This window comes from Pseudomonas sp. N-1-13, assembly GCF_057787095.1.
The window spans coordinates 4,076,315-4,132,187 of record NZ_JBYNRI010000001.1 but is presented as its reverse complement, the minus strand read 5'-3'; the positions used below and the strand labels follow the sequence as shown (position 1 = coordinate 4,132,187).

General features: G+C 60.3%; 59 protein-coding genes (2 of these 59 cut by a window edge). 50 read left to right on the top strand and 9 right to left on the bottom strand.

Annotated features, from left to right (window positions below):
• The 3 genes in view from AC3I65_RS18495 to AC3I65_RS18485 are tightly spaced (at most 20 nt apart) and all read left to right on the top strand, a layout consistent with a single transcriptional unit that may run on beyond the window.
• Window positions 1-508, top strand: the end of a protein-coding gene (locus tag AC3I65_RS18495) for a xanthine dehydrogenase family protein molybdopterin-binding subunit (protein ID WP_047228188.1). Its footprint begins 1,808 nt before the window's first position; 508 of the gene's 2,316 nt are visible here — the last part of the coding sequence; its start codon lies beyond the left edge, outside the window; it ends in the stop codon at window positions 506-508.
• A complete protein-coding gene (locus AC3I65_RS18490; RefSeq protein WP_488524061.1) occupies window positions 508-1,479 on the top strand; it encodes an XdhC family protein in 972 nt (323 codons plus the stop codon). Before AC3I65_RS18495 ends, AC3I65_RS18490 begins: the two co-directional genes overlap by 1 nt.
• 20 nt (window positions 1,480-1,499) lie before the next feature.
• Entirely contained in the window at window positions 1,500-2,090 is a 591-nt protein-coding gene (locus AC3I65_RS18485; RefSeq protein WP_322834235.1) for a nucleotidyltransferase family protein, read from the top strand.
• 308 nt (window positions 2,091-2,398) lie between these two features.
• Here the strand turns inward: AC3I65_RS18485 and rne are convergent, their stop codons facing one another.
• Complete coding sequence (gene rne / locus AC3I65_RS18480) at window positions 2,399-5,593, bottom strand: ribonuclease E (protein ID WP_047228191.1); 3,195 nt, start codon at window positions 5,591-5,593, stop codon at window positions 2,399-2,401.
• Window positions 5,594-6,292: 699 nt separating this feature from the next.
• Here rne and rluC point away from each other — a divergent pair.
• From rluC to AC3I65_RS18465, 3 genes are read left to right on the top strand one after another with little or no spacing between them, the layout of a single operon-like run.
• Complete coding sequence (gene rluC / locus AC3I65_RS18475) at window positions 6,293-7,249, top strand: 23S rRNA pseudouridine(955/2504/2580) synthase RluC (protein WP_047228192.1); 957 nt, start codon at window positions 6,293-6,295, stop codon at window positions 7,247-7,249.
• Window positions 7,239-7,901, top strand: a complete 663-nt coding sequence (locus AC3I65_RS18470) for an HAD-IA family hydrolase (RefSeq protein WP_281459946.1) — start codon at window positions 7,239-7,241, stop codon at window positions 7,899-7,901. Before rluC ends, AC3I65_RS18470 begins: the two co-directional genes overlap by 11 nt.
• A 21-nt stretch (window positions 7,902-7,922) precedes the next feature.
• Complete coding sequence (locus AC3I65_RS18465; protein WP_047228194.1) at window positions 7,923-8,912, top strand: S49 family peptidase; 990 nt, start codon at window positions 7,923-7,925, stop codon at window positions 8,910-8,912.
• Between the two features lie 157 nt (window positions 8,913-9,069).
• Here the strand turns inward: AC3I65_RS18465 and AC3I65_RS18460 are convergent, their stop codons facing one another.
• Window positions 9,070-9,648, bottom strand: coding sequence for a Maf family protein (locus AC3I65_RS18460; protein WP_173406695.1), 579 nt, complete (start codon window positions 9,646-9,648; stop codon window positions 9,070-9,072).
• A gap of 105 nt (window positions 9,649-9,753) precedes the next feature.
• Between AC3I65_RS18460 and AC3I65_RS18455 the strand changes: the two genes are divergently transcribed.
• The 23 genes from AC3I65_RS18455 (at window position 9,754) to araH (ending at window position 29,950) form a co-directional block, all read left to right on the top strand.
• On the top strand, window positions 9,754-10,281 hold the full coding sequence (locus AC3I65_RS18455; RefSeq protein ID WP_003204262.1) for a YceD family protein: 528 nt from the start codon (window positions 9,754-9,756) through the stop codon (window positions 10,279-10,281).
• A 13-nt stretch (window positions 10,282-10,294) separates the two neighbouring features.
• Entirely contained in the window at window positions 10,295-10,477 is a 183-nt protein-coding gene (gene rpmF, locus AC3I65_RS18450) for a 50S ribosomal protein L32 (protein ID WP_003179396.1), read from the top strand.
• A gap of 3 nt (window positions 10,478-10,480) precedes the next feature.
• On the top strand, window positions 10,481-11,491 hold the full coding sequence (plsX, locus tag AC3I65_RS18445; RefSeq protein ID WP_080962901.1) for a phosphate acyltransferase PlsX: 1,011 nt from the start codon (window positions 10,481-10,483) through the stop codon (window positions 11,489-11,491).
• Between the two features lie 123 nt (window positions 11,492-11,614).
• Window positions 11,615-12,553, top strand: a complete 939-nt coding sequence (gene fabD, locus AC3I65_RS18440) for an ACP S-malonyltransferase (protein ID WP_107322018.1) — start codon at window positions 11,615-11,617, stop codon at window positions 12,551-12,553.
• A 15-nt stretch (window positions 12,554-12,568) separates the two neighbouring features.
• Window positions 12,569-13,312 (top strand): 3-oxoacyl-ACP reductase FabG, encoded by a 744-nt coding sequence (fabG, locus tag AC3I65_RS18435; RefSeq protein WP_047228198.1) that lies wholly within the window; start codon window positions 12,569-12,571, stop codon window positions 13,310-13,312.
• 191 nt (window positions 13,313-13,503) lie between these two features.
• Window positions 13,504-13,740, top strand: a complete 237-nt coding sequence (gene acpP, locus AC3I65_RS18430; protein WP_047228199.1) for an acyl carrier protein — start codon at window positions 13,504-13,506, stop codon at window positions 13,738-13,740.
• 109 nt (window positions 13,741-13,849) lie between these two features.
• Window positions 13,850-15,094 (top strand): beta-ketoacyl-ACP synthase II, encoded by a 1,245-nt coding sequence (gene fabF, locus AC3I65_RS18425; protein WP_047228200.1) that lies wholly within the window; start codon window positions 13,850-13,852, stop codon window positions 15,092-15,094.
• Window positions 15,094-15,909, top strand: a complete 816-nt coding sequence (gene pabC, locus AC3I65_RS18420) for an aminodeoxychorismate lyase (protein WP_160893067.1) — start codon at window positions 15,094-15,096, stop codon at window positions 15,907-15,909. Before fabF ends, pabC begins: the two co-directional genes overlap by 1 nt.
• 3 nt (window positions 15,910-15,912) lie before the next feature.
• Window positions 15,913-17,007: an endolytic transglycosylase MltG gene (mltG, locus tag AC3I65_RS18415; RefSeq protein WP_076383833.1), complete on the top strand. Its 1,095-nt coding sequence runs from the start codon at window positions 15,913-15,915 to the stop codon at window positions 17,005-17,007.
• Window positions 17,008-17,026: 19 nt separating this feature from the next.
• On the top strand, window positions 17,027-17,659 hold the full coding sequence (gene tmk / locus AC3I65_RS18410) for a dTMP kinase (RefSeq protein WP_047228202.1): 633 nt from the start codon (window positions 17,027-17,029) through the stop codon (window positions 17,657-17,659).
• Window positions 17,652-18,638: a DNA polymerase III subunit delta' gene (locus AC3I65_RS18405; RefSeq protein WP_092458737.1), complete on the top strand. Its 987-nt coding sequence runs from the start codon at window positions 17,652-17,654 to the stop codon at window positions 18,636-18,638. Before tmk ends, AC3I65_RS18405 begins: the two co-directional genes overlap by 8 nt.
• 42 nt (window positions 18,639-18,680) lie before the next feature.
• Window positions 18,681-19,037: a PilZ domain-containing protein gene (locus AC3I65_RS18400; protein WP_047228204.1), complete on the top strand. Its 357-nt coding sequence runs from the start codon at window positions 18,681-18,683 to the stop codon at window positions 19,035-19,037.
• Window positions 19,038-19,048: 11 nt separating this feature from the next.
• A complete protein-coding gene (locus tag AC3I65_RS18395) occupies window positions 19,049-19,843 on the top strand; it encodes a TatD family hydrolase (protein WP_488524060.1) in 795 nt (264 codons plus the stop codon).
• A 384-nt stretch (window positions 19,844-20,227) separates the two neighbouring features.
• A complete protein-coding gene (locus tag AC3I65_RS18390) occupies window positions 20,228-20,866 on the top strand; it encodes a TetR/AcrR family transcriptional regulator (RefSeq protein WP_003204240.1) in 639 nt (212 codons plus the stop codon).
• A 138-nt stretch (window positions 20,867-21,004) separates the two neighbouring features.
• Window positions 21,005-21,973 carry a GTP 3',8-cyclase MoaA gene (locus AC3I65_RS18385; RefSeq protein WP_047228206.1) on the top strand — a complete coding sequence of 323 codons (969 nt, stop codon included), beginning with the start codon at window positions 21,005-21,007 and terminating at the stop codon, window positions 21,971-21,973.
• A 184-nt stretch (window positions 21,974-22,157) separates the two neighbouring features.
• Window positions 22,158-22,763 (top strand): DUF4823 domain-containing protein, encoded by a 606-nt coding sequence (locus tag AC3I65_RS18380; RefSeq protein WP_047228207.1) that lies wholly within the window; start codon window positions 22,158-22,160, stop codon window positions 22,761-22,763.
• A 16-nt stretch (window positions 22,764-22,779) separates the two neighbouring features.
• Complete coding sequence (locus AC3I65_RS18375) at window positions 22,780-23,340, top strand: DUF1285 domain-containing protein (RefSeq protein ID WP_076383835.1); 561 nt, start codon at window positions 22,780-22,782, stop codon at window positions 23,338-23,340.
• 168 nt (window positions 23,341-23,508) lie between these two features.
• Window positions 23,509-24,255, top strand: a complete 747-nt coding sequence (locus AC3I65_RS18370; RefSeq protein ID WP_047228209.1) for a FadR/GntR family transcriptional regulator — start codon at window positions 23,509-23,511, stop codon at window positions 24,253-24,255.
• Window positions 24,252-25,127: an SMP-30/gluconolactonase/LRE family protein gene (locus tag AC3I65_RS18365; protein ID WP_173406700.1), complete on the top strand. Its 876-nt coding sequence runs from the start codon at window positions 24,252-24,254 to the stop codon at window positions 25,125-25,127. The genes AC3I65_RS18370 and AC3I65_RS18365 overlap by 4 nt, the downstream gene beginning before the upstream one ends.
• A 226-nt stretch (window positions 25,128-25,353) precedes the next feature.
• Entirely contained in the window at window positions 25,354-26,172 is an 819-nt protein-coding gene (locus tag AC3I65_RS18360; protein ID WP_047228211.1) for an SDR family oxidoreductase, read from the top strand.
• A 175-nt stretch (window positions 26,173-26,347) separates the two neighbouring features.
• Window positions 26,348-27,352, top strand: coding sequence for a substrate-binding domain-containing protein (locus AC3I65_RS18355; protein WP_047228212.1), 1,005 nt, complete (start codon window positions 26,348-26,350; stop codon window positions 27,350-27,352).
• A 75-nt stretch (window positions 27,353-27,427) separates the two neighbouring features.
• A complete protein-coding gene (gene araG / locus AC3I65_RS18350) occupies window positions 27,428-28,972 on the top strand; it encodes an L-arabinose ABC transporter ATP-binding protein AraG (RefSeq protein ID WP_488524059.1) in 1,545 nt (514 codons plus the stop codon).
• Between the two features lie 9 nt (window positions 28,973-28,981).
• Entirely contained in the window at window positions 28,982-29,950 is a 969-nt protein-coding gene (gene araH / locus AC3I65_RS18345; protein ID WP_076383836.1) for an L-arabinose ABC transporter permease AraH, read from the top strand.
• A gap of 178 nt (window positions 29,951-30,128) precedes the next feature.
• On the opposite strand, the gene AC3I65_RS18340 is transcribed toward araH, so the two are convergent.
• A complete protein-coding gene (locus AC3I65_RS18340) occupies window positions 30,129-30,509 on the bottom strand; it encodes a Rho termination factor N-terminal domain-containing protein (protein WP_488524058.1) in 381 nt (126 codons plus the stop codon).
• A gap of 67 nt (window positions 30,510-30,576) precedes the next feature.
• Window positions 30,577-30,918 carry a hypothetical protein gene (locus AC3I65_RS18335; RefSeq protein WP_274090958.1) on the bottom strand — a complete coding sequence of 114 codons (342 nt, stop codon included), beginning with the start codon at window positions 30,916-30,918 and terminating at the stop codon, window positions 30,577-30,579.
• Between the two features lie 179 nt (window positions 30,919-31,097).
• On the opposite strand from AC3I65_RS18335, the gene AC3I65_RS18330 reads away from it, so the two are divergent.
• Window positions 31,098-31,580, top strand: coding sequence for a GNAT family N-acetyltransferase (locus AC3I65_RS18330; RefSeq protein ID WP_047228217.1), 483 nt, complete (start codon window positions 31,098-31,100; stop codon window positions 31,578-31,580).
• A 5-nt stretch (window positions 31,581-31,585) separates the two neighbouring features.
• Here the strand turns inward: AC3I65_RS18330 and AC3I65_RS18325 are convergent, their stop codons facing one another.
• On the bottom strand, window positions 31,586-32,218 hold the full coding sequence (locus AC3I65_RS18325) for a glutathione S-transferase family protein (protein ID WP_274090957.1): 633 nt from the start codon (window positions 32,216-32,218) through the stop codon (window positions 31,586-31,588).
• Window positions 32,219-32,405: 187 nt separating this feature from the next.
• On the opposite strand from AC3I65_RS18325, the gene AC3I65_RS18320 reads away from it, so the two are divergent.
• The 5 genes from AC3I65_RS18320 to AC3I65_RS18300 all read left to right on the top strand — a co-directional run bounded on the left by AC3I65_RS18320 (window position 32,406) and on the right by AC3I65_RS18300 (window position 37,587).
• Window positions 32,406-33,389 (top strand): 2-dehydro-3-deoxygalactonokinase, encoded by a 984-nt coding sequence (locus AC3I65_RS18320; RefSeq protein WP_488524057.1) that lies wholly within the window; start codon window positions 32,406-32,408, stop codon window positions 33,387-33,389.
• A gap of 17 nt (window positions 33,390-33,406) precedes the next feature.
• Complete coding sequence (locus AC3I65_RS18315) at window positions 33,407-34,027, top strand: 2-dehydro-3-deoxy-6-phosphogalactonate aldolase (protein WP_047228220.1); 621 nt, start codon at window positions 33,407-33,409, stop codon at window positions 34,025-34,027.
• 49 nt (window positions 34,028-34,076) lie between these two features.
• On the top strand, window positions 34,077-35,225 hold the full coding sequence (dgoD, locus tag AC3I65_RS18310) for a galactonate dehydratase (protein ID WP_047228221.1): 1,149 nt from the start codon (window positions 34,077-34,079) through the stop codon (window positions 35,223-35,225).
• A gap of 188 nt (window positions 35,226-35,413) precedes the next feature.
• Window positions 35,414-36,724: an MFS transporter gene (locus AC3I65_RS18305; protein WP_488524056.1), complete on the top strand. Its 1,311-nt coding sequence runs from the start codon at window positions 35,414-35,416 to the stop codon at window positions 36,722-36,724.
• Window positions 36,725-36,783: 59 nt separating this feature from the next.
• Window positions 36,784-37,587 carry an IclR family transcriptional regulator gene (locus AC3I65_RS18300; protein ID WP_013693986.1) on the top strand — a complete coding sequence of 268 codons (804 nt, stop codon included), beginning with the start codon at window positions 36,784-36,786 and terminating at the stop codon, window positions 37,585-37,587.
• A 6-nt stretch (window positions 37,588-37,593) separates the two neighbouring features.
• Here the strand turns inward: AC3I65_RS18300 and AC3I65_RS18295 are convergent, their stop codons facing one another.
• Complete coding sequence (locus tag AC3I65_RS18295; RefSeq protein ID WP_139049471.1) at window positions 37,594-38,646, bottom strand: NAD(P)-dependent alcohol dehydrogenase; 1,053 nt, start codon at window positions 38,644-38,646, stop codon at window positions 37,594-37,596.
• 179 nt (window positions 38,647-38,825) lie between these two features.
• Between AC3I65_RS18295 and AC3I65_RS18290 the strand changes: the two genes are divergently transcribed.
• Window positions 38,826-39,716, top strand: coding sequence for an AraC family transcriptional regulator (locus AC3I65_RS18290; protein WP_488524055.1), 891 nt, complete (start codon window positions 38,826-38,828; stop codon window positions 39,714-39,716).
• A 95-nt stretch (window positions 39,717-39,811) separates the two neighbouring features.
• Here the strand turns inward: AC3I65_RS18290 and AC3I65_RS18285 are convergent, their stop codons facing one another.
• Window positions 39,812-41,476 (bottom strand): electron transfer flavoprotein-ubiquinone oxidoreductase, encoded by a 1,665-nt coding sequence (locus AC3I65_RS18285; protein ID WP_139049472.1) that lies wholly within the window; start codon window positions 41,474-41,476, stop codon window positions 39,812-39,814.
• 546 nt (window positions 41,477-42,022) lie between these two features.
• On the opposite strand from AC3I65_RS18285, the gene AC3I65_RS18280 reads away from it, so the two are divergent.
• The 11 genes from AC3I65_RS18280 (at window position 42,023) to AC3I65_RS18230 (ending at window position 49,956) form a co-directional block, all read left to right on the top strand.
• Window positions 42,023-42,772, top strand: coding sequence for an electron transfer flavoprotein subunit beta/FixA family protein (locus AC3I65_RS18280; RefSeq protein ID WP_007908338.1), 750 nt, complete (start codon window positions 42,023-42,025; stop codon window positions 42,770-42,772).
• Window position 42,773: 1 nt separating this feature from the next.
• Window positions 42,774-43,703, top strand: a complete 930-nt coding sequence (locus AC3I65_RS18275) for an electron transfer flavoprotein subunit alpha/FixB family protein (protein ID WP_107322026.1) — start codon at window positions 42,774-42,776, stop codon at window positions 43,701-43,703.
• A 90-nt stretch (window positions 43,704-43,793) separates the two neighbouring features.
• The gene (locus AC3I65_RS18270; protein ID WP_076386580.1) at window positions 43,794-44,618 is read left to right on the top strand and encodes a substrate-binding periplasmic protein; all 825 of its coding nucleotides are present in this window, start codon (window positions 43,794-43,796) and stop codon (window positions 44,616-44,618) included.
• A 9-nt stretch (window positions 44,619-44,627) separates the two neighbouring features.
• Window positions 44,628-44,987 carry a DUF4398 domain-containing protein gene (locus AC3I65_RS18265; protein WP_139049474.1) on the top strand — a complete coding sequence of 120 codons (360 nt, stop codon included), beginning with the start codon at window positions 44,628-44,630 and terminating at the stop codon, window positions 44,985-44,987.
• Window positions 44,984-45,793, top strand: coding sequence for an OmpA family protein (locus AC3I65_RS18260; RefSeq protein ID WP_047228228.1), 810 nt, complete (start codon window positions 44,984-44,986; stop codon window positions 45,791-45,793). The genes AC3I65_RS18265 and AC3I65_RS18260 overlap by 4 nt, the downstream gene beginning before the upstream one ends.
• 201 nt (window positions 45,794-45,994) lie before the next feature.
• The gene (locus AC3I65_RS18255) at window positions 45,995-47,434 is read left to right on the top strand and encodes an aminotransferase-like domain-containing protein (RefSeq protein ID WP_160893052.1); all 1,440 of its coding nucleotides are present in this window, start codon (window positions 45,995-45,997) and stop codon (window positions 47,432-47,434) included.
• Window positions 47,435-47,523: 89 nt separating this feature from the next.
• On the top strand, window positions 47,524-48,000 hold the full coding sequence (locus tag AC3I65_RS18250; RefSeq protein ID WP_076383845.1) for a translation initiation factor 2: 477 nt from the start codon (window positions 47,524-47,526) through the stop codon (window positions 47,998-48,000).
• 137 nt (window positions 48,001-48,137) lie between these two features.
• On the top strand, window positions 48,138-48,392 hold the full coding sequence (locus AC3I65_RS18245; protein WP_107322029.1) for a YkgJ family cysteine cluster protein: 255 nt from the start codon (window positions 48,138-48,140) through the stop codon (window positions 48,390-48,392).
• A 37-nt stretch (window positions 48,393-48,429) separates the two neighbouring features.
• Window positions 48,430-49,038, top strand: coding sequence for an START domain-containing protein (locus tag AC3I65_RS18240; RefSeq protein WP_047228232.1), 609 nt, complete (start codon window positions 48,430-48,432; stop codon window positions 49,036-49,038).
• A 138-nt stretch (window positions 49,039-49,176) separates the two neighbouring features.
• Window positions 49,177-49,413 carry a hypothetical protein gene (locus AC3I65_RS18235; protein WP_047228233.1) on the top strand — a complete coding sequence of 79 codons (237 nt, stop codon included), beginning with the start codon at window positions 49,177-49,179 and terminating at the stop codon, window positions 49,411-49,413.
• A gap of 201 nt (window positions 49,414-49,614) precedes the next feature.
• The gene (locus AC3I65_RS18230; protein WP_047228234.1) at window positions 49,615-49,956 is read left to right on the top strand and encodes a ribonuclease E inhibitor RraB; all 342 of its coding nucleotides are present in this window, start codon (window positions 49,615-49,617) and stop codon (window positions 49,954-49,956) included.
• A gap of 95 nt (window positions 49,957-50,051) precedes the next feature.
• Here AC3I65_RS18230 and AC3I65_RS18225 read toward each other — a convergent pair whose 3' ends face one another.
• Complete coding sequence (locus AC3I65_RS18225; RefSeq protein WP_488524054.1) at window positions 50,052-50,864, bottom strand: c-type cytochrome; 813 nt, start codon at window positions 50,862-50,864, stop codon at window positions 50,052-50,054.
• Window positions 50,865-51,481: 617 nt separating this feature from the next.
• Between AC3I65_RS18225 and AC3I65_RS18220 the strand changes: the two genes are divergently transcribed.
• From AC3I65_RS18220 to AC3I65_RS18210, 3 genes are all read left to right on the top strand, one after another.
• Complete coding sequence (locus tag AC3I65_RS18220; RefSeq protein ID WP_488524053.1) at window positions 51,482-52,687, top strand: acetyl-CoA C-acetyltransferase; 1,206 nt, start codon at window positions 51,482-51,484, stop codon at window positions 52,685-52,687.
• Between the two features lie 25 nt (window positions 52,688-52,712).
• The gene (locus tag AC3I65_RS18215) at window positions 52,713-54,857 is read left to right on the top strand and encodes a 3-hydroxyacyl-CoA dehydrogenase NAD-binding domain-containing protein (RefSeq protein WP_107322032.1); all 2,145 of its coding nucleotides are present in this window, start codon (window positions 52,713-52,715) and stop codon (window positions 54,855-54,857) included.
• A gap of 90 nt (window positions 54,858-54,947) precedes the next feature.
• Window positions 54,948-55,682, top strand: coding sequence for an amidotransferase (locus tag AC3I65_RS18210; RefSeq protein WP_047228238.1), 735 nt, complete (start codon window positions 54,948-54,950; stop codon window positions 55,680-55,682).
• A 99-nt stretch (window positions 55,683-55,781) separates the two neighbouring features.
• Here AC3I65_RS18210 and AC3I65_RS18205 read toward each other — a convergent pair whose 3' ends face one another.
• Window positions 55,782-55,873, bottom strand: the 3' portion of a protein-coding gene (locus AC3I65_RS18205; RefSeq protein WP_047228239.1) for a magnesium and cobalt transport protein CorA. Its footprint extends 880 nt past the window's final position; only the last 92 of its 972 coding nucleotides appear in the window; the start codon falls outside the window, past its right edge; the stop codon is at window positions 55,782-55,784.

Below are 55,873 nucleotides of genomic sequence, written 5' to 3'. Positions count from 1 at the left end.
AACCGCCGCCAAGGCCGCCGGGTGGGGCCGCAAACTGCCCAAGGGCCGTGGCCTGGGGCTGGCGGTGCACTACAGCTTCGTCACCTATGTGGCGGCAGCGCTGGAGGTGGAGGTCAAGGACGATGGTACGTTGATCGTGCACAAGGCCGATATTGCCGTGGACTGCGGCCCGCAGATCAACCCCGAGCGTATCCGTTCCCAGTTCGAAGGCGCCTGCGTCATGGGCCTGGGCAATGCGGTGGTGGGGGAGATCAGCTTCAAGGACGGCAAGGTCCAGCAAGACAACTTCCACATGTACGAAGTGGCACGCATGTCCCTGGCTCCCAAGGAGGTCGCGGTGCACTTGGTCACGCCGCCGGGCGAGGTGCCGTTGGGCGGTGTGGGTGAACCGGGTGTGCCGCCGATTGCGCCGGCGCTGTGCAACGCGATTTTCGCCGCCACCGGCAAGCGCATCCGCGAGCTGCCCGTGCGGTATCAGTTGCAGGGCTGGCAGCAGGCCAAAACCTGATGGACAGCGTTGATCTGAACGTCCTGCGCAGCGTGCTTGAGTGGCGCCGCGCCGGGCAGCGGGTGGTGTTGTTCACTGTGGTCCAGACTTGGGGCACGGCGCCGAGGCCGCCGGGGGCGATGCTGGCCCTGCGTGAAGACGGCGTGGTGATTGGCTCGGTATCGGGCGGTTGTGTCGAGGATGACCTGATCGCCCGGCTGCACGACGGGCGTATTCCGGCGGACGGTCCGCCAGTGCAGCTCATCACCTATGGCGTGACTCGTGAGGAGGCGGCGCGCTTCGGCCTGCCGTGCGGCGGTACCTTGCGCCTGACCGAAGAACGGGTCGGCGATCCGCAATGGGTCGCGCAACTGCTGGAGCGCTGCGATGGCCATGAGATTGTCGCCCGTGAGCTGACCGTCGCCACAGGCGAAGTGCTGCTGACGCCGGCCAGCAAAACCGAAGCGCTGGTATTCGACGGTCAAGTCCTGCGGGCCATCTACGGCCCGCGCTGGCGGCTGCTGTTGATCGGCGCGGGGCAACTGTCGCGTTATGTGGCAGAAATGGCCCGGTTGCTGGATTTCGAGGTGTTGATCTGCGATCCGCGCAAGGAATTTGTCTACGGTTGGGAAGAGCAGCATGGCCGCTTCGTTTCCGGCATGCCCGACGAAGCGGTGTTGAGCATCCAGACCGACGAGCGCACCGCCATTGTTGCCCTGACCCATGATCCACGATTGGACGATATGGCGCTCCTCACGGCCCTGGACTCCAAGGCGTTTTATGTCGGGGCCCTGGGCTCTCGGGTGAACAGCCAGAAGCGCCGGGATAACCTGGCTCAGCTAGGCTTGTCTGCACAGGCTATCGAACGGCTGCATGGGCCGATCGGTTTGCACATTGGCAGCCATACGCCGGCGGAAATTGCCTTGTCTTTGCTGGCTGAAATCGTGGCGATCAAGAATGGCGTCGAGTTGCGTCAGAAAAAGCCGCTGTAATCGGCGGGCGAGGAGACGGGATGACTGAATCGATTGGCGTGATCATTCTCGCGGCAGGATCGGGCAGCCGTTTCCGTCAGGTTGCAGGCCAGGACAAAGATAAGCTGCTGGCCGATTGCACGGGGCGTGACGGCGCTGTCCGATCGGTCATCGAGCAGGTGCTGGTGAACTTGCCGCCTTCTCTGGAAAAACGCGTGCTGGTGACCCGTGAGGACCGTCCACAGGCTATTCGCATGGCCCAGGCTTACGGGTGCAATTTTGTACAACTGGACTCGCCTGGCCTGGGTGACAGTATCGCTGCGGGTGTCCAGGCTTGCCCGGACCTGGATGGCTGGTTGATCGTGCTCGGTGATATGCCGTTCATCCTGCCGTCAAGCATCGAGCAGGTAGTGGCGCAGATCAGCGAAGATGGCATCAGTGTGCCGGTCCTGGCGGGTGAGTATGGGCATCCCGTGGGGTTTGGTCGTGTGTTTGGCCCGCAATTGATGGCATTGACCGCTGATCGCGGCGCCAAGGGGTTGTTTACCGGGGCGCGGGTGGTCGAGGTGGCAGTGGACGATCCTGGGGTGGTTTGGGATGTGGACGTGCCTGAAGCGCTGATCTTCAAGTAACAGCCGACGCGGATTCCTGTGGGGCAGGCAACATTGATACAAGCCGGGCCCGCGCTATCGCGAGTAGGCTCGCTCCCACACTGAATTTCGATGGTCGCCAGATTTATGCCCGCCGCCAATCTCCTGTGGGAGCGAGCCTGCTCGCGATAGCGCTGCGTCAGCTTGCATCAAGGGTGGACGCCGGGCCATGTTCGTCAGCAAGCCCGCTCCACACCATCCAGCTTCCAACACTCATGTAACTAAGTCTGAAGACATAAAAAAGCCCCGCCTGGCGTCAACCAGGCGGGGCTTTTTACTGGGCGGTGGAATCAGGCGTGAGGTTTAGGCTCGTGCTCTTTTTCCAGGGCTTCAGTGTGGCGAGGTGCGACTTCTTCAGCGGAGTGCTGAGGTTCGTCGATCACCGGCGCCGATTCAGCGGGAGCGGGTTCGCTGGTGGTTTCAGCGACCGGGGCAGGGGCTGCCTCGATTGCTTGCTCCACGGGTGCTGGCTCAGCGGCAGGCGCTTGAGCAGCGGCAGCGGCAGCTTGTTCGGCTTCCTTCTGCAGACGCTCGGCTTCACGCTTGCGACGACGCACTTCACGCGGATCGTTCGGAGCACGACCGTTGGGGGTCAGGGCGCTGGCAGGGGCAGGCGCCTCCACCTCTACCGGGGCTGGAGCTTCGGCAACCACAGGCGCTTGAACCGCTGGAGCTGGCTCGACCACGACCGGCTCGGCTGCTTTCACGGCTTCTGCTGCCGGCTCGGCTTCGACGACGGCTGGCTCGGCGTGCCAGTTGAACGCGGTCTGTTCTTCGCGAACCGGCTCCGGTGCTTTTTCCTCGATCACAGCTTCGATCACAGGTTCAGCGGCAACCACAGGTTGCTCGATGACAGGTGCAGGCTCGGAAACTGCTTCTGCCTGAGGCTCGGCTTCACGAACCGGGGCGAGTTCCACTTCTGGCGAAGCGGTGGTTTCTACCGGGGTAGTGGCTTCGACCACAGGCGCTTCAACCGGGGCGTTTTCCACCACAGCGGTAGCGCGTTCGGCCTGTTCGTGAGCCTCGGCTTCAGCGGGGGCGCTGATCGAGCTGCTGGCAACCGCGGCGGTGACGGCCAGGCCGGCGGCCAGGTCGGCAGCGCTTGGCGCTTCGGCGTTCTCGGCGGATTCGGAGGCTTCCGAACCTTCGATCACATTGCCGTTGGCGTCGCGTTGACGCTCACGACGGTTGCTGCGGCGACGCTGCCCACGGGAGCGGCGGCGTGGACGATCGCCTTCGGCGTTGTCCTGACCGTCTTCCTGCAGTTGCTCTTCGCTGTTCAGTACTTCCTCTTCGCTGGCAGCGGCAGCCTGCTCGGCGCGTGGTTGACGCTCTTCACGTGGCGGACGCGGTGCGCGCTCTTCGCGAGGCTGACGGGCCGGACGCTCTTCAGCGGTGGCGGCAGCAGCGGCGGGAGCGGCATCCAGCGGTTCGCGCAGCTCGCGAACACGTTCTTCACGCTCGCCACGTGGCTTGCGATCTTCACGAGGCGCGCGGGGTTGGCGCTCTTCACGCGGCGGACGCGGCGCGCGTTCTTCGCGGGCTACGGCTGGCACTTCCTCACGGGCTTCGCGAGGCTGGCGTTCTTCACGTGGCTCACGTGGTGCGCGCTCTTCACGCGGTGCACGTTCTTCACGGGGTTTGCGCTCCTCGTCACGACGACCGTTGCGGTTGCGGGTCTGCTGACGACCATTGCGACGTTCTTCGTTGCGGGCTGGACGCTCGGTAGCCGCTGGCTTGGCGACAACGGTCGGCGCAGCCGGCTCTTCCTTGGTGGCGAACAGGCTGACCAGGGATTTCACCAGGCCTTTGAACAGGCTTGGTTCAGGTGCGGCGGCAGGTGCCGGTGCCGGCGCGGCTGCTTCGGTCGGAACCGGTGCATTGGCGCGGGCTGGAGCCGTCTTGACCGCAGCTTCCTGGCGAACCAGGGTGCGAGTGGCAGCAGCCGGCTGCACTTCTTCCACTTCGGCAGCGGCAGCAGCGATTTCGTAGCTGGACTGATTGGTGTGGGCTTCCGGGCTGTCATCACGCAGGCGCTGCACTTCGAAGTGCGGCGTCTCGAGGTGATCGTTCGGCAGGATGACGATACGGGCGCGGGTGCGCAGTTCGATCTTGGTGATCGAGTTGCGTTTTTCGTTGAGCAGGAACGCAGCCACCGGGATCGGCACCTGGGCGCGAACTTCGGCGGTGCGGTCTTTCAGGGCTTCTTCTTCGATCAGGCGCAGGATCGCCAGGGACAGCGACTCGACGTCACGGATGATGCCGGTGCCGTTGCAACGCGGGCAGACGATGCCGCTGCTCTCGCCCAGGGAAGGACGCAGGCGCTGACGGGACATTTCCAGCAGGCCGAAGCGCGAGATGCGACCGACCTGTACGCGGGCGCGGTCGGCTTCCAGGCACTCACGGACCTTCTCTTCCACGGCGCGCTGGTTCTTGGCCGGGGTCATGTCGATGAAGTCGATGACGATCAGGCCGCCGATGTCGCGCAGGCGCAACTGACGGGCGATTTCTTCGGCGGCTTCAAGGTTGGTCTGCAGGGCGGTTTCTTCGATGTCGCTGCCTTTGGTGGCGCGCGCCGAGTTGATGTCGATGGACACCAGGGCTTCGGTCGGATCGATGACGATGGAGCCGCCGGACGGCAGTTCGACGACGCGCTGGAACGCGGTCTCGATCTGGCTTTCGATCTGGAAACGGTTGAACAGTGGAACGCTGTCTTCGTAGAGTTTGATCTTGCTGGCGTACTGCGGCATGACCTGGCGGATGAAGGTCAGGGCTTCGTCCTGGGCTTCAACGCTGTCGATCAACACTTCGCCGATGTCCTGGCGCAGGTAATCGCGGATCGCGCGGATGATGACATTGCTTTCCTGATAGATCAGGAACGGCGCGGAGCGATCCAGCGAGGCTTCCTTGATGGCGGTCCACAGTTGCAGCAGGTAGTCGAGGTCCCACTGCATTTCTTCGCTGCTGCGGCCAAGACCGGCGGTGCGAACGATCAGGCCCATGTCGGCTGGGGCAACCAGGCCGTTGAGGGCTTCGCGCAGTTCATTGCGCTCTTCGCCTTCGATGCGGCGGGAGATACCACCGGCGCGAGGGTTGTTCGGCATCAGGACCAGGTAACGGCCCGCCAGGCTGATGAAGGTGGTCAGGGCTGCGCCCTTGTTGCCACGCTCTTCTTTTTCGACCTGGACGATGACTTCCTGGCCTTCGCTCAGGACGTCCTTGATGTTGACGCGGCCTTCAGGGGCCTTCTTGAAGTATTCGCGGGAGATTTCTTTGAGGGGCAGGAAGCCGTGGCGCTCGGAGCCGAAATCGACAAAGGCAGCCTCAAGGCTTGGTTCGATGCGAGTAATCCGGCCTTTATAGATGTTGGCCTTCTTCTGCTCGCGTGCACCGGATTCGATATCCAGGTCGTAGAGGCGCTGGCCGTCTACCAGTGCAACACGCAACTCTTCGGGTTGAGTTGCGTTAATCAGCATTCTTTTCATGTAGTACCGTCGGTTTCCGGGCTGCCGGAAACGGCGTTCGGCACACACGACTTCTCACGGTCGGTGTCAGGTGCGTCATGGAAGTGGCCGGGCCATTCCAGTGTCCAGCGAGTTCGACCCAATGATGGCGAAGTCGCGACGGACGCGTCCTGCTTGCTGGCTGTTCAAGCACTCAGTCAGGAGGAGGAATCAACCGGCGCCTGTGGACGAGATGAAGCGTCTAAATATAAGCCTAGTGCTACACAGTCCGACGGTTGTACATCTCCACCCTACACGTATCCCTGATAATCGGGTGCTGCCGCGCGCAGAATCCGCAGCGGGTTGGCATTTACCGTGAGCTCCGAAAGGGGAGGTCACGCATCATGGCTAATTTAGGCGTTGTTTCCGAAGCTCTCGCTCGGGGTCGTCTACCGGTGACTGCACTTTGTGAACTGGCCGTGAATGTGGCGCGCAAGGCGAGTCAAAACTCTGCTTTGCCGCGTATTTCAGGCCTCATGTCACCTGCGCTCGTTACACCTGCAAACTCTGCCGTTATCTAGCAAAAGCCCCGTAGGACGGCCTCTCGTCCTCGTGAATTGCGTTGGTCAGGGCCGGTTTTTGACCGTTAGTCCGCTGTCCGGCCGCTTTTGGCGGCGTTCGCGACTATAGCAGCAATGATTAAGTGCTTCAATTCCATAAAAAATTGTTATCATCGCCGCCATGACGACTACTGCCCCTTCGACCCCTGGCGTTCAACTGCTCGAGGTCTCGCCGGAATATGCCGGCCAACGAATCGATAACTTCCTTCTAGCCCGACTCAAAGGCGTGCCCAAGACCTTGATCTATCGCATTTTGCGCAAGGGTGAAGTGCGGGTGAACAAAGGACGGATCAAGCCCGAATACAAGCTTCAGGCGGGCGATATCGTGCGCGTGCCGCCGGTTCGCGTGCCCGAGCGCGATGAGCCCGTGCCCCTGGCCCAAGGCCTGTTGCAGCGCCTGGAAGCCTCGATCGTCTTCGAAGACAAGGCGCTGATCGTGCTCAACAAGCCTGCGGGCATTGCGGTTCACGGCGGCAGTGGCCTGAATTTCGGCGTGATTGAGGCCTTTCGTCAGTTGCGCCCCGACGCCAAGGAGCTGGAGTTGGTCCATCGCCTGGATCGCGACACCTCCGGCCTGCTGATGATCGCCAAGAAACGCAGCATGTTGCGGCATTTGCATGAGCAATTGCGCGGCGATGGCGTCGACAAGCGCTACATGGCGCTGGTGCGGGGACGTTGGGATACCTCCATCAAGCAAGTTCGGGCGCCGTTGCTCAAGAGCAACCTGCGTTCCGGCGAGCGCATGGTGGAAGTCAACGAAGAAGGCAAGGAGGCCCTGACAGTGTTCAAGGTCCTGCGCCGCTTCGGTGATTTCGCCACCATGGTCGAGGCCAAGCCGGTGACTGGCCGCACCCACCAGATTCGCGTCCATACGCTACATGCCGGGCATTGCATCGCTGGGGACAGCAAGTACGGCGATGACGACTTCACCCGGGAAATCCGTGATCTGGGTGGCAAACGCCTGTTTCTCCATGCCTACATGTTGACCGTGCCGTTGCCCGATGGTGGTGAGCTGAAATTGCAGGCTCCGGTGGATGAAATGTGGGCCAAGACCGTGGAGCGGTTGAGTGCATCCTGAATACAAGCTGCTGATCTTCGATTGGGATGGCACTCTGGCGAACTCCATCGGTCGGATCGTGGAGGCAATGCATGCCGCCTCTGATCGTGCGGGTTTTGCCAGGTGTGATGATTTTGCCGTGAAGGGCATCATCGGCCTCGGCTTGCCGGAAGCGATCCGCAGTCTGTACCCGGAGATCAGTGACCCTGAGCTGCTGGTTTTTCGCCAGTATTACGCTGATCACTACATTGCGCTGGAGGCTGAGCCTTCGCCGTTGTTTGACGGTGTGGTAGACACTCTTGAAACCTTGAGGGGCGAGGGGTATCGCTTGGCTGTCGCCACCGGCAAGGCGCGTCGCGGGCTGGATCGAGTGCTGAAGTCCCATGGCTGGGACGATTATTTCGATATCACCCGGGCTGCGGACGAAACGGCCAGTAAGCCGCATCCGCTGATGCTCGAGCAAATCCTGGCTCACTGCGGCATGCAGCCGGAACAGGCGTTGATGGTGGGGGATTCCTCGTTCGACCTGCAGATGGCGCGCAACGCCGGTATGGGGTCGGTTGCGGTGAGCTACGGCGCGCAGACGATCGCGGCGCTGCAAGCCTTCGAGCCACGGCTGGCGATCGACCATTTTCCTGAATTGCACGCCTGGCTGAGCCGGCGGGCCAATTAAGTTTTTGCTGGGGATACTTGCATGACCGACGAATGGAAGGCACCGGCCAAGGCGAGCGCCGAGAACGGTGACGACAAAAGCTGGAAGCTGTTGGAGAAGACCTTGCTGGCCGGTGTGCAGGAGCAGCGTCGTTCCCGCCGCTGGGGCATTTTCTTCAAGCTGCTGACGTTCGTTTATCTCTTTGTCGCGCTATTGCTGTTCACGCCCCTGTTCGACATGGAAAAAAGCGCCGTGCGGGGTTCTGCGTACACCGCATTGATCGACATCGAAGGCATGATTGCCCATAAAGAGCCTGCCAGCGCGGACAATATCGTCGGTAGCCTGCGGGCTGCTTTCGAAGATCCCAAGGTCAAGGGTGTGATCTTGCGCATCAACAGTCCGGGTGGCAGCCCGGTGCAGTCGGGTTATGTCTATGACGAGATCGTCCGGTTGCGCGCGTTGCACCCGAACACCAAGGTCTACGCGGTCATTTCCGATCTGGGGGCTTCCGGTGCGTACTATATTGCCAGCGCGGCCGATCAGATCTACGCCGACAAAGCGAGCCTGGTGGGCTCCATTGGCGTGACGGCGGCCGGCTACGGTTTTGTCGGGACGATGGAAAAGCTGGGCGTGGAGCGTCGGGTGTACACCTCCGGCGAGCATAAGTCGTTCCTTGATCCGTTCCAGCCGCAAAAGCCGGAAGAAACCGCGTTTTGGCAGGGCGTGCTCGACACGACCCACAAGCAATTCATTGCCAGTGTCAAAAAAGGCCGGGGTGAGCGCCTCAAAGACAAGGAGCATCCCGAGCTGTTCTCTGGGCTGGTCTGGTCTGGGGAGCAGGCCTTGCCGCTGGGCTTGATCGATGGCCTGGGCAGCGCCAGTTCGGTGGCGCGGGACGTGATTGGCGAAAAAGAGCTGGTGGATTTCACCATCGAAGAGTCGCCGTTTGATCGCTTCTCGAAGAAGCTGGGGGCGAGCATTGCCGAGCATCTGGCGATGTGGATGGGGTTCCAGGGGCCGTCATTGCGCTAGTTCGTTGGTTTGCGCGATCCCCTGTGGCTTGTCTGTGGGGGGGCAAGCTTGCTCGCGATGAGCGACAACCTGGCTGGTCTGCATCATCGCAGCGCCTGCATCGCGGGCAAGCCTTGCTCCCACAAATAAATGCTCTCGCTACAAGTCGTATGTTGGCTTAGGGAACCTGCACGCCCTCGACCAGCAACATATCCACAAGGCGAATCAGTGGCAGGCCAACCAGGCTGGTGGCGTCTGGCCCTTCCGTGCTCTGGAACAGGCTCACGCCAAGCCCTTCGGCCTTGAAGCTGCCCGCGCAGTCATAAGGTTGCTCGGCCAGCAGGTAGCGTTCGATGCGTGCAGGGTCCAGCGTGCGCATGTGGACGGTAAACGGAACGCAATCGACCTGGCAGGCGCCGGTCTGGCTGTTAAGTACCGCCAGGCCGGTCAGAAAGCTGACCCGGGCCCCGCTCGCGGCCAGCAGTTGTTCGCGGGCGTTCTCGAATGTATGGGGCTTGCCCAGGATGCGCTCGCCGAGCACGGCCACCTGGTCCGAACCGATGATCAGATGCGCCGGATGGCTGCTCGCCAGGGCCTGGGCTTTTTCCCGGGCCAGGCGTTTTACCAGGTCGAGTGCCGCCTCGTCAGGCCGGCGGCTTTCGTCGATGTCCGGTGAACTGCAGACGAACGGTAGCCCCAGACGGGCAAGCAATTGCCGGCGATACACTGAGCTTGAGGCGAGTAATAAAGGCAGCATGGGCATCTCCAAAAGGCAGGGGCGAATTCTAGCGAGGCGCGCAAGTGACGGACAGGGCTGAATTTCCTTTGACATGGCCGGGTGCATCCCTATAATGCTGCGCCTATGTTGAATGACCCGATTCCACCTCACGTTGACCCGCGCAAATTGGCTGACCGTGGCACCACCCTTCAAGGTGAACTGCTGCTGGCCGATTTGAAGAGACTCTGCGACCCGCTTTCCGACGATGTCGGTACGGTCCAGGCCAAATTCGTTTTTGAACGAGATGAACGTAAATCTGTGGTAATCCACAGCTTTATCGACACTGAAGTCAAAATGGTTTGCCAGCGTTGTCTTGAGCTGGTCACCCTGCCGATCCACAGCGAATGCAGTTATGCCGTGGTGAAGGAGGGTGCGAATACCCAGTCGTTACCGAAAGGTTATGACGTGCTGGAACTGGGCGAAGATCCATTGGATCTGCAGTCACTGATCGAGGAGGAGCTTCTGCTCGCCTTGCCCATTGTGCCTGCTCATCATCCGGAAGAATGCCAGCAGCCGGCGGGAGCAGATGAGCCCGAACCGAGCGAGGACGAGGTAACGCGGTCCAACCCGTTCAGTGTATTGGCGCAGTTAAAGCGTGACCCAAACGTTTAGGAGTTAATCAATTATGGCTGTTCAGCAGAACAAAAAATCCCGCTCTGCCCGTGACATGCGCCGTTCGCACGACGCTCTCGAGGCTAGCACCCTGTCTGTAGAAAAAACCACCGGTGAAGTTCACCTGCGTCACCACGTATCGCCAGAAGGCGTATACCGTGGTCGTAAAGTGATCGACAAGGGCGCTGACGAGTAATCCTTGTCCGCTCAAGTCATCGCGATTGACGCAATGGGCGGGGACTTCGGTCCCCGCAGCATTGTTCAGGCCAGCCTTGCTTGTCTGAATGCTACACCCTCGTTGCACCTGACCCTCGTCGGTCAATCCTCCCTTCTAGAAGAAATGCTCAACGGCCAATCGGCTGTGGATCGTTCGCGTCTGACGATCGCACCTGCGTCCGAAGTCATCACCATGGACGAAAAGCCTGCCCAGGTCCTGCGTGGCAAGCCTGACGCCTCGATGCGTGTAGCCCTTGAGCTGCTGCGCGATGGCAAGGTCCAGGCGTGTGTCAGTGCAGGCAATACCGGTGCACTGATGGCGCTGTCGCGTTACGTGCTCAAGACCTTGCCGGGCATCGACCGGCCGGCGATGGTCGCGGCCATCCCCACCCAGCGTGGTTTTTGCCAGCTCCTTGATCTGGGCGCCAACGTCGATTGCAGTGCCGAGCATCTACTGCAATTTGCAGTGATGGGCTCGGTAGCGGCTGAAACCCTGGGTATCGTGCGCCCTCGTGTAGCGCTGCTGAACATCGGTACCGAAGACATCAAGGGTAACCAGCAAGTCAAGCTGGCAGCCACGTTGTTGCAGGCTGCGCGAGGTATCAATTACATCGGCTTCGTTGAGGGCGATGGATTGTACCGGGGTGAGGCGGACGTGGTGGTGTGTGACGGTTTTGTCGGCAATATTTTGCTCAAGTCCAGCGAAGGCCTGGCGACCATGATCGGGGCGCGTATCGAGAAGCTGTTCAGGCAGAACCTGGCCTCGCGGATGGTCGGTGCCCTGGCGTTGCCGTTGATGCGTCGGTTGCAGGCGGACCTGGCACCAGCGCGGCATAACGGTGCAAGTTTTCTCGGGCTGCAGGGCATTGTGATCAAGAGTCATGGTTCGGCGGGCGTGCAGGGGTTTCAAAGTGCGATCAATCGCGCGCTGATCGAAATCCAGGAAAACCTGCCGGAGCGTCTTCATGGGCGCCTCGAAGATTTGTTAACTTAGGCGTTTTCGTCTGACAATGCTTAAATGTGACCGGTCGGTTCAAGCCGCCATCCAACTGTCAGTTTCCTAGCGCCCCCTGGGGCGTCAATTTTTGACGACAAGATCATTAGGGGCTTTGTTTTCATGTCTGCTTCTCTCGCATTCGTCTTTCCTGGGCAGGGTTCGCAGTCCCTCGGCATGCTTTCCGAGCTGGGCGCGCAATACCCGTTGATCCTCGAAACATTCAAAGAAGCTTCCGATGCTCTGGGCTATGACCTGTGGGCACTGACCCAGCAAGGGCCGGAAGAGCAACTCAATCAAACCGACAAAACCCAGCCGGCCATCCTGACCGCCTCGATCGCACTCTGGCGCCTCTGGCTGGCCGAGGGCGGTGCGCGTCCGGCGTTCGTTGCCGGACACAGCCTGGGCGAATACAGCGCTCTGGTGGCTGCTGGCAGTCTGAGCCTGGGTGACGCGGTGAAGCTCGTGGAGCGTCGTGGCCAGTTGATGCAGGAGGCCGTTCCGGCCGGGCAGGGCGGCATGGCTGCGATTCTCGGCCTGGAAGATGCCGATGTGCTGGCAGCCTGCGCCGAAGCCGCGCAAGGCGAAGTGGTCAGCGCTGTGAACTTCAATTCACCTGGCCAGGTGGTGATTGCGGGTGCCAAGGCTGCTGTAGAACGCGCCATTGAAGGGTGCAAGAGCCGTGGTGCCAAGCGTGCCATGCCGTTGCCCGTCAGCGTGCCGTCGCACTGCGAACTGATGCGTCCGGCCGCTGAGCGTTTTGCCGAGTCTATCGCTGCCATTGACTGGCAGGCGCCACAGATTCCAGTGGTACAGAACGTCAGTGCCGATGTGGCTGCGGATCTTGAGACCCTCAAGCGTGATCTGCTGGAGCAACTCTACAAACCGGTTCGCTGGGTCGAATCGGTGCAGACCCTGGCGGCCAAGGGCGCGACCGAACTGGTCGAGTGCGGTCCTGGTAAAGTGCTGGCCGGTCTGAACAAACGCTGCGCCGAAGGCGTATCGACTTCCAATCTCAATACCCCAGATGCTTTCGCTGCCGCCCGTGCAGCGCAGGCCTGAACAGGAGAAGCTTGCATGAGTCTGCAAGGTAAAGTTGCACTGGTGACCGGTGCAAGCCGTGGCATCGGCCAGGCCATTGCCCTGGAACTGGGTCGTCAAGGCGCCATCGTTGTTGGTACCGCGACTTCCGCTTCGGGCGCCGAGCGCATCGCCGCTACCCTGAAGGAAAACGACATCCAAGGCACCGGTCTTGAACTGAACGTCACCAGCGATGAATCCGTTGCGGCGGTGCTGGCAAGCATTCAGGAACAGTTCGGTGCGCCGGCAATCCTGGTCAATAATGCCGGCATCACCCGCGATAACCTGATGATGCGCATGAAAGATGACGAATGGTTCGACGTGATCGATACCAACCTGAACAGCCTGTACCGGCTGTCCAAGGGCGTTCTGCGTGGCATGACCAAGGCTCGCTGGGGTCGAATTATCAGTATCGGTTCGGTTGTGGGTGCCATGGGCAACGCAGGCCAAGTAAACTATGCTGCGGCCAAAGCCGGTCTGGAAGGTTTCAGTCGTGCGCTGGCGCGTGAAGTGGGTTCGCGCTCGATTACGGTAAACTCGGTAGCCCCGGGTTTCATCGATACCGACATGACCCGTGAACTGCCGCAAGCGCAACGTGAAGCCTTGTTGACACAAATTCCGCTGGGTCGTCTGGGGCAAGCTCAAGAAATCGCGTCCGTGGTCGCTTTTCTTGCGTCGGATGGTGCGGCATACGTGACTGGGGCTACAATCCCGGTAAACGGCGGGATGTACATGAGTTAAATGTGACGGATTGCTTCAAAAAAATGTCATACGAGCTGTCTAAAATCCGTTATAAAGCTGCAATCTATTTATAGACGGCGGGCTGCAGGGTTTGAGGAGTGAAGCTTTCGGTTGAAAAACCGAAAAGTCTTTCTATACACTTACCCACCGGCCAGCTGCCTGAATTTGTCCATTAGGAGTGAAAACAAGGTATGAGCACCATCGAAGAGCGCGTCAAGAAAATCGTTGCCGAGCAACTGGGCGTCAAAGAAGAAGAAGTGAAGAACGAAGCTGCCTTCGTTGAAGACCTGGGTGCCGACTCCCTTGACACCGTTGAGCTGGTGATGGCTCTGGAAGAGGAATTCGAGACCGAAATCCCTGACGAAGAAGCTGAAAAAATCACTACTGTTCAGCTGGCTATCGACTACATCAATAAGCATCAGGCTTAATTATTTTTAGTCGTCGCTAGCTGTCATGGAAAAACCGCACTGCCATCATGGCGTGCGGTTTTTTCTTTAGGCCTGATGCAAAGTCGTCATTAGAATAAAGGAGAGTGCTGTGTCGCGTAGACGCGTCGTAGTCACCGGTATGGGTATGTTGTCGCCACTGGGCACGGATGTGCCGAGCAGTTGGCAGGGCATTCTGGCTGGCCGTAGTGGCATTGGTCTGATCGAACACACCGACCTTTCTGCCTATTCCACCCGTTTTGGCGGCTCGGTAAAGGGTTTCAATGTCGAGGAGTACCTGTCGGTCAAAGAGGCCCGCAAGCTCGACCTGTTCATTCAATACGGCCTGGCAGCCGGATTCCAGGCCGTACGTAATGCCGGTCTTGAAGTCACCGATGCCAACCGTGAACGTATCGGCGTGGCCATGGGGTCGGGTATTGGCGGCTTGACCAATATCGAAGAAACCAGCCGTACGCTGCACGAGTCGGGGCCGCGACGGATTTCTCCGTTCTTTGTGCCGGGCTCGATCATCAATATGATTTCCGGTTTCCTGTCCATCCACCTGGGTGTGCAGGGGCCTAACTACGCTATTGCTACGGCGTGTACCACGGGCACCCACTGCATTGGCATGGCCGCGCGCAACATCATGTACGACGAGGCCGACGTGATGATTGCCGGCGGCGCCGAGATGGCGGCCTGCGGGCTGGGCATGGGTGGCTTCGGCGCATCCCGTGCGCTGTCGACCCGCAACGACGAACCGAGCCGCGCCAGTCGGCCGTGGGACAAGGGCCGAGACGGCTTCGTATTGTCCGACGGTTCCGGTGCGCTGGTACTCGAAGAGCTGGAGCATGCTAAGGCGCGCGGCGCGACCATTTATGCCGAGCTGATTGGCTTTGGCACCAGTGGCGATGCCTACCACATGACCTCGCCACCCGCCGACGGTGCCGGTGCTGCCCGCTGCATCACCAACGCACTGCGTGACGCGAAGGTCAACGCCGAGCAGGTGCAGTACATCAATGCCCATGGCACTTCGACCCCGGCGGGCGATCTTGCCGAGGCCCAGGCCATCAAGACCGTGTTCGGTGAGCACGCCTACAAACTGGCGGTCAGCTCGACCAAGTCCATGACCGGCCACCTGCTGGGTGCCGCGGGCGCGGTGGAAGCGATCTTCAGCGTACTGGCGATCAACAGCCAGGTCGCGCCACCGACCATCAACCTTGACGAGCCGGACGAAGGCTGCGATCTGGACTTCGTGCCACACACGGCGCGTGGCATGGACATCGATGTAGTGCTGTCCAACTCCTTCGGCTTTGGCGGTACCAACGGCTCGCTGGTGTTCCGCCGGTTCGCTGGTTGATGGAAAGCTGGGTCGACGGTCAGCCTGCCGACGTTCTGTCGCTCAAGGACCGCGGCCTGGCTTACGGCGATGGGTTGTTTGAAACCATCGCTGTGCGCAATGGCAAACCGGTGTTGCCTGAGCGTCACCTGCAGCGTCTGGCGCTAGGTTGTCAGCGGTTGACGCTCCAGGTTGACATGGGGGCGTTGGAGGCTGAGTTGCGCGCCTACGCGCAATGCCTGGGTGACGGCGTACTTAAGTTGATCGTGACCCGCGGTGATGGTCTTCGCGGTTATGGCGCTGATCCCTCGGCGCCGTCCCGGCGCATCCTGCAGGGCAGTCCGCCGGCCGCCTATCCTCCAGTGCATGCCGAGCAGGGCGTTCGCCTGTTTCCCTGTGCCACCCGTCTGTCCGAGCAACCCTTGCTGGCCGGTCTCAAGCACCTCAATCGTCTTGAACAAGTGATGGCCCGCGCCGAATGGCGCGATGCCGAGCACGCCGAAGGCTTGATGCTGGACACGTCCGGGCGAGTGATCGAAGGCGTCTTCAGTAACCTCTTTCTGGTGCGCGAGGGTGAATTGGTCACGGCGGACCTGAGCCGTTGTGGCGTGGCCGGCGTGATGCGGGCCGAATTATTGTATCAAGCCGAGTCTCAAGGCATCGCCACGCACATCACCGACATCCGCCTCGAACAGCTGCACCAGGCCGACGAAGTCTTCGTCTGCAATAGCGTTTATGGCGTATGGCCGGTACGTGCATGCGGTTCGGCGCGCTGGTCGACCGGGCCGCTCACCCGTAAACTGCAGACCCTTGCCCGCACGCTATTGGATGTTTGATTCGTGAGACGTAAATTCTTGCTTCTGCTGGAAACCGGACTGGTTCTGGCGGTGCTGCTGTTGGGCACTTGCGCCTGGAAAATTCATTCGGCGTTGCAACAACCGCTGAACATCACCCAGGAAGAACTGCTGGACGTCCCCAACGGGACCACCCCCACCGGAACCCTCAAGCGCCTCGAAGCGGACGGCCTGATCAAGGACGCTTTCTGGTTGCGCGTCTATTGGCGCTTCAATCTTGCCGGCCAACCGTTGCATTCCGGTGAGTACCGGATGGTGCCGGGCATGACGATGGAAAGCCTGATCGAGGTCTGGAAGCGCGGGGAAGTGGTGCAGTACAGCGTCACCCTGGTGGAGGGGTGGAATTTTCGCCAGGTTCGTGCGGCGCTGGCCAAGGATGAAAAACTCCAGCAGACCCTGGCCGGTCTGAGTGACAGCGAAGTGATGGACCGCCTGGGCCATTCCGGGATATTCCCCGAGGGACGGTTCTTCCCGGACACCTATCGCTTCGTGCGTGGCACATCGGACGCTGACCTGCTGAAAATTGCCTACGACCGGCTCGAAGACGTGCTTGCCAAAGAGTGGGCGCAACGCGCCGCCGATTTACCTTACTCCCAGCCCTATCAGGCGCTGATCATGGCATCCCTGGTGGAAAAGGAAACCGGCGTGCCTGAGGAGCGTGGGCAGATCGCCGGTGTGTTCGTGCGCCGTATGCGCCTGGGCATGCTGTTGCAAACCGACCCTACCGTGATCTACGGGCTGGGCGAGCGCTACAACGGCAAACTCACCCGTGCTCACTTGCGGGAAGAAAACCCCTACAACACCTATCTGATTCCTGGCCTGCCGCCGACACCGATTGCGATGGTGGGGCGCGAGGCGATTCACGCCGCGTTGAACCCAGTTGCCGGCAACAGCCTTTACTTCGTCGCCCGTGGTGATGGCAGCCACGTGTTTTCCGATGACCTGGATGCGCACAATAACGCCGTGCGCGAATATCAGCTCAAGCGCCGAGCCGATTATCGCTCCAGTCCGGCCCCGACTGTGCCGGACGAGGAGCCTATCGACGAACCGAATGCCAGCGAGCCGCCGCGCTCGCAATGACTTTGTTTAAGGATCGCCCGTGACTGGCTTGTTTATAACGCTGGAAGGCCCTGAAGGCGCCGGCAAGAGCACCAACCGCGAATACCTGGCCGAACGCCTGCGAGCCGCCGGCATCGAGGTGGTGTTGACCCGCGAGCCCGGAGGTACACCGCTGGCCGAGCGGATTCGCGAGGTGCTGCTGGCGCCGATCGAAGAAGTCATGAACCCTGACACCGAGCTGTTGCTGGTGTTCGCCGCCCGGGCACAACACTTGGCCGAAGTGATTCGCCCGGCGCTGGCCCGTGGCGCGGTGGTGCTCTGCGATCGTTTTACCGATTCGACCTATGCCTATCAGGGCGGTGGAAGGGGCTTGTCCCTGGAGCGCATCGCCGCGCTGGAAACCTTCGTCCAGGGTGACCTGCGGCCGGACCTGACCCTGGTGTTCGATCTACCGGTGGAAATCGGCCTGGCCCGCGCCAGCGCCCGGGGCCGGCTGGATCGTTTCGAGCTGGAAGGCCAGGCGTTCTTCAACGCGGTGCGCAATGCCTTTTTGAGTCGGGCCAAGGCCGATCCGGCGCGTTATCTGTTGATTGATGCCGCTCAGCCGTTGGCCCAAGTCCAGCAGGCGCTGGACGGTTTGTTGCCGCGTTTGTTGGAGCGTGCCCGTGGCTGAAGCCTATCCCTGGCAGGACGGACTCTGGCAGCAACTGGCCGGAAGGGCACAGCATGCCCATGCCTATCTGCTGCACGGCCCGGTCGGTATCGGTAAGCGGGCGTTGGCCGAGCGTCTGATGGCCAGCCTGCTTTGCCAGCGCCCGGGTGTCTCGAACGCGTGCGGTGAGTGCAAGTCCTGCCTGTTGCTCAAGGCTGGCAGTCATCCTGACAATTACGTGTTGGAACCGGAGGAGGCGGACAAGGCGATCAAGGTCGACCAGGTCCGGGATCTGGTCAGCTTCGTGGTCCAGACCTCGCAGATGGGCGGGCGCAAAGTGGTGCTGATCGAGCCGGTGGAATCGATGAACATCAATGCCGCCAACGCCTTGCTCAAGAGCCTTGAAGAGCCTTCCGGCGATACCGTGCTGTTGCTGGTCAGTCACCAGCCGAGCCGCTTGCTGGCAACCATCAAAAGCCGTTGCGTACAACAGGCCTGTCCGTTGCCCAGTGAGGCGATGAGCTTGAAGTGGTTGGCCGAGGCCTTGCCTGACAGCAGCGACGAAGAACGCGTCGAGTTGCTGACCCTGGCCGCCGGCTCGCCGTTGGCGGCCGTCAGCCTTCAGGCCCAGGGTGTGCGTGAACAACGGGCGCTGGTGGTGGATGGGGTGAAGAAGCTGCTCAAACAGCAACAGTCTCCCACGCAACTGGCTGAAGGCTGGAACGCCATCCCGCTGCTTCTGCTGTTCGACTGGTTCTGTGACTGGTCGAGTCTGATCCTGCGCTACCAGCTCACCGAGGACGAAACCGGGCTGGGACTGGCGGACATGCGCAAGGTGATTCAGTACCTGGCGCAAAAAAGCAGCCAGGATAAAATCTTGAACATTCAGGACTGGATTCTTGCCCAACGTCAGAAGGTGCTGAGCAAGGCGAACCTCAATCGGGTGCTGTTGCTCGAGGCGTTGTTGGTGCAATGGGCGAGTTTGCCTGGTCGAAACTGACAGACACTGCCTAAACTCAGCTCAATCGCAGCGGAGATCAGCATGAACGAACCTGTCAGTCCCGGGCCACGCAACGGCATCCTGTCCCTGACCATCAAGGACAAGTCGGTGCTCTACGCCGCCTACATGCCCTTCATCAAGAACGGCGGCCTGTTCATCCCCACCAACAAGAATTATCGCTTGGGCGATGAGGTGTTCATGCTCTTGAGCCTGATGGACGAAGCGGAGAAGATTCCGGTCGCCGGCAAGGTGATCTGGATGACGCCCAAAGGCGCCCAGGGTAACCGGGCTGCCGGTGTTGGTGTGCAGTTCAACGATGGCGACCATTCAGCCCGTAATCAGATCGAAACCCACCTGGCCGGAACCCTTAAATCCGACCGTCCCACCCATACGATGTAGCCCGGCCCTTTATGCTTGTAGATTCCCATTGTCACCTTGATCGTCTCGACCTCGCCGCCCACGACGGCTCCCTGGATGCTGCACTGGATGCCGCCCGCCAGCGTGGTGTGGGTCACTTCCTGTGCATCGGCGTCAGCGCCGACAATGCCGCCGACGTCAAAGCCCTGGCCGAACGCTATGCAGATGTCGATTGTTCAGTCGGCATCCATCCTCTGGACGTCCAGCCCGACGCTACGCCTGCCCTGGATTGGCTGTTGCGCGAGCTCGACCATCCACGGGTGGTCGCCATTGGCGAAACCGGCCTGGACTATCACTACGAACCGCAAGCCGCCGAGGTTCAGCAGGCTTCGTTCCGGCTGCATCTGGAGGCTGCGCAACAGACTGGCAAACCGGTGATCATCCACACCCGCGGCGCCCGGGCCGATACCCTGGCCTTGTTGCGTGACGCCGCGTTGCCACAGGCGGGGGTGCTGCATTGTTTCACCGAAGACTGGGACATGGCCAAGACCGCGCTGGACATGGGCTATTACATTTCCTTGTCCGGCATTGTCACGTTTCGCAATGCCGACGCGCTGCGGGATGTGGCCGGCAAAGTGCCGGCAGATCGCCTGTTGGTGGAAACCGACTCACCGTACCTTGCGCCGATTCCGTATCGTGGCAAGCCGAACCTTCCGCAATACGTGCGGGAAGTGGCGGAGTTCCTGGCGATGTTGCGGGGCGAGTCCTACGAGCGATTTGCCGAACAGACTACGGAGAACTTCAAGCGGCTGTTTCCGCTGGCCCATGTCCGCGCGGTGTCTGCCTGAGTTTCAGGCAAAAAAAACCCGGGTTCTGGGGGGTGAATCCGGGTTAAGACCATTAGGAGTAAAACAAAGGCACGCGGTCCGTTGGTACCTTTACCGGCGCGTCACTTGGGGGAGATGTCGCGCCGACAGTTCAAGTATTGATCAGTATGCTGACGCGTCCAGTTTAGCCGGGCTGGTTTTTAAACAAATTTGGAATACGCTCGCTTCGGATAAGTTCTCACTGCCGTCAAAGCCAGTCGTTACGGTGCGGCGAAGCGAATGACAGGAAGCTGGAGCTGCACGGTTTTGTGAAGAACTGTGGTTGGGAACGGATGATCCGTGCATTTTTGCGTAAGTTAGGCATAATACTCGGCTTCGAATTTTGACCCTTCAGACCTTTTTCTTATGCACAAAGAACCCCGTAAGGTCCGTGAGTTTCGTCGCCGCGAGCAGGAAATTCTCGACACCGCGCTCAAGTTGTTCCTCGACCAGGGTGAAGACAGCGTCACCGTCGAGATGATTGCGGATGCCGTGGGTATCGGCAAAGGCACGATTTATAAACATTTCAAATCCAAGGCGGAGATCTACCTGCGCCTGATGCTTGATTACGAGCGCGATTTGAATGAGCTGCTGCATTCGGCCGATGTGGACAAGGACAAGGAGGCCCTGTCCCGGGCCTACTTCGAATTCCGCATGCGCGATCCGCAGCGTTATCGCTTGTTCGACCGCCTGGAAGAGAAGGTGGTCAAGGGCAACCAAGTGCCGGAGATGGTCGAGGAACTGCACAAGATCCGCGCCTCGAACTTCGAGCGCCTGACCCTGCTGATCAAAGGCCGGATCAGTGAAGGTAAGCTCGAAGACGTGCCGCCCTATTTCCACTACTGCGCCGCCTGGGCGTTGGTGCACGGTGCGGTGGCGCTGTATCACTCGCCGTTCTGGAGCAACGTGCTGGAAGATCAGGAAGGCTTCTTCCAGTTCCTGATGGACATAGGCGTTCGCATGGGCAACAAGCGCAAGCGTGACACCGACGTTCCGAGCAGCTAAGTCATTCAGCTGCCTGATTGCGCCATGTCCGCTTACATGGCGCAGTGTCCCAGGAATATACTCAGGCTTGGGCCTTGCGAAAACTTGAGTTCTGGGTCAAGTTTCGTAAGTCCGATTCTTCTTTCGCCGGAGTGATCCATGATCGTTGACCGTCAAGGCAGGCGTTTCCGCAATTTGCGAATCAGCCTGACTTCAGCCTGCAATTACGCCTGTACCTACTGCGTGCCCAACGGCAAGCGGCTGGTGGCTGCGCAGGATGAACTGTCGGCCGAGGCCATGGCGCGCGGTGTGGCCTACCTGATCGAAGCTGCCGGTATCGAGCGGCTGCGCATCACCGGCGGCGAGCCGCTGGTCAGCCCCAAGCTTGAAAGCTTCATGACGGCGGTGGGGCAGATGGGCCTGGAGGACATCAGCCTGACCACCAATGGTCAGTTACTGGCCAAAAAGCTGCCTTTGCTGGTAGATGCCGGCATTCGCCGCATCAACGTTTCCCTCGATACCCTGGACCCAGGGGCGTTTCGCAGTATCGCCCGCGGTGGCGATCTGGCAACCGTGCTCGACGGGATGGATCAGGCCCGTGCTGCGGGAATGAAGATCAAGGTCAACATGGTGCCGTTGCGCGGGCAGAACCTGGATCAGGTGATGCCACTGCTCGAGTACTGCCTGGAGCGCGGCTATGAGCTGCGCTTCATCGAGCTGATGCGCATGGGGCACCTGGCCAGCGACTCCAACGCGTTCCTGCAGCAATTCGTCAGCCTTCAGCAGTTGCTGAGCCTGATCGGCGACCAGTACGAGTACCTGCAAGCCGACGCTCCAGTGGATGCCACCGCAGTGCGCTATGAAATTCCGGGCCTAGGGCATTTTGGCGTGATCGCTAACGAAAGCGTGCCGTTCTGTCGTACCTGCTCACGGTTGCGGCTGTCCTCCACGGGTTGGCTGCATGGCTGCCTGTCGTCGAGTAACCGACACTTTGTCGGCGATCTGCTGGACAAACCCCGTCATCAGGCCTTGCCGGCTCTGCAGCGCTTGCTGGTCAAGGCGTTGGGGGATAAGCAGGAAGTGGCGTTCTCTGGCGGCGCAACCATCATGAAAATCATCGGCGGTTGACGAATGCTATCGCGGGCAAGCTTTGCTCCCAGATGAACACCGTACCTGTGGGAGCAAGGCTTGCCCGCGATAGCAATTTCCCCTTCACTTGGATGTGTCTGACCCCCCATTTCGATGAGCTGGCGCAAAAGCTGCATCCAATGGCCATTCGCCGGTTTTCCGTCACCGGTTTTTGGAGGGTAGGATGCGTAGCCTGGTTTTGCTGCTGGCCGTTTTGGCGCTCGGTGGCTGCATGAATGTCAGCGACATGGGGGAGGGCGTTCGCTACCACATGAGCGACGCCGGTTTGCTGGACCACAGCGACAGCCGGCGTGTGAATAACCTGCGCATCCAGCCGGATTCGTTCATCTACATTGCTCAGGGTGCCTTCGCGCCTCCCGGCAGTGCCTACCCGCGGCCCAATGTCGTCGCCGAAGAGGCCTTCAACGGTTTCATCGAGTATTTCCCCATGGTGCGTCGTGCCCGGGTTCCCGAGGGCCTGGACCAAGCCATGGGCGAAGCCCGAGCCGCCGGTGCTCACTACTTGCTGTATACGCGGTTCGCCAAGGCCGACAACCGTATCGGCAACACCGACGAATGGCTGGATGAAGAGGCCGTGGACCGTTTGGGTGTCGACACCAGCGTCATTCAAATCATGTTGATCGAGACCAGTACCCAGTATTTGATTGATACTGCACGCATCAAGAGTCGTGGCGGTTTACTGACGTTGCACGACAAACAGCCAGAAGACCTGATCGCTCCCCCTTTGCGCGAGTATGCCCGCAGCCTGTTGGGAGTGAGCGACCAGTAACATTCAAGGAGTCACCATGAGCGGACCGCAAAAAGCCAATGACCTGCTGGGGCAGATCCCCAAGACCAAAGGTTTGCCGCCAGTCCACTTGTGGAATCCTGACTTCTGCGGCGATATCGACATGCGCATCGCCCGTGATGGCACCTGGTATTACCTGGGTACGCCAATCGGGCGCAAGCCGATGGTCAAGCTGTTCTCCACTATCATCCGCCGCGACGGCCATGATTACTTCCTGATCACTCCTGTGGAAAAAGTTGGCATCAAGGTCGACGATGCACCGTTTGTGGCGGTGACCCTGGAGGTTGAAGGGCAGGGTGAGCAGCAGCGACTGCGCTTCACCACCAACGTCGAGGAAACCACTGAGGCCGGCGGCGAACATCCGATGCGGGTGGTGATCGATCCGCAAACCCAGGAACCCGCGCCCTACGTGCACGTACGCAGCAACCTCGAAGCGCTGATCCATCGCAATGTGTTCTACCAGTTGGTGGAGCTGGCGGTCAGTCGCGAGATCGACGGGCAGAGGTGGTTGGGGGTATGGAGTGGTGGGGTATTTTTCCCGATAGGCCTGGAACCCTGATCCCTGTGGGAGCGAGCCTGCTCGCAGTATGGCCAACCTTGTCTTAACTAATCCACCGCTATCGCGAGCAGGCTCGCTCCCACCCGGGTGAAGCCGTAAAATTCAAATTGACACCCAATCATATGATGATTAGTTTGGGCCTCTATAGAAAGTGGCCCCGGGGTGTTCATGTCCAGCAGTTTTCACGCATCGACCGTCGATTGGCTGGGGGGCTGGATAGCCGCCGGTCAGGTCAAGCCTGGGCAGACCATCAAGGTTGAGGCCGACCTCGGCCAGCAATTGGGCGTCAGCCGCACGGTGATCCGCGAAGCGATCAAGACCCTGGTGGCCAAAGGCATGCTGGAAGTCGGCCCGAAAGTCGGGACACGGGTGCTGCCGGTGCGTCGCTGGAATCTGTTCGACCCGCAGGTGGTCGGTTGGCTGTCGCGCAGTGGGCTGCCGGAAAATTTCGTCGATGACCTGCTGGACCTGCGGCGTACCATCGAACCGATGGCGGTGCGCTGGGCGTGTGAGCGCGCGACGGCCGATCAGGTGCAGGCGATCCGCCTGGCCTACCATGCCCTGGAGCGGGCGGTGGACAGCGGGGCCGATTACAACCGTGCCGACCAGTTCTTCCATGAGTGCATCCTCGCTGCCAGCCATAATCAATTTATTGAGCAAATGGTCCCGGCCCTGGGCGCGCTGCTGGCGGTGTCGTTCGAGGTGTCCGCCGCCGACCCGGATGAGCTGCGCCGCACGTTGCCGATCCACAAGGATATCGCCGAAGCCATCGCTGCCCGTGACGCGGCGCGGGGCGTCTGGGCCTGCATGACCTTGATCGATAACGCTGACCTGGCGATCAAGCGTTTTTACCCTAACGTCATGGCCGGGCGGACAGAGATTGCCGGGCAAGCAGGAAACAGGAGTGTTCAATGATGTGGACGGCTGTGACGGAACACCGGGCGATATTGGGAGAGGGTCCCTTCTGGGACGAGCCGACCCAAGCACTGTATTGGGTCGACATTGCCGGTAAACAGGCGCTGCGGCTGATCGGCGCGAATGTGCAAATCTGGCAGATGCCCGAGCATGTGTCCGCTTTCATTCCGACACAAAGCGGCGACGCCTTGGTGACCCTGAGCAGCGGTGTCTATCGACTCGATCTGGATTCGCCGGGACTGGAACCGAACCTGAAATTGCTGTGCATGGCCGATCCCCGGCCAGGGAATCGCGCCAACGAGGCCCGTTGCGATGCCCTGGGCCAGCTCTGGCTCGGCACCATGCAGAACAACATCGGCGAAAACGCAGAAGACCTGCCCATTGAAGGACGATTCGGGGGCCTGTTTCGCATTGGCGCCGATGGCCGGGTCATGCCGCTGCTGCGCGATCGGGGCATTCCCAACACGCTGTTATGGAGTCCTGACGGCACTACGGTGTATTTCGGCGAAAGTCTCGACGGCACGCTTTACCGACATTTCATTTATCCCGACGGCAGCCTGGCCCCCGCCGAGGTCTGGTTTGGCCCTCACCCGCGTGGCGGGCCCGATGGCTCGGCAATGGATGCCAGGGGCTATGTCTGGAATGCTCGCTGGGACGGTAGCTGCCTGCTGCGACTGGACCCGCAAGGCCAGGTTGATCGGGTGATCGAGCTGCCCGTCAGTCGCCCCACCAGCTGTGTTTTTGGTGGAGAGGACCTCAAGACACTGTACATCACCAGTGCAGCGAGCCCACTTAACCATCCACTCGACGGCGCGGTGTTGTCGATGCGGGTCGATGTGCCCGGTGTGGCTTGTACGCGGTTTGCGGGCTGAATCCCAAAATATGGGATGTAAATATATATATTGAGATTATTTGGCGAGCGGGTTTATAGTCGGTCCCATCAGCGACACGCACTCACACTAAAAAAACAAGACAGGTGAAGTGATGCAACGATCTTCCTCCGTACCGCCCGACGGCGTACGCGATTCCAAAAGCCTTTCGGCCGGCCATCTCTGGATGTCCGGTTTTCGTCGTGCTTGCGGACAGGAGTCTTGAGTCATGGCCCACACCCTGTCCTTGTTACCGATGCCCGAACCCCCGAAAGGCGAACGCCTGAAAAACAAAGTGGTGCTGCTGACCGGGGCTGCCCAAGGCATTGGTGAGGCGATCGTCGCCGCGTTCGCCTCGCAGCAGGCACGCTTGGTCATCAGTGATATCCAGGCCGAGAAGGTTGAGACAGTCGCAGCCCTCTGGCGTGAACGCGGGGCGGATGTGCAGGCACTCAAAGCCGATGTATCCAACCAGCAGGACCTGCATGCCATGGCCCGTCGTGCCGTCGAGCTGCACGGTCGCATCGACGTTCTGGTGAACTGCGCGGGCGTGAACGTATTTCGTGACCCGCTGGAAATGACCGAGCAAGATTGGCGGCGTTGTTTCGCCATCGACCTGGATGGCGCCTGGTACGGTTGCAAGGCTGTGTTGCCGCAGATGCTTGAGCAGGGCGGGGGCAGCATCATCAATATCGCCTCGACTCATTCATCCCACATCATTCCCGGCTGTTTCCCTTACCCGGTGGCCAAGCACGGACTGCTCGGCCTGACCCGCGCATTGGGTATCGAATACGCGCCCAAAGGTGTGCGGGTGAATGCCATTGCGCCGGGTTACATCGAAACCCAATTGAATATCGACTACTGGAACGGCTTCGCCGATCCACATGCCGAACGCCAGCGTGCGCTGGATCTGCACCCGCCACGCCGAATCGGCCAGCCGATCGAAGTGGCAATGACGGCGGTGTTCCTGGCCAGCGATGAAGCACCTTTCATCAACGCCTCGTGCATCACCATCGATGGTGGACGTTCGGTCATGTACCACGACTGAATATTTCGGGATTTCAGTCGGAAACTTCGTCTGTAATCCAATCATCATACGATATGACTATTTGGACCTATGCTGTACAGCAACATGTTTGACCGCCCAGCCTGCGCATTTCCACTGATGTTGGAGCAGGGCCCTGGACGTTTTGGCTTTCAATAAAAAAAACAAGGAGACAGCTATGAATCATCGTCGTGGGATCCGTTCCCTGTGCCGTGCCGCCCTGGCGGTTACTGCCGTCAGCCTCAGCAGCACCTTGCTGGCGGCCGAAGAAGTGAAGATCGGTTTTCTGGTCAAGCAGGCCGAAGAACCCTGGTTCCAGACCGAATGGGCGTTCGCCGAAAAGGCCGGTAAGGACCGGGGCTTCACGGTGATCAAGATCGCCGTGCCCGACGGCGAGAAGACCCTCTCGGCCATCGACAGCCTCGCCGCTAACGGCGCCAAGGGCTTCGTGATCTGCCCACCGGACGTGGCTCTCGGCCCGGCCATCGTGGCCAAGGCCAAACTCAATGACATGAAAGTGATTGCCGTGGATGACCGCTTCGTCGGCTCCGATGGCAAGTTCATGGAAGACGTGCCGTACCTGGGCATGGCCGCGTTCGAAGTGGGCCAGAAGCAAGGCGACGCGATGGCCGCTGAGGCGAAAAAGCGCGGTTGGGACTGGAAAGACACCTATGCCGTGATCAACACCTACAACGAGCTGGATACGGGCAAGAAACGCACCGACGGTTCGGTCGACGCCCTGAAGAAGGCCGGCTTTCCAGACGATCACATCCTTTATACCGCGCTGAAAACCCTCGACGTGCCGGGCAGCATGGACGCCACCAACTCGGCCCTGGTGAAACTGCCCAGCGGGGCGAAAAACCTGATCATCGGCGGCATGAACGACAACACAGTGCTGGGCGGCGTGCGCGCCACCGAAAGCGCCGGGTTCAACGCGGCCAATGTGATCGGGATCGGCATCAACGGCACCGACGCCATCGGCGAACTGAAAAAACCCAACAGCGGTTTCTTCGGTTCGATGCTGCCAAGCCCGCACATCGAAGGCTACAAGACCGCCGAAATGATGTACGAGTGGATCACCACCGGCAAAGAGCCACCGAAGTACACCGCCATGGACGAGGTGACGCTGATCACTCGGGAGAACTTCAAGCAAGAACTGGAGAAGATCGGCCTGTGGAACTGATGGTCGGTTGATTCAAAAGCGGCCCTGGCCTGACGAGTGCCGGGGTCGCTTGATCTCTGTGAGTTCGAGGTGGTTATGCAAGCGCAAACAGCGACACAGCAACACAACATGGGCGGCAGCTTGCGGTTCAACGGGATTGGTAAATCCTTTCCCGGTGTGCAGGCGCTGGCCAATATCAGTTTCGTTGCTCATCCGGGACAGGTCCATGCTTTGATGGGCGAGAACGGCGCGGGCAAGTCCACGTTGCTGAAGATCCTCGGCGGTGCCTACATCCCCAGCAGCGGCGACCTGCAGATCGGCGAGCAGACGATGGCTTTCAAAGGCACCGCCGACAGCATTGCCAGCGGCGTGGCGGTGATCCACCAGGAGCTGCACCTGGTGCAGGAAATGACCGTTGCCGAAAATCTGTTCCTTGGGCATTTGCCGGCCCGTTTCGGTCTGGTCAATCGTGGGCAACTGCGCCAGCAGGCGTTGGCGTTGCTCAAAGGCCTGGCCGACGAAATCGACCCCCAGGAAAAAGTCGGTCGCCTGTCCCTCGGCCAGCGCCAACTGGTGGAAATCGCCAAGGCCTTGTCCCGTGGCGCCCATGTCATTGCCTTCGATGAACCCACCAGCAGCCTCTCGGCGCGGGAAATCGACCGCCTGATGGCGATCATCACCCGCCTGCGGGACGAGGGCAAAGTGGTGCTGTATGTCAGCCACCGCATGGAAGAGGTGTTCCGCATCTGTAACGCGGTCACGGTGTTCAAGGACGGCCGTTATGTGCATACCTTCGAGAACATGAGCGAGCTGACCCACGATCAGTTGGTCACCTGCATGGTCGGTCGCGACATCCAGGACATCTACGATTACCGTCCCCGCGAGCGCGGCGATGTGGCGTTGCAGGTCGAGGGGCTGCTCGGCCCGGGCCTGCGTGAGCCGGTGAGTTTCCAGGTGCATAAAGGTGAAATCCTCGGCTTGTTTGGGCTGGTGGGTGCCGGCCGTACCGAGTTGCTGCGGTTGCTCAGTGGGCTGGAACGCCAAACTGACGGGCGCCTGGTTCTGCATGACCAGCAGTTGAAACTGCGTTCACCCCGGGATGCCATTGCCGCGGGCGTGTTGCTCTGCCCGGAGGATCGCAAGAAGGAAGGCATCATCCCGTTGGGCAGCGTCGGCGAGAACATCAACATCAGTGCTCGCGGCGCCCATTCCACCCTGGGGTGCCTGTTGCGGGGCGACTGGGAACGGGGTAACGCCGACAAGCAGATCAAGGCGCTGAAAGTGAAGACGCCATCGGCGGGTCAGAAAATCATGTACCTGTCTGGTGGCAATCAGCAGAAAGCGATTCTCGGTCGCTGGCTGTCGATGCCGATGAAAGTCCTGTTGCTGGACGAGCCCACGCGCGGTATCGACATCGGCGCCAAGGCCGAGATTTATCAGATCATCCACAACCTGGCGGCCGATGGCATTGCGGTGATTGTGGTGTCCAGCGATCTGATGGAAGTGATGGGCATATCCGACCGAATCCTGGTGCTCTGCGAAGGGGTTATGCGCGGCGAGCTGCCGCGTGACCAGGCCAACGAATCCAACCTGCTGCAACTGGCGCTGCCACGCCAACGCGTTGCCGACGCGGCGAACTGAGAGGTAAACATGACCATTCAAAACAATGCACTGCCAACGGCACGCAAACCCCTGGATCTGCGGCGCTTCCTGGACGACTGGGTCATGCTGCTGGCGGCTGTCGCAATCTTTGTGCTCTGCACCCTGATGATCGACAACTTCCTGTCCCCCCTGAACATGCGAGGCCTGGGCCTGGCGATTTCCACCACGGGCATCGCGGCCTGCACCATGTTGTATTGCCTGGCTTCCGGGCACTTCGACTTGTCGGTGGGCTCGGTGATTGCCTGTGCCGGTGTGGTCGCGGCGGTGGTGATGCGTGACACCAACAGCGTGTTCCTCGGCGTCAGTGCGGCGCTGGTGATGGGGCTGATCGTCGGGCTGATCAATGGCATCGTCATTGCCAAGCTACGGGTCAATGCGTTGATCACGACGCTGGCGACCATGCAGATCGTCCGGGGCCTGGCCTACATCTTTGCCAATGGCAAGGCGGTGGGCGTGTCCCAGGAATCGTTCTTCGTGTTCGGTAACGGCCAGATGTTCGGCGTGCCGGTGCCGATCCTGATCACCATTGTTTGCTTTCTGTTTTTCGGCTGGTTGTTGAACTACACCACCTACGGGCGCAACACCATGGCCATTGGTGGCAACCAGGAGGCGGCGTTGTTGGCAGGGGTGAACGTTGATCGGACCAAGATCATCATCTTCGCCGTGCATGGTGTGATCGGTGCCTTGGCGGGTGTGATCCTGGCCTCACGCATGACCTCGGGCCAACCGATGATCGGCCAGGGCTTTGAACTGACCGTGATCTCGGCTTGCGTGTTGGGCGGGGTGTCGTTGAGCGGCGGTATCGGCATGATTCGCCATGTCATCGCCGGGGTGCTGATTCTGGCGATTATTGAAAACGCGATGAACCTGAAGAACATCGACACCTTCTACCAGTACGTCATCCGTGGCTCGATCCTGTTGCTGGCGGTGGTGATCGATCGAATGAAACAACGCTGAAATCTGCCCCGACCGGGCTGGACCCAATCGCGAGCAGGCTCGCTCCCACAGGATCTGTGCCGGATTCCGAACCCGAGCACGGCGCAGATCCCCCTGTGGGAGGTTCCGAACTCCGGCACAGCGCAGAACCCTGTGGGAGCGAGCCCGCTCGCGATGGCGTCATTCCTGACGCCCGCGATCAACCGACCTTGCGCAGCGCTTCAACCAATTCCTGCTTACGCATCTTCGAACGTCCGGGAATGTTCTTCGCCCGGGCCTCTTTCATCAGGTTATCCACAGTCTGGGTAGAGCGGGAGGCCTTGCTGGTGCGCGGCTGACCTTCGCGGGTCTTTGCTGCGCGACGGGCCGATTCCTTGCGGTCGGTTTTCTTTTCTGCTGCCGGTTTTGTCTTCCCCGACCCACCGGAGCGTTCGCCACCGCCAGACTGCTTGTTGACCGTCGCCCAAGCACGAGCCTCGGCCTTGTCCTCGGACAAACCCTTTTTCTCGTAACTTGCTTCAATGTGTTCGGCTTTGCGCTTTTGCTCGGCTGTGTATTTGTCTTTGCTTCCACGAGGCATGGGAATCTCTCCTCAAGTGTGTGAGCAGAGCCACCCGCCAGGAGCGCGTCGCTCGCTCCCTGGGGGGTTACTGGCTGGCGCCGCCCTCGGAACCCGACCCGCCGGTGGTGGTTTTCGAGCCCGTGCCGGTTTCGGCGTTATCGGGGGTATTGGAGTCCGGCGTATTCATGCCGCCCTGACGACCCGCATCATTGCCCTGCACCCGCGGATCGGTGCCGTTGGCGGGAGGCTGACCATTGTTCAGGCCACCGCCGGTGCCATCGGTGTTCAACTTGGGCAGGCCCTCCGTGGCCGGGGAATTGGGCGCCTGTACCGGATCGGTCGGCCCGGTGCCGTCGGTGGTGGCTGCGAAAGCCGCCGAAGACAGCAGCGTGGCGAATGTGAATGCAGTCAGCCGTGATGAGATCATGGTGTCGCCTCCATTTTTTAGAATGCTTGCCTGATTTTGGGCTGTCCTGAATCCGGGTTGGTGCCTGACAGGCGACGAATGGTGCCGTAGGGATCGTCACTTAAAATTTGTCTTCGAGGTGTGACGAGCGCAGCGTGGCGGCTTAGTATGGCGCTTTCAATTGGCTACAAGGCCCGTTCATGTCGATCCAGATTCGTCCTGCGCAACCCAGCGATGCGCCTCAAATCCTTGCCTTCATCACTGAACTTGCCGATTACGAAAAGGCCCGCCACGAAGTCATCGCCAGCGTGACGGACATTCAGCGCAGCCTGTTCAGCGAGGGCTCCACTGCCCATGGACTGATCTGTCTGCGTGATGGCGTGCCCATCGGTTATGCGGTGTTTTTCTTCAGTTATTCCACGTGGCTGGGCAGCAACTGCCTGTACCTCGAAGACCTGTACATCACGCCTGACCAGCGCGGCGGCGGGGCAGGGAAGACGCTGCTGCGTCACCTGGCGAAAATTGCCTGCGACAACGATTGCGGTCGCTTTGAGTGGAGCGTGCTGGACTGGAACACGCCGGCGATCGAGTTCTACAAGTCCCTCGGCGCGCAACCCCAGGAAGAGTGGGTGCGCTACCGGATGGACGGCAAGGTGCTACGGGATTTCGCTAACGGCAATTGAGCACTTCATGAGTGGGCGTCGGATGCCCACTCGGCAAACCCCGGTCGTGGTTCGAGTCGTTTGCAATATGCGGCCACGGCCGGGTAGTCCGGGCGTTCCATGGGCGTCTGGCGCCAGCGATGCACCGACAGACCGATGAGCACATCCGCGAGGGAAAAATCCGCACCGGCCACGTAGGCGCCAGTGCGGTTCAACTGATCCTCCAGCAACCCCATCTTTTCGTTCCAGCCTTTGACCCCGGCGGCGATGCGTTGTGGGTCCTGAAACTCCGGGTTCTTGCGCACCAATGCATGAAACGCATAGCCCCATGACGGGTTGAGTTCGGTCGCTTGCCAGTCCATCCACTGTTCGATTCGGGCGCGCGCGGCCGGTTCGACGGGCAGTAGATCGTTGCCTCCATACTTGCCTACAAGGTAGCGACAAATGGTGTTGGACTCCCACAGCACACCGTTTTCATCAATGATCACCGGCACTTGGGCGTTGGGGTTGAGCGCCAGGAACTCCGGATCTTGGGTGGAGGCAAAGCCGATGCCCCAGTCTTCGCGCTCGTAGGCGATCTCCAGCTCCTGACAGGTCCACAACACTTTTCTGACGTTGATCGAAGAAGTGCGGCCGAGGATTTTCAACTGTTGTCCCATCCCTTTTTCCCTGAGTTGTTTGGCGTCCGATCAGAAACGTAGCAGGGTCTTGGGCGAATGGCGATTGGCTTTGTCGTCGATGTATTTAGTCCCAATATATGGGAGTGATATTTATATATTGAGATTTTGTTGCGCCCAGGTTTATAGTCCGTGCACTCACTGCCAAAAAACAAAACAGGTGAAACGGATGCAGGCGCAATTGATTGCGCTCGATTGGGGGACCACCTCATTACGGGCTTACAAACTCGCCGCCGGGGGCGAGGTGCTCGAACAGCGTTCGCTGTCGTCGGGGATCATGCAGTTGCCCTCCGGGCCGCGAACCCTGGCCGGTCAGGTGTGCATCGACGGTTTTGAACTGGCCTTCGACGAGGCGTGCGGCGATTGGCTCGACGCCCAGCCAGGCCTGCCCGTGATCGCCTGCGGCATGGTCGGCAGCGCCCAGGGCTGGCGCGAAGCGCCTTACTGCGACACGCCTGCCAACGTCGCCAATCTCGGACATTCCCTGCAAACCGTTCGCAGCCTTCGCGGTGTCGATGTGCACATCGTGCCGGGGGTGATCCAGCGTTCGCGGTTACCCAATGTCATGCGCGGCGAAGAAACCCAAGTGCTTGGCGCCTTGCACAGCCTGCCGGATGAAGCGGTACTGATCGGCTTGCCCGGCAGTCATTCGAAATGGGTGGAAGTGGCCGATGGCTGCATCGTGCATTTCGATACGTTCATGACCGGCGAGATCTTCGCTGTGCTCAGTGACCACAGCATTCTGGGCCGCACCCAGCAACGTGACACGGCGTTCGATAGCCTGGCTTTTGATCGCGGCGTGCAGGTGGCGTTGTCGGTGGACGGCCAGATCGGCCCGTTGTCCACCGTGTTCAGTGCCCGCAGTCTGGGCTTGACTGGCGAACTCAGTGCCAGCGCCCAGGCGGATTACCTTTCCGGCCTCCTGATCGGTCATGAGCTGACGGCCCTGGCCACCGTGCAACGCCGACGGCGCGACACCATTCATCTGCCGACGGTGGTGTTGATCGGCAATTCTCAACTCTGCGTCCGTTATCAACGGGCCCTCGATGCCTGCGGTTTTGCCCGGGTGTCCCTGGCCGAACAGGCCACCGAACGTGGTTTGTGGCAACTGGCCGTGGCGGCCGGGCTGCTCGATTCCACCGCATCGCGTTAAACGACTGGAGGTCTGACATGCTCACACAAGCACTGGCGCACAACGGGCTGATCGCAATTTTGCGCGGTCTGCGGCCGGAAGAGGCCGCCGCTATCGGCGAAGTCCTTTATGGCGCCGGATTTCGCGTCATCGAAGTACCGCTCAATTCTCCCGAGCCGTACGAAAGTATCCGCATCCTGCGCAGTACCTTACCCGCCGATTGCCTGATCGGGGCCGGCACGGTGCTCACGCCGGAACAGGTCGAGCAAGTGAAAGCCGCCGGCGGTCAAGTCATCGTTATGCCCCATAGCGATCCTAAGGTGTTGCGGGCGGCGAAAGCCGCGGGCTTGTACCTCTCGCCCGGCGTCGCCACGCCCACCGAAGCCTTTGCTGCACTGGCCGAAGGTGCCCATGTGTTGAAGATGTTTCCTGCCGAGCAAATGGGGCCGGCGGTGGTCAAGGCGTGGCTCGCGGTATTGCCGGCCGGAACCGTGCTGGTGCCGGTGGGCGGGATTACCCCGGACAACATGGCGGTGTTCGTCGAGGCCGGCGTCAAGGGGTTCGGCCTGGGTTCCGGGTTGTTCAAGCCGGGCCTGACGGCTGACGAAGTGGCGGTGCGCGCCAAGGCCTACGTGGCCGCGTGGAATGCCTTGAACTGACGACTTTTCCAGCGCCCCGCGCGCTGCATCTGATAAGAGAGACAACAAGATGAAAATCACCAAACTGACCACGTTTATCGTTCCACCGCGCTGGTGCTTCCTCAAGGTTGAAACCGACGAAGGCGTCACTGGTTGGGGCGAACCCGTGGTTGAAGGCCGCGCCCACACGGTTGCGGCCGCCGTTGAGGAATTGTCCGACTACCTGATCGGCAAAGACCCACGCAATATCGAAGACATCTGGACCGTGCTGTATCGCGGCGGCTTCTACCGCGGCGGCGCGATTCATATGAGCGCCCTGGCCGGTATCGACCAGGCGTTGTGGGACATCAAGGGCAAGGCCCTGGGCGTGTCAGTCAGCGATTTGCTTGGCGGGCAGGTACGCGACAAGATCCGCGTGTATTCGTGGATCGGCGGCGACCGCCCGGCGGACACCGCCCGAGCGGCGAAAGAAGCTGTGGCGCGGGGTTTCACGGCGGTGAAGATGAACGGCACCGAAGAACTGCAGTTTCTCGACACCTTTGAAAAGGTCGACCTGGCCCTGGCCAATGTCGCGGCGGTACGGGATGCAGTCGGGCCGAACGTCGGCATTGGCGTGGACTTCCACGGTCGGGTGCACAAGCCGATGGCCAAGGTGCTGATGAAGGAGCTCGATCCGTACAAGCTGATGTTCATCGAAGAACCGGTGCTCAGTGAGAACTACGAAGCCCTGAAGGAATTGGCGCCGCTGACCAGCACCCCGATTGCCCTGGGCGAGCGGTTGTTCTCGCGCTGGGATTTCAAACGGGTGCTCAGCGAAGGTTACGTGGACATCATCCAGCCGGATGCGTCCCACGCCGGTGGCATCACCGAAACCCGCAAGATCGCCAACATGGCCGAGGCCTACGACGTGGCGCTGGCACTGCACTGCCCGCTGGGCCCGATCGCCCTGGCGGCGTGCCTGCAACTGGATGCGGTCTGCTACAACGCGTTCATCCAGGAGCAGAGCCTGGGCATCCATTACAACGAGAGCAACGACCTGCTGGATTACATCAAGGATCCGCGGGTGTTCGACTATGACAAGGGTTTCGTGAAAATCCCTAACGGTCCAGGCCTGGGCATCGAGATCAATGAGGAGTACGTCATCGAACGCGCCGCCATCGGCCACCGCTGGCGCAACCCGATCTGGCGGCATGCCGATGGCAGTTTTGCTGAGTGGTGAGTGGGTTCTGATTTCACCCGATCCCCTTGTGGGAGCGAGCCTGCTCGCGATGGCGATTTGTCCGCTGCACATGAGTCAACTGACACACCGTCATCGCGAGCAGGCTCGCTCCCACATTTGATCTCCCCTGCTGGGAGATCCGCTCAACGTCCCCGATTCCTCAATAAACATAAAAAGAGGCACCTCACATGCAAGCGCACACCCTGAGCGCGCAAGCGTCGTTGGTGACGCCCAGCCGCAAGCGTTTTTTCATCATGGTCCTGCTGTTTATCACCGTGGTGATCAACTACCTGGACCGCAGCAACCTTTCGATCGCCGCCCCCGCGCTGACCAGTGAGCTGGGCATCGATCCGATCCACGTCGGGCTGATTTTCTCGGCGTTCGGCTGGACCTACGCCGCCATGCAGATCCCCGGCGGCTGGCTGGTGGATCGGGTGCCCCCGCGTATTCTGTATAGCGTTGCACTATTGCTGTGGTCGGTGGCCACGGTGATGCTCGGTTTTGCCGCCAGCTTCATCGCGTTGTTCGTCCTGCGCATGGCGGTTGGCGCCCTGGAGGCACCGGCCTACCCGATCAATAGCCGCGTGGTGACCACCTGGTTTCCTGAGCGCGAACGGGCCACGGCCATTGGTTTCTACACCTCGGGGCAGTTCGTCGGGCTGGCCTTCCTGACGCCGGTATTGGCGTGGCTGCAACACGCCTTCGGTTGGCACATGGTATTTGTCGCCACGGGCGCGGTGGGCATCATCTGGGCGGTGATCTGGTACGCGGTGTATCGCGAACCGCGGGATTTCAAAGGGGTCAACGCCGCCGAGATCGAACTGATCCGCGAAGGCGGCGGGTTGGTGGATATCCAGGCCGATACAGCCAAGGCCAAGGCCAAGTTCAGTTGGGCGGACCTGGGTATCGTCCTGACCCATCGCAAGCTGTGGGGCATTTACCTGGGCCAGTTCTGCCTGAATTCCACACTGTGGTTTTTTCTGACCTGGTTCCCGACCTACCTGGTGAAATATCGCGGCATGGACTTCATCAAGTCCGGCCTGTTGGCGTCATTGCCGTTCCTCGCCGCGTTTGTCGGTGTGTTGTGTTCCGGGTTCTTCTCCGACTGGTTGATCCGTCGCGGTTCCACGGTGGGGTTCGCCCGCAAACTGCCGATCATCGGCGGGCTGCTGATCTCTACGGCGATCATCGGCGCCAACTTCGTTGAGTCGACACCGCTGGTGATCGCTTTCCTGGCCCTGGCGTTTTTCGGCAATGGCCTGGCGTCGATCACCTGGTCGCTGGTCTCGACCCTGGCGCCCGCGCGGTTGCTTGGCTTGACGGGCGGGGTGTTCAATTTCATCGGTAACCTGGCGGCCATCGCCACGCCCATCGTCATCGGTTTCCTCGCCAGCGGCGATTCGTTTGCCCCAGCCATCACCTATATCGCCGTGCTGGCGTTGATTGGCGCGCTGTCCTACATCCTGCTGGTAGGGAAGGTCGAGCGCATCGAGTTGTAGTCCGACGGGGCGGGCGACCATAATGCCGCCCGTTCCCCGCTCACTGTTGAAGGCCGGATATGCAGCAAGACGATCCAAAAATCACCAAGGACGCGGCGCCCACAGGCACCCAGACACTGCTGCGTGGTCTGGGTGTGGTCCAGGCGGTCGCCAGCGGCGCCCGTGACCTGAAGGAAATCGCCCGGTTGATCGGCACCACTCGCAGCACCACCCATCGTTTGGCCAGTTGCCTGGTGGATGAGCGCTACCTGCGGGTGGTGCCGCAAGTGGGTTATCTGTTGGGACCGAAGCTGATCGAGCTGGGTTTTCAGGCCCGGGAAGAGTTGCCGCTGGTGAGCCTGGCGGGGCCGTACCTGGACGAGTTGTCGGCGCTCACCGGTGACACTGTTCACCTGGCGATTCGCGAGGGCGACGAGGTGTTGTACCTGCTGAAAAATCCGGGGCGCAATGGCCCGGAAATGCGTTCGCGCGTGGGCCATCGCATGCCGCTGGCGCGTACCGGGATCGGTAAGGCGCTGATGCTCGATGATTCTCAGGAACAATGGAAAAGGCTGTATGAAATCAGCTTGCCGGCGGGAGGGAAGAATCAGTTCTGGCCCCAGCATCAGGAGCAATCCTGGGAGCAGTTCCAGCAGCGGATGGTGGAGTATGTAGCGGGTGGTTATGCCTTCGATCTGGAAGACAACGAGCCGTCGATTCGTTGCGTGGCGGCGCCGATCCGCGACGCCGGCAAGCGCATCGTCGCCGGTATCAGCATCGCCAGCACCGTGCCGTATATGCCGCTGGAAAAAATGGCCGAGCTGATTCCCCTGGTCAAAGGGGTCACAGCCCGGCTGTCGGCGGAACTAGGTGCGAAGGTCTGACGAACGTCAGGCTTTGAGCGTCGCCATGTCGATGACGAAGCGGTACTTCACGTCGCCTGCGATCATGCGGCTGTAGGCCTCGTTGATCTGGCGGATGTCGAGCATTTCAATGTCGCAGCTGATGTTGTGTTCGGCGCAGAAATCCAGCACTTCCTGGGTTTCGGCAACACCGCCGATCAGTGAGCCGGCCAGGACCCGACGGCCCATGATCAGTTTGGCCGCGTGTACCGGCGGATCGATCGGCTCGACCAGACCCACCAGGATATGCACGCCGTCGAAACGCAAGGTGTCGAGGTAGGGATTGAGGTCGTGCTGCACCGGAATGGTGTCCAGCAGGAAGTTGAAGCGCCCGGCGGCAGCAGCCATCTGCGCGGCGTCGGTGGACACGATCACGTGGTCCGCACCTTGGCGACGGGCTTCTTCAGCCTTGCTCGCCGAGCGGGTGAACAGCGTCACTTCCGCGCCCATGGCCTTGGCGAACTTGATGCCCATGTGGCCGAGGCCGCCCATGCCCAGCACGCCGACCTTGTCGCCGGCCTTCACGCCATAGTGCTTGAGGGGCGAGTAAGTGGTGATGCCGGCACAGAGAATCGGTGCGGCGCCGGCCGGGTCGAGGGTTTCCGGGATGCGCAGCACAAAGTGTTCGCTGACCACGATGCTGTTGGAGTACCCGCCCATGGTGTGGCCGCCGCTGATACGGTCCGGGCTGGCGTAGGTCTGCGTCATGCCTTGGTAGCAGTATTGTTCCAGGTCAGCGCGACAGGCTTCGCACTCGCGGCAGGAGTCGACCATGCAGCCAACGCCCACCAGGTCGCCAATCTTATAGCGGGTGACATTCGCACCGACGGCGGTGACTTTTCCGACGATCTCATGGCCGGGCATCAACGGATAAACGGCAATGCCCCATTCATTGCGGGCCTGGTGGATGTCGGAATGGCATACGCCACAGTAGAGAATGTCGATCGCCACATCGTCGGCTCGCGGGCTGCGGCGTTCGAACTTCATTGGGGCGAGGGGAGTGGTGGCCGATTGGGCGGCATATCCGATAGCAGTGTACATAATGGACCTCGCTAAGCAGTGAACGGTGAGGTGGACCATTGTGGGAGTCATGTCGCTTCGCGGCGATGGCGATTCCTACGCGTGTCGTGCCTATTCCTCCGACATTGACTATGGTTTGATCCTACGAAGCATTAGACCTGCGATGATGCTTTCATCCCTTTTTTCGTGAAGTTTTTCCCATGTTGTTGACCCGTCATCTTGATGCCAATGCCCCTTTGGTCTCGCTGATTGAACCCCTGGCGACCCGCGACGGATTCGTGCCCACGCAGTTGCCGGGCGTACAGGTGCTCAGGGCCAGCCAGGACGTTGCCCGTGGTCCACAGCTCTACGAGCCGAGTCTGGTGATCATTGTCCAGGGCAGCAAACTGGCGTTCCTGGGGCCACGCACGCTGGAGTACGGTGCGGGGCATTATTTGATCCAGGCGCTGCCGGTGCCGTTCGAATGCGAAACCTACGCCATGCCCAATGCTCCGTTGCTGGGGGTTTCCGTGGCAATCGATCGGGCGATACTGGGGGAGCTGGTGCTGGCCATGGGACTGGTGCCGGGGCGCAGCCTTGCGCCGCAGACCCCGGAGTCGATGACGTGTGCGGTGCTCGATGACGCCATGCGTGGATGTGTCGAGCGCTTGTTGTACTGCCTGCACGATCCGTTGGAATGCCAGGTCATGGGGCAGGCGCGGCTGCGGGAGCTGCTGTTTGTCGCCTTGCGCGGGCCCCAGGCCGACGTGCTGCGCGCGCTGGTGGAGCAGCAAGGACAGTTTGCCCGGATTGCCGCTGCCCTGAGCCATCTGCACGCGCATTTCACCGAGCCGTTGAACGTCGAGACGCTGGCCAGTTGCGCGAACATGAGTGCTTCGACCTTCCATGAGCATTTCAAACGCAGCACGTTGTTGTCGCCGGTGCAGTACCTCAAACGACTGCGTCTGCTCAAGGCTCAGCGGTTGCTGCTGATCGAGGGCATGGGCGTGGCCCAGGTTGCGCACCAGGTGGGGTATCAGAGTTCGTCGCAGTTCAGCCGGGAGTACAAGCGTTACTTCGAGCGCAGTCCCGGGGAAGAGCGCGTCGCTTGATCACTCAGGATTCCTTGTGGGAGCGGTGTGGTTGACAGAATCGCAGGCAACAAAAAGGCCCCCATGTCGGGAGCCTTGATGTTCAGCGAATCGGCTTACATATTCGGGTAAGTCGGCCCGCCGGCGCCTTCCGGCGAAACCCAGGTGATGTTCTGTGCAGGGTCCTTGATGTCGCAGGTCTTGCAGTGAACGCAGTTCTGGGCGTTGATCTGGAAGCGCTTCTCGCCGTCTTCCTGGGTCACCACTTCGTACACCCCGGCCGGGCAATAGCGTTGGGCCGGTTCGTCATACAGCGGCAGGTTCTTGCTGATCGGGATGCTCGGATCGGTCAGCTTCAGGTGGCAGGGCTGTTCTTCTTCATGGTTGGTACCGGAGATGAACACCGAGCTGAGTTTGTCGAAGCTGATCTTGCCGTCCGGTTTCGGGTAGTCGATCTTCTTGCAGTCAGCCGCCAGTTTCAGGCAGGCGTAGTCCGGTTTGGTGTCATGCAGGGTGAACGGCAGCTTGCCGGCGAAGATGTTCTGGTCGAGCCAGTTGAAGCCGCCGCCGATGATAGCGCCGTACTTGTGAATCGCTGGGCCGAAGTTACGACTGGCGAACAGCTCTTCGTACAGCCAGCTGTTCTTGAAACTGTCGACGTAGGCGGTCAGTTCATCGCCGCCTTCGGATTCGGCGAACAGGCGATCGGCCACCGCTTCGGCGGCGAGCATGCCGGACTTCATGGCGGTGTGGCTGCCTTTGATCTTGGCGAAGTTCAGGGTGCCGAGGTCGCATCCGATCAGCGCGCCGCCCTTGAAGACCATTTTCGGCAGCGAATTCAGGCCGCCCTTGCAGATGGCACGCGCACCGTAGCTGACGCGCTTGCCGCCTTCCAGGTACTGCTTGAGCACCGGGTGATGCTTGAGGCGCTGGAACTCGTCGAACGGCGACAGGAAAGTGTTGCTGTAGGACAGATCGACGATCAGGCCGACGACCACCTGGTTGTTTTCCAGGTGATAAAGGAAAGAGCCCCCGGTATTTTCGGTGCCCATGATGTCCAGCGGCCAGCCGGCGGTGTGCACCACCAGGCCCGGTTGATGCTTGGCCGGGTCGATTTCCCAGATTTCCTTCAGGCCGATGCCGTAGTGCTGGGCGTCGGCGTCGCTGTCCAGGTTGAAGCGCTTGATCAGTTGCTTGCCGATATGACCACGGCAGCCTTCGGCGAACAGCGTGTATTTGCCACGCAGTTCCATGCCAGGGGTGTAGAGGCCTTCTTTCGGCTTGCCTTCACGGTCGACACCGAGGTCGCCGGTAATGATCCCGCGTACGACGCCGTTCTCGTCGAACAGCGCTTCCTGGGCGGCGAAGCCCGGGTAGATTTCCACGCCCAGGTTCTCGGCCTGCTGGGCCAGCCAGCGGCACAGGTTGCCCAGGGAAATAATATAGTTGCCTTCGTTGTGCATGGTCTTGGGCACAAAGAAGTCAGGGATTTTGCTCGCGGTCTCGGCGTTTCTCAGGACAAAAATGTCATCGCGCACGACGGGCGTGTTCAACGGTGCGCCGAGTTCTTTCCAGTCCGGGAACAATTCGTTCAGGGCGCGGGGTTCGAATACCGCACCGGAGAGAATGTGCGCACCGACTTCGGAGCCTTTTTCGACCACGCAGACGCTGATTTCCTTACCGGCTTCGGCGGCCTTCTGTTTCAGTCGGCAAGCGGCAGACAGGCCAGCGGGGCCGGCACCGACGATGACCACGTCGAATTCCATGTATTCGCGTTCCACAGGCTATCTCCTACTCAAGGCTCAACAGTTTTTTCTAATTGGAGGTTTGGCGTTGCATCCACGATCTGCTTCGCGAAATCGACGAAAGCGGCAATGAATGACCCGCGGTTCTCTCTTAAGCGGCGCATTATATCTACACCACTCTCAGGGTCCAATACAAACGTTTGTTTGAAATAGCCGCAGGCCAGATAAATCACTGACGTACGGCTTATGACTGACCATTTTGCCGTATTGACCGGAATGGGCGTTCCGGTCAAGATACGGGCGGTTTTGCGCTCGCCGTAGGCTGACTGTTGGTTCCAAGAGCACCTCTAAAGACAGGGCGAAGGCAGCACAAAGTGACGTATTGCGTGGTTCGGACGCGCAGTTTACACGCCGCGATAATGAATGACTCGTCGGTCATCACTGACGAACGGTCTTCACTCCCGTGAGCAAGGTCATGTGTGGTTCATGCCGGCGTTTTTAGAGGTGCCCTTGCGCCCATGAGCATCAACCGCCAGGTTCGCCTAGGCGACTTTCTTTTCACCGGAGAGTAACGAGGAATCCATGAAGGTTCTTGTAGCTGTCAAACGAGTGGTCGACTATAACGTCAAGGTTCGCGTCAAGGCGGACAACTCCGGCGTCGACCTCGCCAACGTCAAGATGTCGATGAACCCTTTCTGCGAAATCGCCGTAGAAGAAGCCGTACGCCTGAAAGAAAAAGGCGTGGCGACTGAGATCGTCGTCGTCTCCATCGGCCCGACCACTGCCCAGGAGCAACTGCGTACCGCGCTGGCGCTGGGTGCTGATCGCGCCATCCTCGTCGAATCCGCCGAAGACCTGACTTCCCTGGCCGTGGCCAAGCTGCTCAAGGCCGTTGTCGACAAGGAACAGCCACAGCTGGTGATCCTCGGCAAGCAGGCCATCGACAGCGACAACAACCAGACCGGCCAGATGCTCGCGGCATTGAGCGGCTACGGTCAGGGCACGTTCGCGTCCAAGGTTGAAGTGTCCGGCGACAGCGTTGCCGTGACTCGCGAAATCGACGGCGGCGCGCAGACTGTTTCCCTGAAACTGCCGGCCATCGTCACCACCGACCTGCGTTTGAACGAGCCGCGCTACGCGTCCCTGCCAAACATCATGAAAGCCAAGAAGAAGCCGCTTGAAGTGCTGACTCCGGACGCTTTGGGCGTTTCCACCGCCTCCACCAACAAGACCCTGAAAGTCGAAGCGCCGGCTGCACGCAGCGCGGGTATCAAGGTCAAGTCGGTGGCTGAACTGGTCGAGAAACTGAAAAACGAAGCGAAGGTAATCTGACATGACTATCTTGGTAATCGCCGAACACGATAACAAGGCGCTGGCTCCGGCCACGCTGAACACCGTTGCTGCCGCCGCGAAAATCGGTGGTGATGTCCACGTTCTGGTGGCCGGTCAAGGCGTTGGCGCCGTGGCTGAAGCCGCTGCGAAAATCGCGGGTGTGGCAAAAGTGTTGTCGGCCGACAACGCTGCCTATGCGCACCAGTTGCCGGAAAACGTTGCACCGCTGGTAGCAGAGCTGGGCAAGGGCTACAGCCACATCCTGGCTGCCGCCACGTCCAACGGCAAAAACATCCTGCCGCGCGTTGCCGCTGCGCTGGACGTCGACCAGATCTCCGAGATCATCTCGGTGGAAAGTGCCGACACCTTCAAGCGCCCGATCTATGCCGGTAACGCCATTGCTACCGTGCAGTCCAATGCTGCGGTCAAGGTCATCACCGTACGTGCTACCGGTTTCGACCCGGTTGCCGCCGAAGGTGGCTCCGCTGCTGTTGAAGCGGTGGCTGCTGCTCACGACGCCGGTATCTCCAGCTTCGTCAACGAAGAACTGGCCAAGTCCGATCGTCCGGAACTGACCGCTGCCAAGATCGTCGTTTCCGGCGGGCGTGGCATGCAGAACGGTGACAACTTCAAGCACCTGTACGCCCTGGCCGACAAGCTGGGCGCCGCCGTCGGTGCTTCCCGCGCCGCGGTCGACGCAGGTTTTGTACCTAACGACATGCAGGTCGGCCAGACCGGCAAGATCGTTGCGCCACAGCTGTACATCGCCGTCGGTATCTCCGGCGCGATCCAGCACCTAGCCGGCATGAAAGACTCCAAGGTGATCGTCGCGATCAACAAGGACGAAGAAGCGCCGATCTTCCAGGTGGCCGATTATGGGCTGGTAGCGGACTTGTTCGAAGCCATCCCTGAGCTGGAGAAGCTGGTCTAATCCGGCGTCTTCACTTATAAAGAGCCCGGCCCTTTGGCCGGGTTTTTTATTATCTGCACGTTGTTGTCACTGCAAGGGGAGCATATCGCCATGGATCTTCGCCGTTTGGCTGGCGTGTCGTTGCTGTGGGCGCTGGCCGTCGTGCCAGGTCTGTCTGTCGCCGCCGGCAAGTGTGAACGTCTGATCGCCACCGGTAGCCCGGATGCGCCGCCCTACCTGTGGCAAGACCCCCAGGATCCCAAACACCTGATCGGCGCCAGCGCCGACCTGCTGGCGCAAGTGGCGACGGAGCTGGGGATCAAGATCGAATTGCTCTATGCCGGCAAGCGTGCTCAGGCCCTGGACGAAGTGCGCAGCGGACGCATGGACCTGCTCGTCGACGCCGCGCTGACCATCAGCGAGCTTGAAACCCTGGACTATGTTCATCCGCCCTTGCTGAATAACGATTACCTGGTGTGGACCCGCAAGGATTCGACATTGGTGATCGCTCAGCCCGAGGACCTTCATGGTCATCCCGGGGCATTGTCGCAAAAGGCGCGAATGACCCAGGCATTTGGCGTATTTGCCGAGCAGCAATTGTCCCTGACCCGTACCCCCAACCTGACTGAAGCCTTTCAGAAACTGCTGCTGGGGGAGGTGGAGTATGTCCTGGCAGGGCGTTACTCGGGTCTGGCGATGGCCCAGACATTGGGCATGGCCAATGACCTGCAGGCCGCGCCGCAACCAGTGGATACCCCGGGGCTGTTCCTCGCGGTTTCCCATAACTCCGCCTGCAATGACCCATGGTTGCGCGGACAGCTGGCGCAAAAGATGACAGAATTGGCCGCGTCCGGCCTGACGGAGGCTGTGTTGCAGCGCAATATCGAGCGTTGGAAAACACAGTTGCAGCCACCTGTTGGTGCCCCAAAACAGTAGGGAACATTAGTGACTATTCGACCTCTTTTCGCTGCCCTGGCCGTACTGGCTCTGGCGGGTTGCGCAGCCGATCCGGCGCCGAATGAACAGATTCGCCTGACCGAACAGGCGCTGGAGCAAGCCCGCGCCGTGGGCGCCACCTCTGAAGAAGTGCCCGAGTTGAAACTCGCCGAAGAAAAGTTCGCCCGCGCCAAGTCCAACATGGCCGATGAGTCGTTCAAGAAGGCCCGCATGCGCGCTGAGCAAGCCGAACTGGATGCACGCCTGGCCGAAGCGAAGGTGCTGACCCTCAAGGGCGAGGAACACCTGAACGTGCTTAACACCCGCATCGAGCGCTTGCGCAAACAGTTGAGAGATGATGCCCAATGAAGCAGTCCCAAGTATTTGGCGGCCTGATTCTCGCGGGCCTGGCCAGCTTGTACGGTTGCGCGGGTCAGCGCAGCGAAGTGGCGCTGGAAAAGGCAGGTGCCGACTTCCAGAAGGTCAAGGAAGACTCCAACGTATTGCGAGCCGCGCCCAAGGATGTCATCCGCGCCGGTGAATCCCTGGCCCGGGCCGATCGCTTGTCCAGCTACTGGGGCAGCAGCGAAGATGTGCTGCATTACGCCTACCTGAGCCAGCGTTACAGTGAGATTGCCCGTGAGCACAGCAATCAGGTGCTCAATGAAGAGCGCGCGGCGAAGCTCGAACTGGAGCGCCAGCGCCTGCAATTGGCCCTGCGCGAGTCCAAGTTGCTGAGTGTCCAGCAACAGGGCAAGTGGCTTGAAGAGCAGATCATGGCGATGGCGACCACCCAGACCGATCGCGGCCTGGTGATGACGCTCGGTGACGTGCTGTTCGACACCGGCCAGGCGCAGTTGAAGAACTCGGCAAACCGGGTGGTGCTCAAGATCGTGCAATTCTTGCAGCTCAACCCCAAGCGTGTGGTGCGCATCGAAGGTTACACCGACAGCACCGGCGGCAAGCAGGAAAACCTCAAGCTGTCCCATAGCCGGGCCCAGGCGGTGGCGGACGTGCTGGTGGACCTGGGGATCGACGAAAAGCGCATTCAGGTCGAAGGCTACGGTGATGAGTTCCCGGTCGACGTCAACGCTTCCGAGCGTGGTCGGGCACAGAACCGTCGGGTTGAAATTGTGTTCTCCGACGAGAAAGGCCAGCTCGGCGCCGCCCGCTAAGGGCTGCGTTGCTGGAAAACCCGGCCCCTTCAGAGGCGCCGGGTTTTTTTGGGCCTGCGAATCAGTGATTCATGAGTACAGTTGGGGGCTGTCACTGCCCTCTAGGGTCGGGTAATCTGGCAACTGTCCCAGTACACTTCTAAACTGTTCCGGTACTATCTCTCACAAAAATAAAATGCCCGTGAAATCGAGTGCTGCGTCATGACCAACCTCTTGCTCTATCAACGTATTGCCCAACAACTGGCTGAAGACATCCGGCGCGGTGTGTATCAGCCCGGCGAACGTGTGCCTTCGGTGCGCAAGATGAGCTCGCAGCTCAACGTCAGCCATGCGACGGTGCTGCAGGCCTACGCCAACCTTGAAGATCAGGGGCTGATCCGTGCGCGGCCGCAGTCCGGTTACTACGTGCATCAAACCCCGGCCCTGACGGCGCCGACGCCGGACATCGCGCGGGTCGAGCGTCCGGGGCTGGTCACGCGCAGCAGCATCATCCAGCAAGTGTTGGTTGAGTCGCGCCGCGAAGGGGTATTTCCCCTGGGCGCGGCGGTGCCGAGCGTCGACTACCTGCCTGTACGGGCGCTGCACCAGCAATTGGCCAAGGTCACGCGCTTCCACAGCCCGCGGGCGTTCAGCTACATGTTCAGCCCGGGCTTCGAACCCTTGCGCCGCCAAGTGGCGATTCGCATGCGCGATGCCGGGGTCGTGGTGGATCCCTCCGAGGTGGTGATCACTCACGGTTGCGTGGATGCGCTGCAAATGTCCTTGCGGGTGCTGACCCGGCCAGGAGACCTGATCGCCGCCGAGTCGCCGACCTACTACGGCTTGCTGCAACTGGCGGATCTGCTGGGCCTCAAGGTCATCGAGATTCCCAGCGACCCGGTCACCGGCATGAGCCTGGAAGCCCTGCAACTGGCGGCCAATCAGTGGTCGATCAAGGCGCTGGTGCTGACCACGCGCTTGAGCAATCCCCTCGGTGGGACGATGCCCGAGGAGCGGCAAAAGCAACTGTTGCGCCTGGCCTCGGATTTCGACATCCAGATCGTTGAAGACGATATTTATGGCGAGTTGATGTTCGAGCAGGGACGCACCAAGGCGCTCAAGGCCTATGACCGGTTGGACCGAGTCATTTACTGTTCGAGTTTTTCCAAGACGTTGTCACCGGGCGTGCGCATTGGTTGGATGATTGCCGGTAAATTCCAGCAGGAAATCCAACGGCTCCAGACCTTCAGCACGCACTCGGCATGCAGCGTCACGCAGATGGGCATCGCGGCGTACCTGGAAAATGGCGGCTATGATCGGCACTTGCGTTATATCCGCCAGGAGTACCGCAAAAACCTCAGTGCCTTTCAGTTGGCAGTGCAGCAATACTTTCCCGAAGGTACGCAAATGAGCCGGCCTAATGGAGGCTTCATTCTGTGGGTCAGTCTGCCGGGGCGGGTCAACACCCAGGAGTTGCATGTACGGGCGTTGCAGCAAGGTATCAGCATTGCACCAGGGCTGATTTTCAGTAACACCGAACAGTTCAACCATTGCATCCGCCTCAATTGCGGTACGCCTTGGAACCGCGAAGCTGAACGGGCCTTGATGACGCTAGGCCTGCTGGCCACCCAACTGTTCCAGGAGACCGCCAGCGGTTTTTGATAGAAACTGGCGGCTCCTGCCTGATGTGCTTGTCAGCGGCTGAGTAACAGGCGAGCATGGGGATCTCTGCCGTAAGTGCCGTAGTGTCTATGAAAGCCATTGCTCCTGCCGCCTGGGTTTTGATCGGCCTGTTGACTGCCTTCCATTCGGAAGGTGTCGTGGCTGCGTCGGCGCAGGAGAAACCGGCCGCCAGTGCCACTAAAAGCGCCTCGAAGAAAAAACCGGCAGTTGTTAAAAAAGCGCCGGCTAAAAAAGCTGCGGTAGCGAAGAAAAAACGGGCCCCTGTCGCCTCCAAGAGTCAATCTGCCCGCGAGGTCGCCAAAACCCGGTTACCGCCGGCCAAGCTGGATTTGAGCCTGCCTCAAGACATGGTCGAGGATCTGCAGCCTCCGGGTGCGGTGCCGTTACCCAAGCATGAGCCTTTGCTGCCCTCCATGTTTGGGGAAAAGCCGGGCCCGTTCCAACTCAATGGCCGTTTGTTGAGCAATGAAATGCAGCTGCCGTTGCGCAATCAAGAGCGCAATGAAGTCGAAGGCGCGGCGCTGGATTTCGAATTCAAGCAGTAATCCTTCCTCTCGTCGCTGACTGTAGGGTCATCCTGGCGTACAAGAAAAAACACACGGACGGTAATTTAAAACGAGTGTTTTAGCCGTTACTCTGTGTTCTGTTACCAATCATTACTTGTCGTGAGGATGTTGTCGTCATGAAATGCCGCGAAGGCTGTGGCGCCTGCTGCATCGCCCCTTCCATCAGTTCGCCGATTCCTGGCATGCCCCACGGCAAGCCGGCGGGCGAACGTTGCGTGCAGCTGTCAGTCGATAACCTGTGCCAGATCTTCGGCCAGCCGGAGCGACCGAGGGTGTGCTCGGCGTTCGAGGCCGACATCGAGGTCTGCGGCAACAGCTCTGAAGACGCCATCCGGCTGATCGGTTGGTGGGAGCAAATCACGGCAGCGTAATGGGCCAGTTCGGAACTTCGATAACAAGGAAAAAACTATGGGTTCGCTGCATCGTATGGCTGTGTTGTGTGGTTTGACCGTGCTGCTGGCAACGGCTACCGCCCAGGCAGAAGACTGGAAAGTCGCCAAGGAAGAGGACGGCATCAAGGTTTCCCTCAGTGAAGTGGCCGGTTCCAAGTACAAGGCCTACCAAGGCGTGACCGTCATGAAAACCACCATGGCCAAGCTGCAAGCGCTTCAGGAAGACGTTTCGGCTGCCTGTGCCTGGATTCACGAATGCAAGAGCCAGGAGCTGCTCAAGCATGAAGGGGACCAGAGCTGGACCTACACCCAGTTCAACACGCCCTGGCCGGTTACCCCGCGGGACTCGGTGTTGCAAGTGACCACCGTCAAAGGTGCCGATGGCAGCCTGACCCGCAACCTCAAGGGCGTGCCAACCTACCGGCCTGAAAAAAAGGGTTTTGTGCGGGTCACTCAAGTTGAAGGCTTCTGGAAATTCACGCCCAAGGACGCCGGTCAGGTCGAAGTGATCTATCAGGTCCACACCGAACCAGGTGGCGATGTTCCTTCCTGGCTGGCCAACAAGTTCGTGGTGGATGCGCCGTTCAATACGTTGAAAGCCTTGAAAGCACGTGCCGAGAAATAATCGCCGACGCTGCATGAAAAACCGCCCGTGAGGCGGTTTTTTTTATGGCAGCCGTCCAACGACTGAGCGGAACGATTGTTCAGCCCTGAATGTCGAGATAGAGGTAAGCCAGGCCCTGAATTGATCGAGGAGACACCGATGCAAAAGTGGGAAATCACTTTCGTTGATGATCACGGCGAAGCCATCGCCGAGCGGTTCGACTATGAACAGGAGCCCACGATGGAGCAGGCTGCGCAGTTGATTCGCCAAAAGCTGCTCCCCGTACCCGCCAAGCTTGATCTCAATGACCTGGAGGGCCGCACCGCAGACCCTACGGTCAAGAATCTCAAATCCCAGCACAGTATCGAAATCATCAGCATTACACCGATTTCATGAAGTCACTGCCTGGCCCCGCTTGGCAGTGACCACTACTTGCAGCTACTCTGCAATTGAGATCAGCGAAAGGATCGCTTAGGTCCGGTCTTGTCAGCTACATGCTTGTGTCCCGACGGTAATTTGATGCCGTATCGCTGCAACCCAAGGGTTGCCCGCACGGGAAGACGGAAAGTCTATCCATCGGTTTGAGGAGGACGTTTCATGAGCACAGCCTATCAAGAAGACATCAGCACCAGTGTGCTTCGCCGCATGAAAGAAGGCGGTTTCGATTTCTCACAATTCCATCCCATCGAGTTCTACGCCATTTTCCCGGATGAGGAGCGGGCGCGCAGGGCGGCAGGTCAATTTCGGGGTGAGTCATTGAATGCACAGATCAGCGCACGGGATGACGGCGCCTGGTCATTGGAGTTGAGCCGGGTGATGTACGCCACCTACGATGACATTGGAGACTTCGAACAAAACTTCGAGGCGGTGGTGGAGCCTTTGGGTGGCATCATCGAGGGGTGGGGCGTCAAACAGGAAATACGGCGCCTGCACGCCTGACCGTTCATTCACGCAACCCGAGCAACGGCTGACCCATGTGTCGGCCGTTTTCATAGGTGTGCTCCCACCGGGTCACCTCAGGCACAAAACCGACTTCATGGGGCCAACGGCTGTTTACGCCCCGCCATGTGCTTGAGATACCCCACCAGCAGATCCAGCTCCGCATCCGGCAGCACCGTGGCCGAGAACGCCGGCATCTTCCCTTGGGGCCAGCGACGCAGGCTTTGTGGGTCGCGGATATAGCGCTTGAGGAAATCCCCGGAAAAGTACTCGGTAGGATTGAAGGGGATGTTCAGGTCCGGGCCAAACTGCGCGTCGCCTGCGCCGTTGAGCCGATGGCAAGCCAGGCAGTTTTTCTGGAACAGTTCAAAGCCCTTATAGATCGGGTCAGCCTGAGTCACCGTGGGCGCCGGCAGCAGGGCAGGGAAGCGCTCGGCTACCGCTGACAGGCGCTTGATGGTCGCCACCGCGTACGGCCATTGTTCGGGGCTGATGTGACCTGCCTGGGGGTTGGTCCAGACCAGATAGAAGGGCCCGGCGCTGCCCTTGCCTTCACCCATTGGGGGCCAGGGGTGGGCCGGGTCTTCGATCGCCAGCCAGGCTCGCGCGCCGTTTGTGTTGAGTAACGGTGCTGCGGGCAATTCGGCGGCAAATCCGTCCAGCGCCACGGCCTGGAGATGGTCGTCGGGCTCGACGCCAGTCAACAGCGCTGTCAGCGGCACGGCGCGATAATTCATCGGCTTTTTGTAGGAAACGTCTTCAGCGATCTGGATCGTTCGGGCTTCAGGATGCTGGAGCAGTTCTTCGGTCTGCCAGGTGCGGGCAGTCGTGCCCAGCTCCAGCACCAGCTGCGCGGCAAACAAGGGCGTGCTGAGCAGCAGCGCGCCGAACACAATGAGAGCTTTCACGAGGGTCGTCTTCCATGTCGAGGGAGTGCCGCAAAGGTTGGCACAGCCACCGCGACTCGAACAACGAACTCGTCACATTTTTTGATGATACAAGCGCTACCGCTTGCCGATGGTACAGGCACCCGCGCGCCGGATTCAGCCGATCACCTTGGTGATATTCGGCACAATCAACAGCAGCGTCGTGGCGAAGAGAATGAGTCCGGCTTGGCGAACTTTCGAATGTTTGAACATGGCTGACCCGCCTTTTTTGTTATTTCCTGAGGCCAGCCTGCATATCTCCTGACGGCTGGCGTTGCACTTCCTGTCTGACAAGCGCCTCGGCAAAACCCGACGACTATCTTGTACAAGGATTACATTAGGGGCCGCAGCCGCCTTGGCTTAGATCCAATTCGTATTAGTTTGCTGTCGTCCGCTCTTAAAGTGATATGAGGCCTAGTGCCACCTTCGTGAAGGCCCTTTTGCTAGACACTTTGCTCACCTGAATCGGTTAACCCGATAGCATGCTACCGTTCGTCTGAGCGTGGCCGTCAACGTCGTTGAGCACTGCGGTCATTGAATCTCGGGCCGCTGGGCTTATGGTTGGAGCCATTGCATTGTCCCAGTGGTTTGAGGATGTCATGACCGAAGCTTTGATTTTTGACGCATTACGCACCCCCCGTGGCAAGGGCAAGGCCGATGGCGCTTTGCACAGCGTCAAGCCGGTGAACCTGGTGGGCGGCCTGCTCACCGCCCTGCAGCAGCGCATGGGCCTGGACACCAGTCAGGTTGACGATATCGTGCTCGGTTGCGTGACGCCGATAGGTGATCAGGGCGCCGACATCGCCAAGACCGCCGCGCTGATCGCCGATTGGGATGTCAGCGTGGCAGGCGTGCAGCTCAACCGGTTCTGCGCCTCGGGCCTGGAAGCGGTAAACCTGGCGGCGATGAAAGTGCGCTCCGGGTTCGAGGATCTGGTGGTGGCCGGAGGTGTCGAATCCATGTCTCGCGTGCCCATGGGCAGCGACGGCGGCGCTTGGGCGCTGGATCCTCAATCCAACCTGCAGGGCCACTTCGCACCTCAGGGCATCGGTGCTGACCTGATCGCAACCCTGGAGGGCTTCAGCCGCGAGGACGTCGATGCTTTCGCGCTGCACTCCCAGCAAAAGGCCGCCCGGGCCCGGGCCGACGGTTCGTTCAACAAATCCCTGGTGGCGGTGCGGGACCAGAATGGCATCGTGCTGCTGGATCACGACGAATTCATCCGTGCGGACTCGACTCTGGAGGGCCTGGGCAAGCTCAAGCCGAGTTTCGAAGCCATGGGCCAGATGGGCTTCGACGCTACGGCGCTGCGGGTCTACAGCCATGTGGAACGGATCAATCATGTCCACACGCCGGGCAACAGTTCCGGCATCGTCGATGGGGCGGCGCTGATGCTGATCGGTTCCGAAGCCAAGGGGCAGGCGCTGGGGCTGCAACCGCGGGCGCGGATCGTCGCCACGGCTGTCACCAGCACCGATCCGACCATCATGCTCACCGGCCCGGCGCCGGCTACCCGCAAGGCTCTGGTCAAGGCTGGGCTGCGGGTGGAGGACATCGACCTGTTCGAAGTCAACGAAGCGTTCGCCTCAGTGGTGCTCAAGTTCATCAAGGACATGGCCATCGACCCCGCCAAGGTCAACGTCAACGGCGGCTCCATCGCCATGGGGCATCCCTTGGGGGCTACAGGCTGCGCAATTCTCGGCACCTTGCTCGATGAGTTAGAGGCGCGTCACCTGCGCTATGGCCTGGCGACGCTGTGTGTCGGCGGCGGCATGGGCATTGCCACCGTTATTGAACGTCTCTGAGCCCCGATTTCAAGGAATACTTTTCATGAGCGATGCCATCCGTTACGAAACCGGCCAGGACCGGATCGTCGTCCTGACCCTGGACATGCCAGGCCAGAGCGCCAACACCATGAATGCGACGTACCGCGAGGCCATGGCTGCCTGCGTCGCTCGGTTGACCGCCGAAAAAGACTCGATTGCCGGGGTGATCATTACCTCGGCCAAGAAGACCTTCTTCGCTGGCGGTGACCTCAACGAACTGGTCAAGGTCGGTAAACCCCAAGCCAAGGCATTCTATGAAATGGTGCTCGGCCTCAAGGCGCAACTGCGTGCCCTGGAAACCCTGGGAAAACCGGTGGTGGCGGCCATCAATGGCGCGGCCCTGGGCGGCGGCTGGGAAATCTGCCTGGCTTGCCATCATCGTGTGGCGCTGGATCACCCGTCGGTGCAGATTGGCTTGCCGGAAGTCACCCTGGGCCTGTTGCCAGGTGGCGGCGGGGTGGTGCGGATGGTGCGGTTGCTTGGCTTGGAGAAAGCCTTGCCGTATTTGCTCGAGGGCAAGAAGGTGCGCCCGCAACAGGCACTGCAGGCCGGTCTGATCGATGAGCTGGCGGTGGATCGCGAGGACCTGCTGAGCAAGTCCAGGGCCTGGATTCTCGCCAACCCCAGCGTGGTCCAACCTTGGGATGCGAAAGGCTATCAGATCCCGGGTGGCACGCCGTCTCACCCGAAAGTCGCGCAAATGCTGGCGATAGCACCTTCCATCCTGCGCAACAAAACCCAGGGTTGCCTGCCCGCGCCGGAGAAAATTCTCTGCGCGGCAGTGGAAGGTGCCCAGGTGGATTTCGACACCGCCCACGTGATCGAAACCCGCTACTTCACTGAGCTGACCACTGGCCAGGTGGCCAAGAACCTGATCGGCACTTTCTGGTTCCAGCTCAACGAAATCAAGGCCGGCGGTTCGCGCCCGCAGGGCTTTGCACCTTATCTGACTCAAAAAGTCGGGGTGCTCGGCGCTGGCATGATGGGGGCTGGTATCGCCTACGTCAGCGCCATGGCCGGGATTGCGGTGGTGCTCAAGGACGTCAGCCTTGCCGCCGCCGAGAAAGGCAAGGCCCGTACGGCGGCGCTGCTGGATAAGAAGGTCGCCCGCGGGCAGCTCACCGTCGAGCAGTGCGAAGCCACGCTGGCGCGGATTCAAACCACTGACAGCGACGCGGACCTGGCCGGTTGCGATCTGGTCATTGAGGCGGTGTTTGAGGATCGCGCCCTGAAAGCCAGCGTCACAGCCGCTGCCCAAGCGGTTGTTGGGGCGGACGCGGTGCTCGCCTCCAACACCTCGACCCTGCCCATCACCGGTCTGGCGACGGCTGTACCGGATCAGACGAAGTTCATCGGCCTGCATTTCTTCAGCCCGGTGGAGAAAATGCCTCTGGTGGAAATCATCAGGGGCGCCCGTACCAGCGGCGAGACCCTGGCACGAGGTTTCGATTTCGTTCTGCAAATCAACAAGACGCCGATCGTGGTCAACGACAGTCGTGGTTTCTTCACCTCTCGGGTATTCGGCACCTTTACCAACGAAGGCATCGCCATGCTGGGTGAGGGCGTGAGTGCGCCGATGATCGAGACCGAGGCGCGCAAGGCCGGGATGCCGGTGGGGCCTCTGGCGATCTCTGACGAAGTTTCCCTCAGCCTGATGAGCCATATCCGCGCGCAAACCGCCAAAGACCTGCAAGCGGAAGGGCAAACGCCGATCGAGCACCCGGCGTTCGCCGTGATTGACCTGCTGCTCAACGAATACAAGCGGCCAGGCAAAGCCGCCGGGGCCGGTTTCTACGAGTATCCGGCCAACGGGCAGAAACACCTGTGGCCGGAGCTCAAGCATCGTTTCGAGAAAGCCGACGGGCAGATTTCGCCTCAGGATATCCGCGATCGCCTGCTGTTCATCCAGGCTCTGGAAACCGTGCGCTGCGTAGAGGAGGGCGTGCTCACCTCCACGGCGGACGCCAACGTCGGCTCGATATTCGGTATCGGTTTCGCCGCCTGGACCGGCGGTGCGTTGCAGTTCATCAACCAGTACGGCCTGCGGGATTTTGTCGCCCGCGCTCAGTATCTGGCCGAGCAGTATGGCGAGCGATTTTCACCACCGGCCTTGTTGCTGGAGAAAGCCGCCAGGCAAGAACTGTTCTGACTGACAGGGGAAGGGGCTTGCCTTGGGACGGTATTTCAAGGCACGCTCAGGGGGTGTGCAATATTCCCATCATCGTGTCAGGTATTTTTTATGTCGCTGCGCATCTGCATTTTGGAAACCGATACCCTGCGTCCGGAACTGATCGACCAATATCAGGGTTACGGGCAGATGTTCCAGCGCCTGTTTTCACAACAGCCCGTCGCGGCTGAGTTCATTGTGTACAACGTGATGCAGGGGCAATACCCCAACGATGATGAGTCGTTCGACGCTTACCTGGTAACCGGCAGCAAAGCCGACTCCTTCGGCACCGACCCCTGGATTCAAACCCTCAAGACCTTCTTGCTGGATCGCTACCAGCGAGGCGACAAGTTGCTGGGCGTGTGCTTCGGTCATCAACTGCTGGCGCTGTTGCTGGGCGGCAAGGCCGAGCGCGCCACTCAAGGCTGGGGCGTGGGCACCCACCGCTACAAGCTCGCGGCCAAGGCGCCATGGATGAGCCCGGTGATGGAAGAGCTGACCCTGCTGATCAGTCACCAGGACCAGGTCACCGAGCTGCCGGAAAACGCCACGGTGATCGCGTCCAGCGATTTTTGCCCGTTCGCCGCCTACCACATCAACGATCAGGTGCTGTGCTTCCAGGGCCACCCGGAATTCATCCACGATTACTCCCGGGCGCTGCTGGAGATCCGCCAGCAACACCTTGGCGAGCAGATCTACCGCCAAGGCATGGCCAGTCTTGAACAGGCGCATCACGGCACTACAGTGGCTGAGTGGATGATGCGTTTCGTCGCGCACAAGCCTGAAACCGCAGCGGCCCAAGACTAAAACACCATCGCCCCCACACTTGATAGACAGGTAATCAAGTGTGGGAGCGAGCCTGCTCGCGATGAATGTCACGCCAGCCTCAACCGCCTACAAGCGCGCTTACAACCACCCCGAGCGCTTGAAGCTCCCCCACAACGCGGTACAGCCCACCGCGATAAACCCCAGCACCAGAAAGTACCCGTAGTGCCAGG

Bases quoted from the DNA above. Each gene is read 5' to 3' on its own strand.
- AC3I65_RS18330 (WP_047228217.1), top strand. From the start codon at position 31,098: ATGTCGATCCAGATTCGTCCTGCGCAACCCAGCGATGCGCCTCAAATC.
- AC3I65_RS18210 (WP_047228238.1), top strand. From the start codon at position 54,948: ATGTCGCTGCGCATCTGCATTTTGGAAACCGATACCCTGCGTCCGGAA.
- fabD (WP_107322018.1), top strand. From the start codon at position 11,615: ATGTCTGCTTCTCTCGCATTCGTCTTTCCTGGGCAGGGTTCGCAGTCC.
- AC3I65_RS18460 (WP_173406695.1), bottom strand. From the start codon at position 9,648: ATGCTGCCTTTATTACTCGCCTCAAGCTCAGTGTATCGCCGGCAATTG.
- AC3I65_RS18250 (WP_076383845.1), top strand. From the start codon at position 47,524: ATGAAAGCCATTGCTCCTGCCGCCTGGGTTTTGATCGGCCTGTTGACT.
- AC3I65_RS18400 (WP_047228204.1), top strand. From the start codon at position 18,681: ATGAACGAACCTGTCAGTCCCGGGCCACGCAACGGCATCCTGTCCCTG.
- fabG (WP_047228198.1), top strand. From the start codon at position 12,569: ATGAGTCTGCAAGGTAAAGTTGCACTGGTGACCGGTGCAAGCCGTGGC.
- AC3I65_RS18255 (WP_160893052.1), top strand. From the start codon at position 45,995: ATGACCAACCTCTTGCTCTATCAACGTATTGCCCAACAACTGGCTGAA.
- AC3I65_RS18335 (WP_274090958.1), bottom strand. From the start codon at position 30,918: ATGATCTCATCACGGCTGACTGCATTCACATTCGCCACGCTGCTGTCT.
- AC3I65_RS18465 (WP_047228194.1), top strand. From the start codon at position 7,923: ATGACCGACGAATGGAAGGCACCGGCCAAGGCGAGCGCCGAGAACGGT.
- AC3I65_RS18320 (WP_488524057.1), top strand. From the start codon at position 32,406: ATGCAGGCGCAATTGATTGCGCTCGATTGGGGGACCACCTCATTACGG.
- AC3I65_RS18325 (WP_274090957.1), bottom strand. From the start codon at position 32,218: ATGGGACAACAGTTGAAAATCCTCGGCCGCACTTCTTCGATCAACGTC.
- rne (WP_047228191.1), bottom strand. From the start codon at position 5,593: ATGAAAAGAATGCTGATTAACGCAACTCAACCCGAAGAGTTGCGTGTT.
- rpmF (WP_003179396.1), top strand. From the start codon at position 10,295: ATGGCTGTTCAGCAGAACAAAAAATCCCGCTCTGCCCGTGACATGCGC.
- AC3I65_RS18385 (WP_047228206.1), top strand. From the start codon at position 21,005: ATGATCGTTGACCGTCAAGGCAGGCGTTTCCGCAATTTGCGAATCAGC.
- AC3I65_RS18340 (WP_488524058.1), bottom strand. From the start codon at position 30,509: ATGCCTCGTGGAAGCAAAGACAAATACACAGCCGAGCAAAAGCGCAAA.
- AC3I65_RS18315 (WP_047228220.1), top strand. From the start codon at position 33,407: ATGCTCACACAAGCACTGGCGCACAACGGGCTGATCGCAATTTTGCGC.
- AC3I65_RS18260 (WP_047228228.1), top strand. From the start codon at position 44,984: ATGAAGCAGTCCCAAGTATTTGGCGGCCTGATTCTCGCGGGCCTGGCC.
- rluC (WP_047228192.1), top strand. From the start codon at position 6,293: ATGACGACTACTGCCCCTTCGACCCCTGGCGTTCAACTGCTCGAGGTC.
- AC3I65_RS18490 (WP_488524061.1), top strand. From the start codon at position 508: ATGGACAGCGTTGATCTGAACGTCCTGCGCAGCGTGCTTGAGTGGCGC.
- AC3I65_RS18215 (WP_107322032.1), top strand. From the start codon at position 52,713: ATGAGCGATGCCATCCGTTACGAAACCGGCCAGGACCGGATCGTCGTC.
- AC3I65_RS18275 (WP_107322026.1), top strand. From the start codon at position 42,774: ATGACTATCTTGGTAATCGCCGAACACGATAACAAGGCGCTGGCTCCG.
- AC3I65_RS18290 (WP_488524055.1), top strand. From the start codon at position 38,826: ATGTTGTTGACCCGTCATCTTGATGCCAATGCCCCTTTGGTCTCGCTG.
- AC3I65_RS18305 (WP_488524056.1), top strand. From the start codon at position 35,414: ATGCAAGCGCACACCCTGAGCGCGCAAGCGTCGTTGGTGACGCCCAGC.
- AC3I65_RS18240 (WP_047228232.1), top strand. From the start codon at position 48,430: ATGGGTTCGCTGCATCGTATGGCTGTGTTGTGTGGTTTGACCGTGCTG.
- araH (WP_076383836.1), top strand. From the start codon at position 28,982: ATGACCATTCAAAACAATGCACTGCCAACGGCACGCAAACCCCTGGAT.
- AC3I65_RS18380 (WP_047228207.1), top strand. From the start codon at position 22,158: ATGCGTAGCCTGGTTTTGCTGCTGGCCGTTTTGGCGCTCGGTGGCTGC.
- AC3I65_RS18220 (WP_488524053.1), top strand. From the start codon at position 51,482: ATGACCGAAGCTTTGATTTTTGACGCATTACGCACCCCCCGTGGCAAG.
- dgoD (WP_047228221.1), top strand. From the start codon at position 34,077: ATGAAAATCACCAAACTGACCACGTTTATCGTTCCACCGCGCTGGTGC.
- AC3I65_RS18370 (WP_047228209.1), top strand. From the start codon at position 23,509: ATGTCCAGCAGTTTTCACGCATCGACCGTCGATTGGCTGGGGGGCTGG.
- AC3I65_RS18355 (WP_047228212.1), top strand. From the start codon at position 26,348: ATGAATCATCGTCGTGGGATCCGTTCCCTGTGCCGTGCCGCCCTGGCG.
- AC3I65_RS18365 (WP_173406700.1), top strand. From the start codon at position 24,252: ATGATGTGGACGGCTGTGACGGAACACCGGGCGATATTGGGAGAGGGT.
- AC3I65_RS18390 (WP_003204240.1), top strand. From the start codon at position 20,228: ATGCACAAAGAACCCCGTAAGGTCCGTGAGTTTCGTCGCCGCGAGCAG.
- AC3I65_RS18295 (WP_139049471.1), bottom strand. From the start codon at position 38,646: ATGTACACTGCTATCGGATATGCCGCCCAATCGGCCACCACTCCCCTC.
- acpP (WP_047228199.1), top strand. From the start codon at position 13,504: ATGAGCACCATCGAAGAGCGCGTCAAGAAAATCGTTGCCGAGCAACTG.
- AC3I65_RS18395 (WP_488524060.1), top strand. From the start codon at position 19,049: ATGCTTGTAGATTCCCATTGTCACCTTGATCGTCTCGACCTCGCCGCC.
- AC3I65_RS18485 (WP_322834235.1), top strand. From the start codon at position 1,500: ATGACTGAATCGATTGGCGTGATCATTCTCGCGGCAGGATCGGGCAGC.
- AC3I65_RS18280 (WP_007908338.1), top strand. From the start codon at position 42,023: ATGAAGGTTCTTGTAGCTGTCAAACGAGTGGTCGACTATAACGTCAAG.
- AC3I65_RS18300 (WP_013693986.1), top strand. From the start codon at position 36,784: ATGCAGCAAGACGATCCAAAAATCACCAAGGACGCGGCGCCCACAGGC.
- AC3I65_RS18455 (WP_003204262.1), top strand. From the start codon at position 9,754: ATGTTGAATGACCCGATTCCACCTCACGTTGACCCGCGCAAATTGGCT.
- AC3I65_RS18270 (WP_076386580.1), top strand. From the start codon at position 43,794: ATGGATCTTCGCCGTTTGGCTGGCGTGTCGTTGCTGTGGGCGCTGGCC.
- AC3I65_RS18375 (WP_076383835.1), top strand. From the start codon at position 22,780: ATGAGCGGACCGCAAAAAGCCAATGACCTGCTGGGGCAGATCCCCAAG.
- AC3I65_RS18230 (WP_047228234.1), top strand. From the start codon at position 49,615: ATGAGCACAGCCTATCAAGAAGACATCAGCACCAGTGTGCTTCGCCGC.
- pabC (WP_160893067.1), top strand. From the start codon at position 15,094: ATGGAAAGCTGGGTCGACGGTCAGCCTGCCGACGTTCTGTCGCTCAAG.
- AC3I65_RS18360 (WP_047228211.1), top strand. From the start codon at position 25,354: ATGGCCCACACCCTGTCCTTGTTACCGATGCCCGAACCCCCGAAAGGC.
- AC3I65_RS18245 (WP_107322029.1), top strand. From the start codon at position 48,138: ATGAAATGCCGCGAAGGCTGTGGCGCCTGCTGCATCGCCCCTTCCATC.
- AC3I65_RS18235 (WP_047228233.1), top strand. From the start codon at position 49,177: ATGCAAAAGTGGGAAATCACTTTCGTTGATGATCACGGCGAAGCCATC.
- araG (WP_488524059.1), top strand. From the start codon at position 27,428: ATGCAAGCGCAAACAGCGACACAGCAACACAACATGGGCGGCAGCTTG.